At 69.1% G+C, this 56,516-nt stretch carries 56 protein-coding genes (1 of these 56 running past the window's edge); 27 read left to right on the forward strand and 29 right to left on the reverse strand.

Annotated elements, in window-relative coordinates; genetic code table 11:
- From ON38_RS11225 to ON38_RS11260, 8 genes are all read right to left on the reverse strand, one after another.
- A partial coding sequence (locus ON38_RS11225) for an NADH-quinone oxidoreductase subunit G (protein ID WP_157181730.1) occupies window positions 1-1,307 on the reverse strand: 1,307 nt, incomplete at its 3' end.
- On the reverse strand, window positions 1,304-2,632 hold the full coding sequence (nuoF, locus tag ON38_RS11230; protein WP_039824614.1) for an NADH-quinone oxidoreductase subunit NuoF: 1,329 nt from the start codon (window positions 2,630-2,632) through the stop codon (window positions 1,304-1,306). The genes ON38_RS11225 and nuoF, both read right to left, overlap by 4 nt.
- Complete coding sequence (nuoE, locus tag ON38_RS11235; RefSeq protein WP_039824616.1) at window positions 2,629-3,342, reverse strand: NADH-quinone oxidoreductase subunit NuoE; 714 nt, start codon at window positions 3,340-3,342, stop codon at window positions 2,629-2,631. Before nuoE ends, nuoF begins: the two co-directional genes overlap by 4 nt.
- Window positions 3,339-4,724, reverse strand: coding sequence for an NADH-quinone oxidoreductase subunit D (locus ON38_RS11240; protein WP_083872535.1), 1,386 nt, complete (start codon window positions 4,722-4,724; stop codon window positions 3,339-3,341). The genes nuoE and ON38_RS11240 overlap by 4 nt, the downstream gene beginning before the upstream one ends.
- The gene (locus ON38_RS11245) at window positions 4,724-5,449 is read right to left on the reverse strand and encodes an NADH-quinone oxidoreductase subunit C (RefSeq protein ID WP_051164607.1); all 726 of its coding nucleotides are present in this window, start codon (window positions 5,447-5,449) and stop codon (window positions 4,724-4,726) included. The genes ON38_RS11240 and ON38_RS11245 overlap by 1 nt, the downstream gene beginning before the upstream one ends.
- Window positions 5,446-6,000, reverse strand: a complete 555-nt coding sequence (locus ON38_RS11250) for a NuoB/complex I 20 kDa subunit family protein (protein ID WP_039824617.1) — start codon at window positions 5,998-6,000, stop codon at window positions 5,446-5,448. The genes ON38_RS11245 and ON38_RS11250 overlap by 4 nt, the downstream gene beginning before the upstream one ends.
- Before the next feature lie 64 nt (window positions 6,001-6,064).
- A complete protein-coding gene (locus ON38_RS11255; protein ID WP_030519467.1) occupies window positions 6,065-6,445 on the reverse strand; it encodes an NADH-quinone oxidoreductase subunit A in 381 nt (126 codons plus the stop codon).
- A 282-nt stretch (window positions 6,446-6,727) separates the two neighbouring features.
- A complete protein-coding gene (locus ON38_RS11260) occupies window positions 6,728-7,138 on the reverse strand; it encodes an Rv3143 family two-component system response regulator (RefSeq protein ID WP_039824620.1) in 411 nt (136 codons plus the stop codon).
- A 165-nt stretch (window positions 7,139-7,303) separates the two neighbouring features.
- Here ON38_RS11260 and ON38_RS11265 point away from each other — a divergent pair, with 165 nt between their 5' ends.
- The gene (locus ON38_RS11265; protein ID WP_083872537.1) at window positions 7,304-7,711 is read left to right on the forward strand and encodes an NUDIX hydrolase; all 408 of its coding nucleotides are present in this window, start codon (window positions 7,304-7,306) and stop codon (window positions 7,709-7,711) included.
- A gap of 40 nt (window positions 7,712-7,751) precedes the next feature.
- Here the strand turns inward: ON38_RS11265 and ON38_RS11270 are convergent, their stop codons facing one another.
- From ON38_RS11270 to ON38_RS11285, 4 genes are read right to left on the reverse strand one after another with little or no spacing between them, the layout of a single operon-like run.
- Window positions 7,752-8,336, reverse strand: a complete 585-nt coding sequence (locus ON38_RS11270; protein ID WP_036512093.1) for a GTP-binding protein — start codon at window positions 8,334-8,336, stop codon at window positions 7,752-7,754.
- A 10-nt stretch (window positions 8,337-8,346) separates the two neighbouring features.
- Window positions 8,347-8,721, reverse strand: a complete 375-nt coding sequence (locus ON38_RS11275) for a DUF742 domain-containing protein (protein ID WP_039824623.1) — start codon at window positions 8,719-8,721, stop codon at window positions 8,347-8,349.
- A gap of 39 nt (window positions 8,722-8,760) precedes the next feature.
- The gene (locus tag ON38_RS11280; protein ID WP_039824625.1) at window positions 8,761-9,174 is read right to left on the reverse strand and encodes a roadblock/LC7 domain-containing protein; all 414 of its coding nucleotides are present in this window, start codon (window positions 9,172-9,174) and stop codon (window positions 8,761-8,763) included.
- Window positions 9,175-11,562 carry a sensor histidine kinase gene (locus tag ON38_RS11285; RefSeq protein WP_039824734.1) on the reverse strand — a complete coding sequence of 796 codons (2,388 nt, stop codon included), beginning with the start codon at window positions 11,560-11,562 and terminating at the stop codon, window positions 9,175-9,177.
- Window positions 11,563-11,728: 166 nt separating this feature from the next.
- Between ON38_RS11285 and ON38_RS11290 the strand changes: the two genes are divergently transcribed.
- Window positions 11,729-13,282, forward strand: coding sequence for a succinic semialdehyde dehydrogenase (locus ON38_RS11290; RefSeq protein WP_039824627.1), 1,554 nt, complete (start codon window positions 11,729-11,731; stop codon window positions 13,280-13,282).
- A 6-nt stretch (window positions 13,283-13,288) separates the two neighbouring features.
- On the opposite strand, the gene ON38_RS11295 is transcribed toward ON38_RS11290, so the two are convergent.
- The 3 genes from ON38_RS11295 to ON38_RS11305 all read right to left on the reverse strand — a co-directional run bounded on the left by ON38_RS11295 (window position 13,289) and on the right by ON38_RS11305 (window position 15,124).
- On the reverse strand, window positions 13,289-13,705 hold the full coding sequence (locus ON38_RS11295) for a DUF779 domain-containing protein (RefSeq protein ID WP_157181731.1): 417 nt from the start codon (window positions 13,703-13,705) through the stop codon (window positions 13,289-13,291).
- Window positions 13,706-14,029: 324 nt separating this feature from the next.
- Window positions 14,030-14,338 (reverse strand): hypothetical protein, encoded by a 309-nt coding sequence (locus tag ON38_RS11300; protein WP_039824629.1) that lies wholly within the window; start codon window positions 14,336-14,338, stop codon window positions 14,030-14,032.
- Between the two features lie 144 nt (window positions 14,339-14,482).
- On the reverse strand, window positions 14,483-15,124 hold the full coding sequence (locus tag ON38_RS11305; RefSeq protein ID WP_039824630.1) for a TetR/AcrR family transcriptional regulator: 642 nt from the start codon (window positions 15,122-15,124) through the stop codon (window positions 14,483-14,485).
- 112 nt (window positions 15,125-15,236) lie between these two features.
- Here ON38_RS11305 and ON38_RS11310 point away from each other — a divergent pair, with 112 nt between their 5' ends.
- From ON38_RS11310 to thpD, 11 genes are all read left to right on the forward strand, one after another.
- Complete coding sequence (locus tag ON38_RS11310; protein ID WP_039824736.1) at window positions 15,237-16,316, forward strand: NAD-dependent epimerase/dehydratase family protein; 1,080 nt, start codon at window positions 15,237-15,239, stop codon at window positions 16,314-16,316.
- A gap of 9 nt (window positions 16,317-16,325) precedes the next feature.
- Window positions 16,326-16,517, forward strand: coding sequence for a hypothetical protein (locus tag ON38_RS11315; RefSeq protein ID WP_039824632.1), 192 nt, complete (start codon window positions 16,326-16,328; stop codon window positions 16,515-16,517).
- Between the two features lie 330 nt (window positions 16,518-16,847).
- The gene (locus ON38_RS11320; protein WP_039824634.1) at window positions 16,848-18,389 is read left to right on the forward strand and encodes a flavin-containing monooxygenase; all 1,542 of its coding nucleotides are present in this window, start codon (window positions 16,848-16,850) and stop codon (window positions 18,387-18,389) included.
- A 136-nt stretch (window positions 18,390-18,525) separates the two neighbouring features.
- Window positions 18,526-19,899, forward strand: coding sequence for an FAD-dependent oxidoreductase (locus ON38_RS11325; protein ID WP_039824635.1), 1,374 nt, complete (start codon window positions 18,526-18,528; stop codon window positions 19,897-19,899).
- A 142-nt stretch (window positions 19,900-20,041) separates the two neighbouring features.
- Window positions 20,042-21,151: a PP2C family protein-serine/threonine phosphatase gene (locus ON38_RS11330; protein ID WP_051164609.1), complete on the forward strand. Its 1,110-nt coding sequence runs from the start codon at window positions 20,042-20,044 to the stop codon at window positions 21,149-21,151.
- A gap of 214 nt (window positions 21,152-21,365) precedes the next feature.
- Complete coding sequence (locus tag ON38_RS11335; RefSeq protein ID WP_039824637.1) at window positions 21,366-21,671, forward strand: hypothetical protein; 306 nt, start codon at window positions 21,366-21,368, stop codon at window positions 21,669-21,671.
- A gap of 160 nt (window positions 21,672-21,831) precedes the next feature.
- Window positions 21,832-22,086 (forward strand): hypothetical protein, encoded by a 255-nt coding sequence (locus tag ON38_RS11340; protein WP_157181732.1) that lies wholly within the window; start codon window positions 21,832-21,834, stop codon window positions 22,084-22,086.
- Window positions 22,087-22,669: 583 nt separating this feature from the next.
- Entirely contained in the window at window positions 22,670-23,284 is a 615-nt protein-coding gene (ectA, locus tag ON38_RS11345; protein ID WP_083872539.1) for a diaminobutyrate acetyltransferase, read from the forward strand.
- Entirely contained in the window at window positions 23,281-24,540 is a 1,260-nt protein-coding gene (gene ectB, locus ON38_RS11350) for a diaminobutyrate--2-oxoglutarate transaminase (RefSeq protein ID WP_039824642.1), read from the forward strand. Before ectA ends, ectB begins: the two co-directional genes overlap by 4 nt.
- A 14-nt stretch (window positions 24,541-24,554) precedes the next feature.
- Window positions 24,555-24,950, forward strand: a complete 396-nt coding sequence (locus tag ON38_RS11355; protein WP_039824644.1) for an ectoine synthase — start codon at window positions 24,555-24,557, stop codon at window positions 24,948-24,950.
- An 18-nt stretch (window positions 24,951-24,968) separates the two neighbouring features.
- Entirely contained in the window at window positions 24,969-25,838 is an 870-nt protein-coding gene (thpD, locus tag ON38_RS11360; RefSeq protein WP_039824645.1) for an ectoine hydroxylase, read from the forward strand.
- 68 nt (window positions 25,839-25,906) lie between these two features.
- On the opposite strand, the gene erm is transcribed toward thpD, so the two are convergent.
- From erm to ON38_RS11375, 3 genes are all read right to left on the reverse strand, one after another.
- The gene (gene erm / locus ON38_RS11365) at window positions 25,907-26,728 is read right to left on the reverse strand and encodes a 23S ribosomal RNA methyltransferase Erm (RefSeq protein WP_039824739.1); all 822 of its coding nucleotides are present in this window, start codon (window positions 26,726-26,728) and stop codon (window positions 25,907-25,909) included.
- A 323-nt stretch (window positions 26,729-27,051) separates the two neighbouring features.
- On the reverse strand, window positions 27,052-28,545 hold the full coding sequence (locus ON38_RS11370) for an MFS transporter (protein WP_083872540.1): 1,494 nt from the start codon (window positions 28,543-28,545) through the stop codon (window positions 27,052-27,054).
- 120 nt (window positions 28,546-28,665) lie between these two features.
- Window positions 28,666-30,300 (reverse strand): hypothetical protein, encoded by a 1,635-nt coding sequence (locus ON38_RS11375; RefSeq protein WP_039824647.1) that lies wholly within the window; start codon window positions 30,298-30,300, stop codon window positions 28,666-28,668.
- A gap of 567 nt (window positions 30,301-30,867) precedes the next feature.
- Between ON38_RS11375 and ON38_RS11380 the strand changes: the two genes are divergently transcribed.
- The gene (locus ON38_RS11380; protein WP_085995394.1) at window positions 30,868-32,451 is read left to right on the forward strand and encodes an alkaline phosphatase D family protein; all 1,584 of its coding nucleotides are present in this window, start codon (window positions 30,868-30,870) and stop codon (window positions 32,449-32,451) included.
- A 14-nt stretch (window positions 32,452-32,465) separates the two neighbouring features.
- Here the strand turns inward: ON38_RS11380 and ON38_RS11385 are convergent, their stop codons facing one another.
- Both ON38_RS11385 and ON38_RS11390 read right to left on the reverse strand, forming a co-directional pair.
- Entirely contained in the window at window positions 32,466-33,722 is a 1,257-nt protein-coding gene (locus ON38_RS11385; RefSeq protein ID WP_245564003.1) for a cytochrome P450 family protein, read from the reverse strand.
- Between the two features lie 339 nt (window positions 33,723-34,061).
- Window positions 34,062-35,381, reverse strand: a complete 1,320-nt coding sequence (locus ON38_RS11390; protein ID WP_039824649.1) for a PucR family transcriptional regulator — start codon at window positions 35,379-35,381, stop codon at window positions 34,062-34,064.
- Window positions 35,382-35,611: 230 nt separating this feature from the next.
- Between ON38_RS11390 and ON38_RS11395 the strand changes: the two genes are divergently transcribed.
- From ON38_RS11395 to ON38_RS34080, 6 genes are all read left to right on the forward strand, one after another.
- Window positions 35,612-36,370, forward strand: a complete 759-nt coding sequence (locus tag ON38_RS11395) for an ABC transporter ATP-binding protein (protein ID WP_083872542.1) — start codon at window positions 35,612-35,614, stop codon at window positions 36,368-36,370.
- A complete protein-coding gene (locus ON38_RS11400) occupies window positions 36,367-37,098 on the forward strand; it encodes an ABC transporter ATP-binding protein (protein WP_039824652.1) in 732 nt (243 codons plus the stop codon). The genes ON38_RS11395 and ON38_RS11400 overlap by 4 nt, the downstream gene beginning before the upstream one ends.
- Entirely contained in the window at window positions 37,095-37,976 is an 882-nt protein-coding gene (locus ON38_RS11405; protein WP_039824654.1) for a branched-chain amino acid ABC transporter permease, read from the forward strand. The genes ON38_RS11400 and ON38_RS11405 overlap by 4 nt, the downstream gene beginning before the upstream one ends.
- Window positions 37,973-39,031: a branched-chain amino acid ABC transporter permease gene (locus ON38_RS11410; RefSeq protein ID WP_245564004.1), complete on the forward strand. Its 1,059-nt coding sequence runs from the start codon at window positions 37,973-37,975 to the stop codon at window positions 39,029-39,031. Before ON38_RS11405 ends, ON38_RS11410 begins: the two co-directional genes overlap by 4 nt.
- Window positions 39,021-40,274: an ABC transporter substrate-binding protein gene (locus tag ON38_RS11415; protein WP_039824656.1), complete on the forward strand. Its 1,254-nt coding sequence runs from the start codon at window positions 39,021-39,023 to the stop codon at window positions 40,272-40,274. The genes ON38_RS11410 and ON38_RS11415 overlap by 11 nt, the downstream gene beginning before the upstream one ends.
- A gap of 77 nt (window positions 40,275-40,351) precedes the next feature.
- Window positions 40,352-41,086 carry a DUF8020 domain-containing protein gene (locus ON38_RS34080; protein WP_051164611.1) on the forward strand — a complete coding sequence of 245 codons (735 nt, stop codon included), beginning with the start codon at window positions 40,352-40,354 and terminating at the stop codon, window positions 41,084-41,086.
- A 70-nt stretch (window positions 41,087-41,156) separates the two neighbouring features.
- Here the strand turns inward: ON38_RS34080 and ON38_RS11425 are convergent, their stop codons facing one another.
- Window positions 41,157-42,206 carry a YeiH family protein gene (locus ON38_RS11425; RefSeq protein ID WP_083872544.1) on the reverse strand — a complete coding sequence of 350 codons (1,050 nt, stop codon included), beginning with the start codon at window positions 42,204-42,206 and terminating at the stop codon, window positions 41,157-41,159.
- Between the two features lie 37 nt (window positions 42,207-42,243).
- On the opposite strand from ON38_RS11425, the gene ON38_RS11430 reads away from it, so the two are divergent.
- From ON38_RS11430 to ON38_RS11440, 3 genes are all read left to right on the forward strand, one after another.
- Window positions 42,244-43,146, forward strand: a complete 903-nt coding sequence (locus ON38_RS11430) for a LysR family transcriptional regulator (protein ID WP_039824658.1) — start codon at window positions 42,244-42,246, stop codon at window positions 43,144-43,146.
- 43 nt (window positions 43,147-43,189) lie between these two features.
- A complete protein-coding gene (locus ON38_RS11435) occupies window positions 43,190-44,041 on the forward strand; it encodes a crotonase/enoyl-CoA hydratase family protein (RefSeq protein WP_039824748.1) in 852 nt (283 codons plus the stop codon).
- A gap of 126 nt (window positions 44,042-44,167) precedes the next feature.
- The gene (locus ON38_RS11440; protein WP_051164612.1) at window positions 44,168-45,220 is read left to right on the forward strand and encodes a hypothetical protein; all 1,053 of its coding nucleotides are present in this window, start codon (window positions 44,168-44,170) and stop codon (window positions 45,218-45,220) included.
- A gap of 45 nt (window positions 45,221-45,265) precedes the next feature.
- Here the strand turns inward: ON38_RS11440 and ON38_RS11445 are convergent, their stop codons facing one another.
- From ON38_RS11445 to ON38_RS11455, 3 genes are all read right to left on the reverse strand, one after another.
- Window positions 45,266-46,096, reverse strand: a complete 831-nt coding sequence (locus ON38_RS11445) for an alpha/beta hydrolase (RefSeq protein ID WP_039824660.1) — start codon at window positions 46,094-46,096, stop codon at window positions 45,266-45,268.
- 149 nt (window positions 46,097-46,245) lie between these two features.
- Window positions 46,246-46,941: an NAD(P)-dependent oxidoreductase gene (locus ON38_RS11450; RefSeq protein ID WP_039824663.1), complete on the reverse strand. Its 696-nt coding sequence runs from the start codon at window positions 46,939-46,941 to the stop codon at window positions 46,246-46,248.
- 31 nt (window positions 46,942-46,972) lie between these two features.
- Window positions 46,973-47,494, reverse strand: a complete 522-nt coding sequence (locus ON38_RS11455) for an anthrone oxygenase family protein (protein ID WP_083872546.1) — start codon at window positions 47,492-47,494, stop codon at window positions 46,973-46,975.
- Between the two features lie 126 nt (window positions 47,495-47,620).
- Here ON38_RS11455 and ON38_RS11460 point away from each other — a divergent pair, with 126 nt between their 5' ends.
- Together ON38_RS11460 and ON38_RS11465 are read left to right on the forward strand one after the other, a co-directional pair.
- The gene (locus ON38_RS11460) at window positions 47,621-48,103 is read left to right on the forward strand and encodes a MarR family transcriptional regulator (protein ID WP_039824665.1); all 483 of its coding nucleotides are present in this window, start codon (window positions 47,621-47,623) and stop codon (window positions 48,101-48,103) included.
- Window positions 48,104-48,206: 103 nt separating this feature from the next.
- Entirely contained in the window at window positions 48,207-49,415 is a 1,209-nt protein-coding gene (locus tag ON38_RS11465; protein WP_373281209.1) for an MFS transporter, read from the forward strand.
- Window positions 49,416-49,511: 96 nt separating this feature from the next.
- Here ON38_RS11465 and ON38_RS11470 read toward each other — a convergent pair whose 3' ends face one another.
- Window positions 49,512-50,933: a hypothetical protein gene (locus ON38_RS11470; protein ID WP_051164613.1), complete on the reverse strand. Its 1,422-nt coding sequence runs from the start codon at window positions 50,931-50,933 to the stop codon at window positions 49,512-49,514.
- A 296-nt stretch (window positions 50,934-51,229) separates the two neighbouring features.
- Here ON38_RS11470 and ON38_RS11475 point away from each other — a divergent pair, with 296 nt between their 5' ends.
- Window positions 51,230-52,276, forward strand: a complete 1,047-nt coding sequence (locus tag ON38_RS11475; protein ID WP_157181733.1) for a YdcF family protein — start codon at window positions 51,230-51,232, stop codon at window positions 52,274-52,276.
- A 67-nt stretch (window positions 52,277-52,343) separates the two neighbouring features.
- Here the strand turns inward: ON38_RS11475 and ON38_RS11480 are convergent, their stop codons facing one another.
- Both ON38_RS11480 and ON38_RS11485 read right to left on the reverse strand, forming a co-directional pair.
- Window positions 52,344-52,772, reverse strand: coding sequence for a DUF4440 domain-containing protein (locus tag ON38_RS11480; protein ID WP_051164620.1), 429 nt, complete (start codon window positions 52,770-52,772; stop codon window positions 52,344-52,346).
- A 54-nt stretch (window positions 52,773-52,826) separates the two neighbouring features.
- A complete protein-coding gene (locus tag ON38_RS11485; RefSeq protein ID WP_039824670.1) occupies window positions 52,827-53,804 on the reverse strand; it encodes an oxidoreductase in 978 nt (325 codons plus the stop codon).
- 54 nt (window positions 53,805-53,858) lie between these two features.
- On the opposite strand from ON38_RS11485, the gene ON38_RS11490 reads away from it, so the two are divergent.
- A complete protein-coding gene (locus tag ON38_RS11490) occupies window positions 53,859-54,266 on the forward strand; it encodes a MerR family transcriptional regulator (protein ID WP_039824673.1) in 408 nt (135 codons plus the stop codon).
- Between the two features lie 175 nt (window positions 54,267-54,441).
- Here ON38_RS11490 and ON38_RS11495 read toward each other — a convergent pair whose 3' ends face one another.
- Together ON38_RS11495 and ON38_RS11500 are read right to left on the reverse strand one after the other, a co-directional pair.
- A complete protein-coding gene (locus ON38_RS11495) occupies window positions 54,442-55,770 on the reverse strand; it encodes an FAD-dependent oxidoreductase (RefSeq protein ID WP_039824675.1) in 1,329 nt (442 codons plus the stop codon).
- 62 nt (window positions 55,771-55,832) lie between these two features.
- Window positions 55,833-56,516 carry the 3' portion of an SDR family NAD(P)-dependent oxidoreductase gene (locus ON38_RS11500; protein ID WP_039824758.1) on the reverse strand. Its footprint extends 105 nt past the window's final position, so 684 of the gene's 789 nt are visible here — the last part of the coding sequence; its start codon lies beyond the right edge, outside the window — the gene reads right to left on this strand; the stop codon is at window positions 55,833-55,835.

The raw sequence follows: 56,516 nt of genomic DNA on the forward strand, positions 1-56,516 counted from the left end.
ATCCGTTCCAGTCCGCGCGACGCGTAGGCGGCGATCGAGAACACCGGTAGCCCGCGGGTCCGGGCCGCCTTGCGCAACCGCAGGTAGACGATGGGCGATTCCTCTTCCGGTTCGAACCCGGCCAGCAGCACGACCGGTGCCGCCTCCAGACTGTCGTAGGTGACGGTGCCGGTGTGCCCGGCGACCCAGGCGCCCAGGAATTCCGCTTCCTCCGCCGTCTGGGCCCGGGCCCGGAAGTCGATATCGTTGGTGCCCAGCACCACCCGCGCGAATTTGGCGTACGCGTACGCCTCCTCCTCGGTGATCCGGCCGCCGGGGAGCACCGCCGCGTTACCCACCCCCGCGCGTAGACCGCGCGCGGCTGCCGCGAGGGCTTCGGACCACGAACACGGAGCCAGCGTCCCGTCGGCCCCCCGCAGCAGCGGGCCGGTGATCCGATCGCGTTCGCCGGTGTAGGCAAACGCCCAGCGTCCCTTGTCGCAGTTCCATTCCTCGTTGACCTCGGGATCGTCGCCGGCGAGGCGGCGCAGAACCTTCCCGCGGCGATGGTCGGTGCGCTGGGCGCAACCGGAGGCACAGTGCTCACAGACGTTCGGGCTGGAGACCAGGTCGAAGGGGCGGGCCCGGAACCGGTAGCTCGTACCGGTGAGGGCGCCGACCGGGCAGATCTGCACGGTATTACCGGAGAAGTACGAATCGAGCGGTTCGTGCGCGGCGGTGCCGACCTGCTGGAGCGCGCCGCGGTCGAGCAGTTCGATGAACGGGTCCCCGGCGATCTGCTGCGAGAAACGGGTACAGCGCGCGCACAGCACGCACCGTTCGCGATCGAGCAGGACCGCGGTCGACAGGGGAATCGGTTTCGGGTACTTGCGTTTCTCCCCTTCGAAGCGGCTCTCCGCCCGACCGGTGGACATGGCCTGGTTCTGTAGCGGGCATTCCCCGCCCTTGTCGCAGACCGGGCAGTCCAGCGGATGGTTGATCAGCAGCAACTCCATCACGCCCTGCTGCGCTTTCTCCGCGACCGCGGAATCGAGCTGGGTGTGCGCCACCATGCCCTCGGTGACCGTCATGGTGCAGGAGGCCACGGGTTTACGCTGGCCCTCCACCTCCACCAGGCACTGGCGGCAGGCGCCGACCGGAGCGAGCAGCGGATGATCACAGAACCGGGGGATCTGGATACCGATCAGTTCGGCGGCGCGGATCAACAGGGTCCCCGCCGGAACGCTGACCGTGGTGCCGTCGATCGTGACGGTGACCAGCTCGGCCGGCTGTAGATCGGCGGAATCGGTACGGACGGTGGCTGTCATCGGATCCCCTCTCCGGCCGCGGATCCGGCCCAGGCGGTCGCGCGGGCCGGATCGAACGGGCAGCCGCCGTGCGTCATATGCGCGAGGTATTCGTCACGGAAGTACTTCAACGAGGACACGATGGGGCTGGCCGCGCCGTCGCCGAGCGCGCAGAAGGATTTGCCGTTGATGTTGTCGGCGATATCCAGGAGTTTGTCGAGATCGGTGGGGGTGCCCTCGCCCGATTCGAGCCGGGTGAGCAACTGGACCAGCCAGTACGTACCTTCCCGGCACGGTGTGCACTTACCGCAGGATTCGTGGGCGTAGAACTCGGTCCAGCGCAGGACCGCACGCACCACACAGGTGGTGTCGTCGAAGATCTGCAGTGCCTTGGTGCCCAGCATCGACCCCTGCGCCATCACGTTCTCGTAATCCAGTGGCACATCGAGATGTTCGGCGGTGAACAGCGGGGTCGAGGAACCGCCGGGCGTCCAGAACTTCAGGGTCCGGCCCGCGCGGACCCCGCCCGCGTAACCGAGCAGTTCGCGCAGGGTGATGCCGAGCGGCGCCTCGTACTGGCCGGGCCGGGCGATATGCCCGGACAGCGAGTACAGCGTGAAACCCGGGGACTTCTCGCTGCCCATGGAACGGAACCAGGCGGGGCCGTTGCGGATGATCGGCGGCACACTGGCGATGGATTCGACATTGTTGACCACCGTGGGGCTGGCGTACAGCCCGGCGACCGCCGGGAACGGGGGGCGCAACCGGGGCTGCCCGCGCCGGCCCTCCAGCGAATCCAGCAGGGCGGTCTCCTCACCGCAGATATAGGCGCCGGCGCCGGCGTGCACGGTGAGCTCCAGATCGTAGCCGGAGCCGAGGATATTGCGGCCCAGCAGTCCGGCGGCGTAGGCGTCGGCGACCGCGGCCTGTAGCCGGCGCAGTACCGGCACCACCTCACCGCGTAGATAGATGAAGGCGTGCGCGGCGCGAATGGCGTAGGCGGCGATGATCACGCCCTCGATGAGCGAATGCGGCGCCGCGAGCATGAGCGGGATGTCCTTGCAGGTACCCGGTTCGGATTCGTCGGCGTTCACCACCAGGTAGTGCGGTTTCATCGAGCCGTCGGGTTCGGGACCCTGCGGGATGAAACCCCATTTCATACCGGTCGGGAATCCGGCCCCGCCGCGACCGCGCAGCCCGGCGTCCTTGACCGTGGTGATCACCTGGTCCGGTGTCATGCCGAGCGCGATCGGCAGCGCTTCGTACCCATGGTGGGCCCGGTAGGTGTCGAGGGTCCAGGAATTCGGCAGGTCCCAGTACGTGCTGAGGACGGGCGTCAAAGTCATCGGGCACCGTCCTCGTCCGGTACCTCGGGTGCCCGCATCCCCTGCTCGCGCGCGGTGTTCAGACCGGTCAGCGTCGGTGTGCCGGGGTCGCCGTCGAGCACGCCGGGCCGGGTGTCCGGGAACCCGGCGAGGACCCGCGCGGTATCCCGAAAGGTACACAGCGGCGCGCCGCGGGTCGGGGTGACGGTACGGCCGTCGCGGAGCGCGTCCACCAGTGCGCGGGCAGATTCCGGAGTCTGGTTGTCGAAGAACTCCCAGTTCACCATGATCACCGGCGCGTAATCGCAGGCCGCGTTGCATTCGATGTGCTCGAGGGTGATCGCGCCGTCGTCGGTGGTCTCACCGTGCGCGATTCCCAGATGTTCGCGCAGTTCCGCGAGGATGGCATCGCCGCCGAGGACCGCGCACAGGGTGTTGGTGCAGACGCCCACGTGGTAGTCGCCGGTGGGGGTGCGCCGGTACATGGAATAGAAGGTGGCGACCGCGGTCACTTCGGCGCCGGTGAGCCCGAGCAACTCCGCGCAGAACTCGATCCCGGTACTGCTGACGTAGCCCTCTTCCGACTGCACCAGATGGAGTAGCGGTAGCAGCGCCGAGCGGGGCTGCGGGTACCGGGCGATGATCTCCTTCGCGTCCGGTTCGAGCCGGGCACGGACCTCGTCGGGGTAGGGCTGCGGCCGAACACTCAGGCGCAACAGGATCTCGGTCATCGGTCCACACCGCCCATCACGGGATCGATACTGGCCACGGCGGCGATCACATCGGCGACCATGCCGCCCTCGCACATCGCCGCCACGGCCTGCAGGTTGGTGAAGGAGGGATCGCGATAGTGCACTCGGTAGGGCCGTGTGCCGCCGTCGCTGACCATATGGACGCCGAGTTCGCCGCGTGGCGACTCCACCGCCGCGTAGACCTGCCCCGGCGGCACCCGGATACCCTCGGTGACCAGCTTGAAGTGGTGGATCAGCCCCTCCATCGAGGTCCCCATGATCTTGCCGATGTGCTGTGGCGAATTGCCCAGCCCGTCGGCGCCCAGGGCCAGGTCCGCGGGCCAGGCGATCTTCTTGTCCGCCACCATCACCGGTCCCGGCCGCAATCGGTCCAGGCACTGTTCCACGATCGCCAGGGACTGTTTCATCTCCTCGATCCGGATGAGGTAGCGGCCGTAGCAGTCACAGGTATCGGTGGTGGGCACGGTGAATTCGTAGGTGTCGTATCCGCAGTAGGGCATGGCCTTGCGCAGATCGTGCGGCAGACCGGTGGAGCGCAGCACCGGGCCGGTGACGCCGAGCGCGATACAACCGGTCAGGTCGAGGTAGCCGATGTTCTGGGTGCGTGCCTTGAAGATCGGATTGTGGGTGAGCAGATGCTCCATGTCCCGCAATCGTTTCGGCATGAGCGCCAGGAGGTCGCGTACCTTGGCGACAGCGTCACCGGGTAGGTCCTGGGCGATACCGCCGGGCCGGATGAACGCGTGATTCATCCGCAGGCCGGTGATGTTCTCGAAGACGTCGAGGATCAGCTCGCGCTCCCGGAACCCGAAGAGCATCGGGGTCAGCGCGCCCAGCTCCATACCTCCGGTCGCCAGCGCCACCAGATGCGAGGAGATGCGGTTGAGCTCCATCAGCAGCACCCGGATCACGGTGGCCCGCTCGGGGATGTCGTCGGTGATGCCCAGCAGCCGCTCCACCCCGAGGCAGAAGGCGGTCTCGTTGAAGAACGGGGACAGATAGTCCATCCGGGTGACGAAGGTGACGCCTTGGGCCCAGGTGCGGAATTCCAGGTTCTTCTCGATACCGGTGTGTAGATAGCCGATACCGCACCGGGCCTCGACCACGGTTTCGCCCTCGATCTCGAGAATGAGCCGCAGCACCCCGTGCGTGGACGGATGCTGCGGGCCCATATTGACGACAATGCGTTCCTCGCCCGCACCGCGCAGGGCGTCGGCGACCTCGTCCCAGTCCTGCCCGGCGACCGTCAGTACCTGTTCGGTGGGGTCCGCGCCGCCGCGCCCGGGCGCCGTCGGGGTGGTGCGGGAGTCGTCGCTGTCCGGCCCGCCGGAGACTCCGGGCCGGTAATCGATCTCGCTCATCAGCTGTATGCCCTCCGCTCATCGGGCGGCGGTATGCGCGCGCCCTTGTACTCGACCGGTATCCCGCCCAGCGGGTAGTCCTTGCGCTGCGGGTGACCGTGCCAGTCGTCGGGCATGGTGATGCGGGTCAGCGAGGGATGCCCGTCGAACAGGATTCCGAAGAAGTCGTAGGTCTCTCGTTCGTGCCAGTCGCAGGTCGGGTACACGCGATACAGCGACGGGATATGCGGGTCGGTGTCCGGGGCGGACACTTCGAGCCGCAGCCGGCGTCCGTGTGTGATCGAGTTCAGGTGATAGACCGCGCGCAGCTCCCGCCCGGATTCGTCCGGGTAGTGCACGCCGCTCACCCCGAGACACAGTTCGAATCGCAGCGCGGGATCGTCGCGCAGGGCCCGCGCCACCGCGACCAGATGGTCGCGATCGATGTGCAGGGTGAGTTCGCCGCGGTCCACCACGACCTTCTCGATCGCGGCATCGAACCCGGGGCCGGACGCCAGGGCCGCGCGCAGCAGATCGACGACGGTATCGAAATAGCCGCCGTAGGGCGGCGCACTGCCACCGGGTAGCGCGACCCGGTGGACCAGGCGGCCGTACCCGGAGGTGTCGCCGCTGCCGGAGATCCCGAACATCCCCCGGCGCACCCCGATGACCTCGTCCTCGGGACCGATCGGCTGTTCGGGTTCCACGGCGCGGCTGTCGGTGGAGCCGGGGCCCTCGGCGCTCATCGGAGCAGACCTTCCATCCGGATGGTCGGAGTGGCCGCCAGCGCCGCCGCCTCGGCGGCGCGGATCGCCTCGTCCCGGTTCACTCCCATCGGGGTCGCCTGGATCTTCTCGTGTAGCGCGAGGATGGCGTTGAGCAGCATCTCCGGGCGTGGCGGGCACCCCGGTAGGTAGATGTCGACGGGGACCACATGGTCCACGCCCTGCACGATGGCGTAGTTGTTGAACATGCCGCCGGAGGAGGCGCACACGCCCATCGCCAGCACCCATTTCGGCTCCGTCATCTGGTCGTAGACCTGCCGGAGCACCGGTGCCATCTTCTGGCTGACCCGGCCGGCCACGATCATCAGATCGGCCTGCCGTGGCGAGGCCCGGAAGACCTCCATACCGAAACGTGCCGAGTCGAATCGGCCCCCACCGGTGGCCATCATCTCGATCGCGCAGCAGGCCAGACCGAAGGTGGCCGGCCATACCGACCCCTTGCGCATGTACCCCGCCATGGCTTCGACCGTGCTGAGCACGAAACCACTGGGCAGTTTCTCTTCCAAACCCATGTCCGACTACTCCCTGGATATCGGCCCGCGCCGGGCGCGGTGCGGCTGATCGGAGGTTCGCGGCTCAGTCCCAGCTGAGGCCGCCGCGCCGCCATTCGTAGGCGTAGGCGACCGAGACATTGACGATGAACAGTGCCATCGCGGCCAGTCCGAACACCCCGAGCGCATCGATATGGACCGCCCACGGGTAGAGGAACACGATCTCGATATCGAAGATGATGAACAGCATGGCGGTGAGGTAGTACTTCACCGGAAAACGTTGGCCGGTAATGTTTCCCGCGCCTCCGGCCGTTGCGTGCGGTGTGGGTTCGATACCGCATTCGTAGGCCTGTAGCTTGGCGCGGTTGTAGCGTTTGGGGCCGATGAGCCCGGCGATCAGGATCGAGATCACCGCGAAGGCGGCGGCGACCGCGCCGAGGACCAGTATCGGCAGTTCGGTGTTCACGACTGCGCTTCCCCTCCTTGCGAACTGGAACCCCGCGGTTGTGCCACCGGGTTCCGCGAACGGGGTCGGGCGGTCGATGGGTATACCCCGCGCCGCCGGATCGTCCCCGGATTCGACACAGGGCTGGGGGAGGATCAGTCGACGCGGGTTATATGTCATCGCCCGCGCTCATGTGAGCTAAAGCACAGCCTACAACTGTCGTGGCAGGACGAACGCGGATTCGTGGAGCCCTTTGATCGAATTCGCGACTGAGATTTATGAGCGAATGAACCTAATGGCGGGTCAGGCAGCCGGGCGCCGGCGCAGCAGATCGACGACGATCTCGGTGAGCCGCAGCGGGTCGATCGGATGGCGGGCTACAGCTTCTGCCCGCGACCAGTTCGCGAGCCAGGCATCGTCGGCGCGGCCGGTGAGTACCACCAGCGGCGGGCACTCGCGGATCTCGTCCTTGAGTTGTTTGGCCAGGCCCATGCCGCCCACCGGCGCCGATTCGCCGTCGAGTACGGCCAGGTCGGCCGCGCCGGCATCCATCCGCTCCAATACCACCGGGGCCGTGGCCACCTCGAGGTATTCCACCGGCGGTAGATCAGGATGTGGCCGGCGGCCGAGCGCCAGCATCACCTGACCCCGGGTGTCGGCGTCGTTGCTGTAGACCAGGACCCGCACCGCGGCGGGAGTATTCGCATCGGCCACGTCCGCATGGTACGTCCGCGGCCGCGCGATTCGTGGCAGCTTGGCCCAGATCGGCGTGCGAGCGGTCGGTGACCGGCGACGGGATCGCGCCGGCAGGCGACGCGAGGACCGAAGAAGATCGCGGGGCGCCCGAGGCCGGAGTGACGCGACACCTAAGCTGGCTGCGTGACGGACGAGCTGGTCGGGGAACTGATCGATACGGTCGCGTGGGTTCTCATCGTGGACGGACGGATCCTGTGTGCGCGTCCGCGCGGCAAGGATGTCTTCTACATCCCGGGCGGCAAACGGGAGGCCGGTGAATCCGATGAGCAGACGCTGCTGCGCGAGGTCACCGAGGAACTCACCGTCGCGCTGGTACCGGAGACGGTCGAGCCGGTCGGGGTCTACGAAGCGGCCGACGGCGGCGCGCGGGTCCGGATGAGCTGCTATCGCGCGGATTATCGCGGCACACTGGCCGCGAGCAGTGAGATCGCCGAACTCGCGTGGTTCGGTTTCGGTGATCGGCCGCGGGTGCCGCCGGTGGACCAGTTGCTGTTCGACGAACTCCACGCGACCGGCCACCTGGCACGCTGACCCCCGGCGGGCGGAGCCGGTGCGGCTCCGCCGTGCCGGCCTACTTGGTGGTGAGATTCGGGCGGGTGGCCCGCTCGATGAGATGCTCGATCAGACTGAGCAGCACATTCTTGGCCGAGACCCGGTCGCGCGCGTCGCACAGCATCACCGGGATGGACGGGTCGAGGTCGAGCGCGTCGCGGACCTCGTCGATCGTGTACCGCGGCGCCCCGTCGAAACAGTTCACCGCGATCAGGAAGGGCAGGCCGCGCCGCTCGAAATAGTCGATGGCGGCGAAGGAATTGCCCAGCCGGCGGGTATCGGCCAGCACCACCGCGCCGAGCGCACCCCGGGCGAGTTCGTCCCACAGGAACCAGAAGCGATCCTGGCCGGGCGTACCGAACAGGTAGAGCACCAGATCCTTGTCGATGGTGATCCGGCCGAAATCCAGTGCCACCGTCGTGGTGGTCTTGGACTCGACACCGGACAGATCATCGATGCCGGTACTGAGTTCGGTGATCATCTCCTCGGTGCGTAGCGGCGGGATCTCGCTGATCGAGGCCACCATCGTGGTCTTGCCGACGCCGAAACCACCGGCGATGAGGACCTTCACCGACGCAGCAAGAGCCGGAGCCCCGGGGTCCATCCGGGCAGGGTCAAATTTTTCGGATTCCATCCAGTACCGCTCGCAATATGTTGAAGTCGCCGGGACCGGACTCCATCTGTACGGGAGCCCGGAAGATCAGATGGCCGTCACCGATCAGATCTCCGACGAGAATCTTGGTCACCGCCAGCGGCAGTTTCAAGGCGGCTGCCACCTCCGCCACGGTTTGTGCTTCCGTGCACAGGTGCACGATATCGGTGTACTCGGGTTCGATCCGGCGCAACGGCGGGGCACCACGAGCTTCGACCACGACAGTGAGCATATCCAGATCGTGGCCGGCGCCCACAGTGCGACCCTTGGTGATGGCGTACGGCCGCACCAGAGGTCCGGCGTCGTCGTCGAACCAGGGTTCCCGTCGGCCGGTCATACCCGCATACCCGTCATGGCGCCGTTGCTGTTTCCGCGGTTACTGGGCTTCGGCCCCGGCCCCGCCGCGGGAGCCGGTCGACAGATGGCTGCCGACCCGCTGGACGGTGAGGTTCATCTCGTAGGCCACCATGCCGAGATTGGCGTCCGCGGCGGCCTGTACGGCGATGCACGCGTTGTCACCGGCGGAGGTGACGAACAGTACGGCGTGATCGAGTTCGATCACCGCCTGCCGTACGGCACCGCCCTCGAACCGCGCGCCGGCGCTGCGGGCCAGGCCGTGCAGGGTGGACGACATCGCGGCGAAATGCTCGGCCTCGGTGCGATCCATTTTCGAGGAGTGGCCGAGCAGCATTCCGTCGGTGGACAGTACGACCGCGAGGCGGACCCCCGCGAGTCGCTCGACCAGGTCGTCGAGCAGCCAGTTCAGGTCACCTTGTGTGGAAGTGGACACTTAGCCTTCCTGTTCATCCGGGGATGCGCCGTCCGACGCCGGGTTCCCGGCGCCGGCTTCTGCGGCGGGCAATGGCTTGCGGCCCTGCCGGGTGCCGTTCTCGATCGCCGACATCAGATCCCTGGCCTGTTCGGCCGAGCGTGGCCGCGCCGTTGCGGCGGTCTGGGCGACGTCCGAAACTTCCGGTCGCGGTGCGACTTTAGCCTGCCTGCTACGGCGGGGTAAAGCCGGACGACCGTCGGGCAGTACGGCCGGTTCGGCGGTGGTCTCCGTGGCCTCCGGACGGGCGACCGGCACCGTATCGGCGGTGCCGGACTGCTCGGCCCGTTCGCCGAGGGGTTCGGTGGCGCGGGGCCGGTCGGCGAGCAGCGTCGCGATGGCGGAGCTCTCCGGGAGGGGTTCGGTGTGGTTGTCCGTACCGCCCTCCGGCCCCGGGGTACGCGGCAACCCGGTCAGCGGTGTGGTCTCCTCCGCGGGATCGGTCAGCAGGGTCGCCGGCACGATGACCACCGCCCGGACACCGCCGTACTCCGATTCCCACAGCCGCACCGCGACACCGTGCCGGGCCGCCAGCTGCGCGACGACGAAGATACCCAGCCGCGAATCCTTCTGCAGGGACGCGACCTCGAAGTTCGGCGGGTTCTCCAGGAGTTCGTTGAGGCGGTCGCGATCCGCCTCCGAGATGCCCATACCCTGATCGGTGATCTCCACGGCCACACCCTTGCCGATCACCGATCCGGTGACCTGGACGCGGGACTGCGGCGGGGAGAACGAGGTGGCGTTGTCCACCAGTTCGGCGAGCAGATGGATGAGATCGCCCACGGCGTTGCCGGCGATACGCAGTTCGGGCAGCCGCGCCAGCCGCACCCGCGTGTAGTCCTGGGTTTCCCCCACCGCGCTGCGCACCAGGTCGATCAGTGGTACCGGGGCTCGCCACTGCCGGCCGGGCTTCCCGCCGCCGAGGATGGTGAGGTTCTCGGCGTTGCGGCGTTCGCGGGTGGCCAGATGGTCGAGTTTGAACAGGATGTCCAGCATGGCCGGATCCTCTTCGCGCCGTTCGGCGTCGTCGAGGATCTCCAGCTGTTTGTGGACCACGATCTGGCTGCGGTGGGCGATATTGAGGAAGATCGCCTTCACGCCCTCCTGCGTGCGGGCCTCGGTGATCGCGGCATTGACCGCCACCGCGTGCGCGTGTTCGAAGGCCGTGGCCACCGCACCGAGCTCGTCCCGGCCGAAGTCGAGTCTCGCGGCGGCCGCGGTCTCGTCGACGTCCTCCCCGGCGCGCAGGCGTTCGAGCATATCGGGCAGGCGTTCGTCGGCGAGGGCCAGCGTGTGGTCGCGCAGCCGCACCAGGCGATGGATGAACCGATTGGCCAGTACCAGCGATACCCCGAACGCGGCCGCGGAGATGACCAGGACCGCCAGACCGATCAGCAGCGACTGATTGGTGGTGCGGGCCGCCGCGTCCAGCGACAGCTCCTGCATGAGCTTGTTCTGGTCGTCCCAGAGATTCAGCATCTCCTGGTTGACGTGGTCGGCGGCCGCCTGCCAGGCCGTCAGCTGGCCCGGCGAGAGGGCGGCCGCGGGGCTCCCGGCGTCGGCCCCCGCGACACTGCGCGCGATGAGCGTGTTCTCGGTGCGGGCCAGCAGTCGCCACTCCGGGCTGTCGATCAGGGCACGCACGCGTTCGCCGATCGCCGGATCCAGCTGGCCGGCCAGCATGGCGGTTTCGGTGTGGTAGAAGCCGGTCTGCTGGATGAACTCGTCGGGCAGCGCGACCGGGTTGCCGGTGCGCAGCGCGGCGCCGGCCAGGGCGTGACTGCGTGACGCCGCTTCCAGCGCGTGCATGATGCGCGACACCTGGCCCAGCTGGCTGACCGCCTCCGGATCCTGTTCGAATGTGTGCGACAGCTGGGCACCGGTGCTGAAGGCATCGAGTACCCGGACGTAGAAGGTATAGGCGTCTCCGGTCGGCACCGCGCGGGTGTCGACCGCGGTGCGGATATTGCCGAGCTGCTGGGTGAGCGTGGTGAACGAGCCGACATCGTCGGTGATCTCCGCCGGCTGCAGTTCCCGGATCCGCTGTGCTCCGGCCACCAGATCGCGGAGGGCCTGGTCGGTGTTGGGCCGGACGGCGGCGAGGGCGGCGGCCGCGGTGGGGTCACCGGCCAGATGTGCGAGCGTGAGCCGCCGCTCGTTCTGGATCACCTCGTACACATCGCGAGTGGGGCCCGAGACCTCGCGTAACGCCTCGGTCACCTGCCGGTTGTGTTGTCCCTGGTCGATCAGGTAGCCCGTCGCACCCACACCGACCACCAACAGGGTCAGGCTCGGGATGAGTGCGATGGCCAGGATCCGGGCGCGGACACCGAGCCTCGCTCTGAACATCGCCACAAGTTAACCGTTCGACCGGATTCCTGCACATCGAATCCCATTGAACAGGACTCACTTTGACACCGAATCCGGCATATGCGGCGTGGCGGCACTGCCGCGGACCGGCGCATCGTGAGTAGATTTGTCCTCACCTCGCGAATACCGACAGGTAGGAGGCGTGATGCCCGTACCGGAAACCGAAGTCTTCGACCGGTTGCGCTCCCTGGTCGCGATCGATGCTGCCGCGGCTCGCCCACCTCGTATCATCGACGAAGTCTTCACCGGCAAACCGCTGGGGTCGGTGCCGGTCGGCACGGCCGAGGATGTCGCCGAGGCCGTCGCCCGCGCCCGCGCGGCGCAGTCCCACTGGGCGGGACGCCCGGCGCGGGAACGCGCCCGGGTGTTCCACCGCTATCGCGCACTGGTCGTGGCCCAGCGCGCGGCACTGATGGATGTGATCCAGGCGGAGACCGGGAAGGCGCGCTGGGCGGCCCAGGAAGAAGTCATGGGGCTGATGTTCGCCGCGCGGTATTTCGCGCGCGTGGCCCCCGCGCTGCTGGGTGAGCGGCGGGTGCCCGGTGCCTTCCCGGTGCTGAACCGCGCGTTCGTCGATGTCCGGCCCAAGGGAGTCGTCGCGGTGATCGCGCCCTGGAACTATCCGCTGGTGCTGTCGCTGGGCGATGCGATTCCGGCGCTGCTGGCGGGTAACGCGGTGGTCCTCAAGCCCGACAGCTCGACGCCGTTCTCCGCGCTCGCCGGCGCCGAACTGCTCTACCGCGCCGGGCTACCCCGGGATCTGCTGGCGGTGGTCACCGGCCCCGGCCCGGTGGTCGGCGAGGCGATGGTCGATTGCTGCGACTATCTGATGTTCACCGGTTCCTCGGCCACCGGGCGCACGCTCGCCCAGCGGTGCGGCTCGCGGCTCATCGGGTTCTCCGCCGAACTGGGCGGCAAGAACCCGATGATCGTCACCGAAGGCGCCGATATCGGCCGCGCCGCGCGGGCGGCGGTCCGGGCGTGCTTCTCCAACGCCGGCCAGTTGTGCATCTCCATCGAGCGGATCTACGTGCACCGCGCGGTGGCCGCGGAGTTCACCGAGAAGTTCACGGCGGCCGTCTCGTCGGCGAAACTCGGTGCCGCATACGATAATTCGGTTGATATCGGCTCGCTCATCTCCGCGGCGCAGCTGCGTACCGTGACCGACCATCTCGCCGACGCCGTCGCCAAGGGCGCCGAAGTGCGGGTCGGGGGTGTGGCCCGGCCCGATATCGGTCCATTGTTCTTCGAACCGGCAGTGCTCACCGGTGTCACCGGGGAGATGGTCTGCGCGCGCGAAGAGACCTTCGGTCCGCTGGTCTCGATCTATCCGGTCGATTCCGTGGCCGAGGCGGTGGCCGCGGCCAACGACACCGAATACGGGTTGAACGCGAGCGTCTGGGCGGGCAGTGTCGCCGAAGGCGAACGGATCGCCCGCCTGCTGAGGACCGGTACCGTCTGCGTGAACGAGGGTTATGCCCCGGCCTGGGGGACGACCGCGGCGCCGATGGGCGGGACCGGGATCTCCGGCGTGGGCCGCCGGCACGGGCCCGAGGGGCTGCTCAAATACACCGAACCGCAATCGGTGGTGTCCACCCGTTTCCTGAACCTGGACCCGCCACCACTGATCCCCCGCGACCTGTGGCAGCGGGTGCTGATGACGATCGCCCGGTCGCTACGGTGGCTGCCCGGCCGCTGAGGCGGGTCAGGTGGCGGTGCCGTGGTTGCCGCGCCTGCGGCTGTCCAGTGCGGCGGCTTCCGCGGCGCTGAGGCGGCGGGTGCGGAGCAGGAAGATCGCGGCCTCCTCGGGAGGTGACCCGTCGGTCGAGTCACTTCCGGGGGCCGGACCCGCGCCGGCGGGGACGTCCACGGTGAGGTGTTCGCGCTCGAAACGGGTATAGGCCTGCGCGCTCATCCACAGTTCGGTATGCCAGGCGAGGCGGCCGAACAGTGTATCGCCCTCGGCCGCACGGAAATCGCGGATCGGAAGCCAGCTCGGTTGCGGGTCGGCGGAATCCCGGTGCGGGAGGTACAGCAGGATGGGCCCGTGCTGTTCGATCAACTCGCGTAACGCGTTGCGGGCCCGATCGGTTACCGCGACTCGGTCGCTGCGATACGCCATCAGCAACTCCGCGTCGCGCCGTGGCACGGCGGTGGTGTTGCCGAATCGATCCGATGAAACATGTCGCTCCCTTGTGCATCGTCTCCGGCCCCGTATCGGACGGGCCCGGGGATTCGCTCACCCACCGTCCGAGTTACCGGCTCGTGGCGGCCGGCACTTTTGCGAACACATTCTTGCGTATTGCGCTCGTCGGAGCGAGGGGATACCCGTGATCGCCCGAAAACGCTTGTGGTATAACGCTGTGTGCTCGCCGACTGGGGCCGAGTAGGCGGCCGGTCCGCCTCGAACGGCGCTGCGGCGCCTCCGGAACCGGTGCGCGCCTGCCTATTTGCGGATGAAGATACCCGCGACGTCGGCCCGCTCGATCGGAGTGTCGGCATTGGCCTGCACGCTGCACAGCGCGTTCACCGCCGCGATGGACAGATCCACGTTCGTACCGCTCGGTTCCGCCCCCTGCTGTTCCTCCAGGAACTTGGTGATGGTGACGCGCTGGGTCTTCTGATCCTGCTCAACGTATTCACGGCACGGGGTATCGCCGCCTTTGTTCATGGCTCGTTCGATTTCCGTACAGCCGGTCAGCGTGAGCACAGCGGCCGCGATCAGCAGGCCCGCGCGGGCCTTCGTGGCATTCATCGACAACAATCCTCCTGGTCGGCTCGGGTCGGCGGCGCGGACCCGAGTCCAGTTCACTCTATGCCGGGCATACCCGGCAAAGCGGCGGCCAAGCGGTGACGGCGCTCTCGTAGGTTCCGCCGGTGGTCGGCGGCGCGGACCCGATCACCGCGGCGGGAGCGTGGGCGGTGTTCCCGAGCCGCTGCCGAGAAACCCGGGAATGCCGTCGACCACCGAATCGACCAGGGCGGCCGCTGTCGTGCCGAACAGGGTGCCACGCTTGTCCAGCTGGCCGTCGAGCCACAGCGACGCCAGGCCGTGTCCGAGCGCCCAGAGCGTCAGGGTGGTCGGTTCGGCGCGGTCCGGAGGCAGTTCACCGGCGGTCACGCAGGCCGCGACGGCGTCGGCCAGTACGCCGAAGGCGGCCTCGCCGGCGGCGCGGGTCTCGGGATGTTTCTCCGGCTGGGACAGTTCCGGGCGGAACATCAGCCGGAAGTATCCGGGCTGCTCCCGGGCGAACCGGATATAGCACTGTTCCAGTGCGAGGAGCGCCGCGGTGGGAGAGTCGGCGGTGGCGCGGGCGGCCGAGAGCCGGTCGGTGAGCAATCGGAAACCCTGGGTGGCGAGATCGGCCAGCAGTGCCGCGCGATCGGCGAAATGGTGGTAGGGAGCGCCGGAACTCACCCCGGCTTCCCTGGCCACCCGGCGCAGGCTCACCGCCGCGATGCCCTCGGTTTCGATGAGGCGCAGACAGGCGGCCAGCAGGGCATCCCGCAGGGCGCCGTGGTGGTAGGAGGTCCGGGTCACCTTCCGAGCGTAAGCGCCGGGCGTTCCGCACGCCGACAGGGTCTGGACAGCAAATCTATACGGTGCTTAGATTATCTGAGCAGCGTTCAGATCAATTGGATCGAGGATGGAAATGAGCACACGGGTACTCGTCACCGGCGCCACGGGATTCGTCGCCGGGCATATCGTCGTCGAATTGCTGGAGCACGGTTACGCGGTCCGCGGCACCGTACGCGACCTCGGCGGTACCGGCAGGCGGGCGCATCTCGTCGAGCATGCCGCCCGGGTGGGCGGTGACCTGGAATTCGTCGCGGCCGACCTGGATCACGACGCCGGTTGGGCCGAAGCCGTCGCGGGCTGTACGCAGGTGTTGCACGTGGCCTCGCCCTTCCCGGCGACCCCGCCCGCCGACGACAACGAGCTGATCCGCACCGCGGTGGACGGCACCCTGCGGGTGCTGCGGGCCGCGGCCGCCGCGCCCGGCGTGCGGCGAGTGGTGCTGACCTCCTCGATCGCCGCCATCGCGCACGGGCATCGCGACGACGCGGTACGCACCGAGGCGGATTGGACCGTGGTCGAGCGCAGCCCGGCGTATCAGCGCAGCAAAACACTGGCCGAGCGCGCGGCGTGGGAATTCGCCGGATCCCTGCCCGCGGCGCGCGGTCTCGAGCTGGTCGTGGTGAATCCGGGAATGGTGCTCGGCCCGGTGCTGTCCCCGGAGACGAGCACCTCGCACGAACCGGTCCGCCGGCTGCTGGCCGGCGCTGCCCCGGGCGTGCCGCGAGTGGGATGGTCGGTGGTCGACGTGCGCGATCTGGCGGTGGCGCACCGGTTGGCCATGGAGACCGCGCAGGCGGCCGGAAACCGCTACATCTGCGCCGGCGATCATGTGTGGATGCGGGATATGGCCCAGATCCTGGCCGAGGCATACGGGCCGCGCGGATTCCGTGTCGCCACCCGTGCGCTGCCCGATTCGCTGGTACGCCTGGTGTCGCTGTTCGATCGTGGACTACGTCTGACGGTTCCGTCGCTGGGCCGGGTCGAGAGGGTCAGCGCCGCCCGGGCCCGGCGCGACCTGGGATGGACGATGCGGCCGGTGGGGGAGACGGTGCGGGATACCGCGGAGAGCCTGCTGCACGAGGGTGTGGTGCCGGCGCCCGGGCGCGCCGGATCCGATTCGGGTGCCCGCCGGGTGCCGACGGCCGGGGTGTGAGGGGCCGGGATGCTGATCGCGACATTGCTGATCACCGCGGGGGCGCTGGGACGCCGGTGGCGTACCGGGCGATTGTCGCGGGAACGCGCCACGGCCCGCCCCGCGCGGGGGCGCCGATGGCGAGGTGTCCCGGTGGCGGTGCCGATCGCGTTCGCCTCGCTGGGCGGTGCCACCGCCACCGTGGCGGTGGTCTGCTGCTGAGGGCGTTCCCGCTGCCGCGGATGTGGCCGGAACGGGGCGGCCCGCCGTCCTCCACCCAGGTCCGCGGATCGTATGAGTGTGCGGAGCCGACCGTGGGCCCACGGCCATACGCGGTGTGGAATAATTGTGTTTTAGATCACATTCGCCGCAGGTTGAGCGGATTGTAGGTCCAGGCCTTCGAGCCGCCTGCCTTGCTCGGGAACGGGCAGGGCGGGCGGAATCCGCCTCGCGGCATGCGACCCGGGATTTATCAAGTACTCTCGGTTACATGTAAATGGTGTGTCTGTCATGATTGGCGACGACCCCGGGCACGAGCAGACGAGGAACGCAATGACGCGGCATGTCGACGTACTGATCATCGGAGCCGGTCTGTCCGGTATCGATGTGGCCTGTCACCTGGAGAAGGAGGAGACCGGGCGCAGCTACGCGATCCTGGAGCGCCGCACCGCGGTCGGTGGTACCTGGGACCTCTTCCGCTATCCGGGCATCCGCTCCGACTCCGATATGTACTCCTTCGGCTACGGCTTCCGGCCGTGGCGCGGAACCCGCATGCTCGCCGACGGCGCCGGCATCCGCCGCTACATCGCCGAGACCGCCGACGAATACGGCGTGTCGCCGAAGATCCGGTTCGGCCGCAAGGTCGTCTCCGCGAGCTGGTCCGGCGCGGACAACCGGTGGACGGTGCGCGCCGTCGAGGAAGAGACCGGCGCCGAGGAGATCTGGACCAGTACCTTCCTGGTGGGGGCCACCGGCTACTACGACTACGACAACGGCCACCGGCCGACGTTCCCCGGCGAGGACGCGTTCACCGGCCGGATCGTGCACCCGCAGCACTGGCCGGAAGATCTGGACTACCGGGACAAGAAGGTGGTCGTGATCGGCAGCGGGGCCACCGCGATCACGCTGGTGCCGTCCATGGTGGGTGAGGCCGCCCATGTGACCATGCTGCAGCGCTCGCCCACCTATATCGCCTCCATCCCGGGCGACGACCCGGTGGCGGTGGGGCTGACGAAGGTCGGCTCACCCGCCGGGCTCACCTATCGCGTCGGGCGGGCGCGCAATATCGCGGTACAGCAGGCCAGCTACCAGCTGTCGCGGCGGCAGCCGACGCTGGCCCGGCAGATGTTCCTGAAGTGGGTCCGGATGGCGGTCGGCCCGGGGGTGGACATGCGCCATTTCACCCCCGAGTACGCACCCTGGGATCAGCGCCTGTGCGTGGTACCCGACGGCGACCTGTTCAAAGCCCTGCGTCGCGGCGACGCCTCGGTGGTCACCGACACCATCGAAACCTTCACCGAACGGGGTATCCGGGTTTCCTCGGGCGAGGAGATCGAAGCCGATATCGTCGTGACCGCCACCGGGCTGACCATCCAGATCCTGGGTGGTGTAGCGCTCGAGGTGGACGGTGAGCCGGTGGTCACCCGGGACCTGGTCATGTACAAGGGCTCGCTGCTCGACGGCGTGCCGAACGCCTTGATGGTGCTCGGGTACACCAATGCCTCCTGGACGCTGAAGGCCGATCTGGCCGCCGAGTACTTCTGCCGGGTGCTGAACCGGATGCGCGACAAGGGGTACAGCCGGTTCGTGGTCCGGGCGCGGGATTCCGATCGCTCCGAGGTGTCGGTCATGGGCGGTGCGCTGAGTTCCGGGTACATCCAGCGCGGAGACGCGGTCATGCCGCGGCAGGGGACCGGCGGCCCGTGGAAGGTGGTCAACAGCTACTTCCGCGACCGGGCCTACCTGCGCAAGAGCCCGATCGAGGACGGGATCCTGACCTTCACCGGCCGCGACGGGTCCGAGACCACCGGTTCCGGGGGCCGGGCGCGCGGCGCGGCGAGCCGTCTGCCGCGTAGCGCCGCGCGGTCCGCCTGAGGAGGCGACCGCCCGGCCGGATACCGGAGATCGACGGAACCGGAGCACGATGCCGGGCCCCGCGACCGCCCGGGTGGAATACAGACCGGAAGCCCGGTGCGGGTGGCATCGGGCGCCGGCTGGGTAGTTTGATCTCATGACAGAGCGGTTGGTGGTCGTCGGCGGGGACGCGACCGGAATGTCGGCGGCCGCCCAGGCCCGGCGGCAGCGGGTGGCGTCGGAGCTCGAGATCGTGGTGTTCGAACGCGGCCATTTCACCTCGTACTCCGCCTGCGGTATCCCGTACTGGGTGGGCGGCCATGTGCGGGAGCGCGATCACCTCATCGCCCGGACCCCGGAGGAGCACCGGGCGCGCGGAATCGATGTGCGCCTGCGCCACGAAGTCGTGGAACTGGATCTGTCCGCGGGCCGGCTGCGCAGCAGGGACCTGGCCACCGGTGCCGAGACCTGGACCGGGTACGACCATCTCGTCCTGGCGACCGGGGCGCGCCCGATCCGGCCGGCCCTGCCCGGAATCCACGCCCCCGGAGTCCACGGTGTACAGACCCTCGACGACGGCGAGGCGCTCATCGCGGCGCTGGCCGCCGGTACCGGCCGGCGAGCGGTGGTGGTCGGGGCCGGATATATCGGTGTCGAGATGGCCGAGGCGCTGATCCGGCGCGGTTACGAGGTCACCATCGTGCACAGCGGCGCCCAGCCGATGTCGACCCTGGACCCGGATATGGGTGTGCTTGTGCGCGAGGCGCTGCAGGGTCTGGATGTGAACGTGGTCGGGGACAGCGAGGTCACCGAGATCCGCACCGGAGACGACGGCCGGGTCCGGGCGGTGTTCGCCGCCGGTCGCGAACATCCGGCGGATGTGGTGGTCCTCGGGATCGGGGTGGTGCCCGAGACGACCTTGGCCGCCGCGGCCGGACTGCCGATCGGGGATCACGGCGGGCTGCTCACCGATTCGGCCATGCGAGTGACCGGGTACGACAACATCTGGGCCGGCGGGGATTGTGTCGAAGTGCTGGACCTGGTCTCGGGCATGCGCAGGCATATCGCGCTCGGGACGCATGCGAACAAACACGGTCAGATCATCGGCGCCAATATCGGCGGCGGATACGCGACCTTTCCCGGGGTCGTCGGCACCGCCGTCAGCAAGGTCTGCGACCTCGAGGTGGCGCGAACGGGCCTGCGGGAGAAGGACGCTCGTGCCGTGGGCCTGCAGTACGTCACCGCGACCATCGAATCCACCAGTCGCGCCGGCTATCTACCGGACGCGCCCGTGATGACGGTGAAGATGCTGGCGGAACGGCTCAGCGGCCGGCTGCTCGGAGTGCAGATCGTGGGCCGGGAAGGCGCGGGCAAACGCGTCGATATCGCGGCCGTGGCGCTGACCGCGGGAATGACGGTGGCGCAGATGACCACACTCGATCTCGGCTATGCGCCTCCCTTCTCGCCGGTATGGGATCCGGTGCTGGTGGCAGCGCGCAAAGCGGTGCGCGCGGTGCGGGAGCGCGGGTGAACTCACTCGTGCGCGTACCGCGTACTATCGTCGATCGTCAGTACGGAACGGGTCGAACGAAGGGGGACGGTGTGCGGACCCGAGATATCCGGAATATCCGGATCGGCGAGCACCGGAAACTACTCATGAATGTGGCGGCCGGATGAACCCTGACGCGAACGCCGGAGGCGCCGACCCGGCGGATATTCTCGACGCGGTGACCGAGCCGGTACCGCGGGTGCGGGAAACATTCGATACCCGTCGCCGCGCCGCCGCCGCGGAAGCGACCGTGCCGCGGCAGTCGCTGGCCTCGGGTATCCACCGGGTCGCCCTCCCGGACGACGAGTTCGCCGAAGTGGTGTGCGTGAACTGCGGGACGCAGAGCCGGGGCCCGCGCTGTCCCACCTGTGAGCATCCGCATCGTGTCCAGGATCGTTTCGAGGCCGATCTGGGGGTCGTCGGTCTCGTCACCGATCGCGGAATCCTGCACGCGCGCAATGAGGATGCCGTGGCCGCCGCGGTGGTACCGGGTGACAACGGGGAGCCGGAGACCATCGTGCTGGTGGTCTGCGACGGAGTCTCGTCCTCTCCGGACCCGCAGGCCGCCTCGGGCACCGCCGCGCGCACCGGAGTCGATGCGTGCCTGGCCGCGCTGGCCGGTGATCGTACGGCCGAGGAGGCCACCGCCGCGGGGATGGCGGCGGCTTCGGAGGCGGTGCGAAATCTGGTCGGTCCCGACGGCGACGCGCCGTCGTGCACCTATGTCTCGGCCATCGTGCGTACCGAGACCGAGGGTCGTATCTCGATCACCGTCTCCAATATCGGCGACAGCCGTGCCTACTGGCTGGCGGCCGGCGCGCCCGCGGCCCAGCAGCCGGCCCGCCCGGGGCATCCGGAGGTGCTGGCCGGGGCGCAGAAGCTCACCGTGGACGATTCGTGGGCGCAGACGCTGGTGGAAGCCGGCGCCATGGACGAGAAGGCCGCCATGGCCGATCCCCGGGCGCACACCCTGATGCGCTGGCTGGGAGCCGACGCCGGTCAGCAGCCGTGGTCCGCGGACAGTATCCGGACCTACTTCGCGGATACACCCGGATCGCTGCTGCTGTGTACCGACGGGCTCTGGAACTACCTGCCCGGCGCGGCGGATCTGGCCCGGCGCGTACTCGGCGTGCCGATCGCCGAGGGCGCACGGGCGCTCGTAGACTACGCCGTCGTCTGTGGTGGCAGCGATAACATCACAGTCGCGCTGACCCCGATTCCCGCCGCCGGATGATTCGATAACCGGCTTCGGCAAATATCGGGCAACGCGGTGAACCGGCCGCTGCCGCGGCGGCTCCGCCGGGGCGCGGGGCCACGGACATGGCGGACATCTCGGTGTCCGCTGTGTTTGCAAGAGTGCGAAGTCGGGTACAAGACGGGAAAGCCGGTGTGACTACCGAGGTCGCGCCGGGGAGAGCACGTACGCACCTACCGCAAGGAGGTTCGTCATGAAGGGTGGCCTGTCCGCCGCTCCCGGAACAACCATGGTCACCACGAATCATGAGGTCATCCGCCAGTGGGCCCAGCGGCGCGGTGCGAACCCGGCGACGACGCCCGGCAGTCAGTACGGCGGTGAGGTGGGGGTCCTGCGGTTGGATTTCCCGCACTACGGCGGGGCGGTACTGCAGCCGGTCAGCTGGGCCGACTGGTTCGCAACCTTCGACGCCCGGAAGCTGAACTTCCGGTATCAGGAGATGCGTCCCGACGGCACGCCCAGCAACTTCTTCCGCTTGGAACGCGCCGGCGATATCTGAACGTGAGGCATTTCACTCTGGGGGTTTACCCGGCGGGACTTCTGGCTATTCGTATAACCGAAAGGTTGCTCGAGTAAGCTGAGTAGCGGGCTGTCGCGTCGGTATGGGGATGCGAAACCCGCGCCGCGGCACGCCACGTGCGTCTGCAAGGGATTGAATATTGAGCGCGAACCTGATGATCGTGGAAGACGAGCGGGCGCGGGGCGCTGTGCGCCCGGCCACGCAGAACGAGGGCTACGACGTCGCGGTGGCCGCGGAAGCCGAGGCCGCGCTCACCCATCCGTGCGCGACCGGTGTTCCCGGCGCCACGATCATCGCTCCGAGACCCGGCGGTGGAGCCGGGCAGGAATTATCCGACCCGCGGATCGTGGCCGCCGTTCGCGGTCTCGGTTACCGGCTGGACGTCCAGCTCTAGATCATGGCCGGCGCGACGAGCGCAACCCGTATCGGCCTCGGTACGGGGCGCCGAACGCTGCGCAACCGGGGTTGCGTCGTGAAGCCCGGCTCGTCGGCGTCGGGCCGGGATCGCACCGGCCTCGAGTGCCTGCTACCCGGTGACGTGGGTCACGAACTGCCTACCCCCCTGGCCGCCTCGGCGCGGGCGATGGATTCACTGGCCCGGTACCGCGAAGACGAATCGCGGTGTGCACGTCCGGTACCGCACCGGGTGAACGTGGTGGCGTCGATCAGCGCCGGTCGTTCGTGGATTCACCGGTGCGGGCCGGGGCTGCGATCGTGTGCGCGGGCTGCCGTCGCGCCGGCCCCGCAGGGGCGGACGGAGGCCCGGCGCGGGGCGCCGAAACGTCGGCCGCATCCCACGGAAGGGTGGAATGTGAGGAGCGCCCTTCCGCATTGCGCGTTTCGTTCTCCGGATTCCGGTTATTCAACGAGAGGGGCCCACTTAACACGCCTGTAACACGACCGTAAAGAGCTCGACCAGTTGTCTCGGAGTTAATTCGTGAGCCTGGGAAAGTACTGCACGCAGACATCGGAGTTGTATGTCTTTACAAACTGAGTCCACGCAGACCGCCGGCCCTGCCGGCAACGACTCGGCCACTTCGTCCGCCGCCACCGATGCGGAGCCCGCCAGTACCGGCGTGGTCCTGCGGGCACCGCGGATCACCGACGCCGCGCGACTGTGGCAGATCGCCGACGAGTCGCAAGTATTGGATGTCAATTCGAGCTACGCCTACCTGCTGTGGTGTCGCGATTTCGCCGCCAGTTCGGTAGTCGTCGAGAGCGAAGGCCGAGTCGTCGGATTCGTGACCGGCTATGTGAGACCCGAAGCGCCCGGCACCCTGTTCGTATGGCAGGTCGCCGTGGACGCCGACCAGCGTGGCCGTGGCCTGGGGGTCGCCATGCTGGACTGGCTGGTATCCACCGTCACCGCGCCCGGCCATCCGGCCGGCGGCGCCGTCGAGGCGCTGGAGACCACCGTATCCCCCGACAATCCCGCCTCGATCGCCATGTTCGCGTCGCTGGCCCGCCGCCGCGGTGCCGAAATGGTGCGCAGCGAACTGTTCGAGCCGGATGTTTTCCCGGACAGCCATGCTGCCGAGGACCTCTACCACATTTCCCCGATCGCCCGTAAAACCGAAAGGGATCACTCATGATTGCCGCCGAAACGACGATCTTCGACGAAATCGAATCGAATGTCCGCGGTTACTGCCGTTCCTGGCCGACAGTCTTCGAGACCGCGCAGGGCGCCTGGCTGCGTGATGAGTCCGGTAAAGATTTTCTCGATTTCTTCGCGGGGGCGGGCGCGCTCAACTACGGGCACAACAACCCGGTGCTGAAATCGGCGCTGGTGGACTACATCGCCGGCGACGGAATCACGCACGGCCTGGATATGTCGACCATTGCCAAGCGCAAACTACTCGAAACCGTCCGCGATACCCTGCTGGCCCCCCGCGGCCTGGACTACAAGGTCCAGTTCCCCGGGCCGACCGGTGCGAACGCGGTCGAGGCCGCGCTCAAACTGGCCCGCAAGGTGACCGGTCGTCAGACCATCATGAGCTTCACCAACGCGTTCCACGGGATGACGCTCGGCGCCCTGTCGGTGACCGGTAACGCCATGAAGCGCGCGGGCGCCGGCGTCCCGCTCAACCACGCCACCCCGATGCCCTACGACGGCTACTTCGACGGCGCCACCACCGACTTCCTGTGGATGGAACGCGTGCTCGACGATTCGTCGTCGGGTATGGACCGGCCGGCCGCCGTCATCGTGGAGACCGTGCAGGGTGAAGGCGGTGTCAACCTGGCTCGGGACGAATGGCTGCGGCACCTGGCCTCCCTGTGCGCCGCGCGCGGCATCCTGCTCATCGTCGACGACGTCCAGATGGGTTGCGGCCGGACCGGCCCGTTCTTCTCCTTCGAATCGGCCGGTATCACTCCCGATATCGTGACGTTGTCCAAGTCGGTCGGCGGTTACGGCCTGCCGATGGCGCTGGTGCTGTTCAAGCCCGAGCACGATGTGTGGTCACCCGGTGAGCACAACGGCACCTTCCGCGGTAACAATCCATCTTTTGTGACCGCGCAGGTGGCGCTCGAGCACTTCTGGTCCGATGATGAATTGGAGAAGTCCACCCTCGCCAAGGGCAAGCGGGTGGCCGCGGCGCTCGATGAGATCGCCGGGGCCGTTCCGGGGGTGTCCACCCGAGGCCGTGGCCTGGTGCACGGGCTGGTCTTCGACGACGCCTCACAGGCCGGGAAGGTCTGCCAGGTCTCGTTCGAACGCGGCCTGCTGGCCGAGACCTCGGGCGCGTCCGACGAAGTCGTCAAATTGCTCCCGCCGCTGACCATCGCCGAGGACGAACTGGACCAGGGCCTGCACATTTTGAGCGACGCCGTCGAAACCGTTTGCAGCTGAGAGGAAAACTACCGATGATCGTACGCACCACCGAGGAGATCACCGGCACCCACCGCGATGTCGGCGCCGAGAAGTGGCGGAGCAAACGGATCGTGCTGGGCGGCGATGGAGTGGGGTTCTCATTTCACGAGACCACCATCGAAGCCGGTACCTCTCACGTCTTCCACTATCAGAACCATGTGGAAGCGGTGTGGCTGGTCGAGGGTGAAGGCACCCTGCACGACCTGACCAACGACCGCACCTACGATCTCGCCCCGGGCACCATGTACCTGCTCGACGGACACGAGAAGCATGAGGTGCGGACCCGGACACGGATGCGGATGCTGTGCGTGTTCAATCCCCCTGTCACCGGGCAGGAGGTGCACGACGAGAACGGCGTTTATCCGTTGATCGCCGTTCCGGCCGACTGAGAGGAAGGACGAACGACGTTGGTAGACAATCGGATCGATCGCTATCCGACCAGAACCGCCGAGCGTCTGCCGCTGCAGGAGCGGCATGACGCGACTGTGTGGGGCCGGATCGGCAACGCGGAGCTGGCTGCGTTCGATACCGACGGTTTCGCGATCATGGATCGTTTGCTGGCCCCCGAGGAGGTGGCCGAGTACGCCGCCGAGATCGACCGGCTGGCAAGCGATCCGGATCTGCGGGGTGATGACCGGCTCATCGTGGAGAAATCGTCGCAGCAGGTGCGCTCGGTATTCGAGGTGCACAAACTGAGTCCGGCGGTGGCGGAGCTGGTGCGGGAAACACGGGTCGTGGACCTGGCCCGGCAGGTACTGGGATCGGATGTGTACATCCACCAGAGCCGGGTCAACTATCTGCCCGGATTCGGCACCGGTTTCTACTGGCACTCCGATTTCGAGACCTGGCACGCCGAAGACGGTATGCCCGCGCCTCGGGCGGTGAGCCTGTCCATCGCATTGACCGACAACTACCCGTACAACGGCAGCCTGATGGTGATGCCGGGGTCGCACCGGACGTTCGTCCCCTGCCAGGGGGAGACACCGGCCGACCACTATCGGGAATCGTTGCGTGAGCAGGAGATCGGAGTACCGAGTAAGGCCGATATCACCGACCTGGCGCATAAGTACGGGATCACCCAGTTCACCGGTGCGGCCGGTTCGGCGCTGCTGTTCGACTCGAACATCATGCACGCGTCGGGCAACAACATCACACCGTTCCCGCGGTCGAATATCTTCCTGGTGTTCAACAGTGTCGAGAACACGCTGGAGGAACCGTTCGCCGCACCCGCCCGGCGGCCGGCGTATATCGCCGATCGTGAGTTCACGCCGGTGTAGACGGGGACAGTTGCCCAGGGCGACGGGGGCGAATCCAGCGCGGGTTCGTCCCCGTCGTCGTGTCCGGGTCAGCGGCGCGCGCCACCCGGACCCCGCGTCTCGTACAACCGCCGGTAGAGCGTGAGCCACGCGTCCGGTGGCACCAGGCCCACCGGGGCGTCGGTCGGGATCGCGGCCTCCGCACACGCCGCGGCAACCGCACGCGCGGGGTGGATGCGGCGCAACGAGGCGGCGAGCGACCCGCCGACGCCGGAGAAACCGAGTTCGACCAGGCGCCGGTACTGCGCGCCGGATGCGGCGGGTAACAGAGGGGTGGGACGGCGGGCGATGTGCAGCACCGCCCCGTCCACCCGTGGGACCGGGAAGAACTCCCGGCGGTCGATCCGCTCGCCCAGCGTCGGTTCCGACTCCGGCCAGTGGGTGACGGTCAACTTGGTCCAACGGCCGTAGTCGCCGCTGTGCTTGCGCGCGAATTCGTATTGGGTGAGCAGTGTCGCCGAGGTCAGCCGTGGCGCGGCCAGGCACCAGCGCACGATATCGGTGCTCACCGCGAACGGAATGTTGGCGACCACGGCGAACGGTTCGCGCGGGGCGACGACTGTGCGGAAATCCTGGTTCCGCACCTGGAGACGGTGCTCACCGCCGTATCGGACGGCGAGCCGGCGGGCATAGTGCGGATCCTTCTCGTAGGCCACCACGCGGGCCGCGGCGGGGAGGAGGTGGCGGGTGAGCATACCGTCGCCGGGACCGATCTCGAGGACGAGATCGTCGCGGCCGATACCGGAAGCCCGCACGATTCGGCGAGCGATCCGGGGATCGGTGAGAAAATTCTGCGAGAGCCGCTTGCGGGTCGATGCGCGGGTACGCGAACCCGGAGCAGGGCGGGACATGGGATCCTCCGAAGAGTGGGCCGAATCGAAGACGCTGATTCGCCCGGACCCATGCCGGGGCAGGAGGCGGCGCGCAGTGGCGCCGAACGGTCGCGGCGGCGCCGATTCGAGTGAATCGGCGCCGATCACCGCCAGGTGGTCCCGCGGCGGGGATTACCCGGTGGGGTCAGCGGAGTGTGGGTGCACCGGCAGAGTCCGAGCTGCCGTGCGCGGCCGGATGTAGTACGCGCCGATCGCGCACACTCCGTTGCGGCACAAAGTTCCCATGGGGGCACACCCTAGGCGGGCCCGGCCGGCCGGGCCGCGGGCTCGTCGCCGCCGGATCAGGCGGCGCCCGCGCCCTGCGGGCAGGGTATATCGTGCGATCGACCCGGCACTGTGGCCAGTTCCGCGAGGTCCGACTCGAAGCCGGGGGCGGCCGGGCCCGTATCGCCGGTGGCGCCCGCGGCAACCGCACCGGTGCGGAAGCTACGGCTCAGTCGCCGGTAGTGCCGGCTGCCCAGCGCGTAGCCGGTGAAGAGCAGGCCGAGCACCCCCAACAGCACGAAGACCAGGGCCATTCCGCGGGCCTCGCCGGTGCCGAACCAGCCGCCGATCCAGCGCGCACCCGGCCCGGCGGTCATGAACGGGATGAAGAAGAACTGGGTCAGCGGGCTGACCAGGAACGCGGTGAGCGGCGAGGCCGCCTGTTCGACGCTCTGGGCGAACCCGAAGACCCGGCCCTGGCGCTGATAGGGCACGACCTTCTGCAGCACGGTCTGCTCGGCCGCTTCCGCAAAGGGCATGAGAACCATGAACACCGCCATCCCACCGATCAGCAGCAGGACGGAATCCTGGATCGGAAAGATCAGCATGACCGCCCACAGGGCCAGATTGACGAGCAGGATCAACCGCACCGGGTTCGACGATGTCCCCGTGCGCGCAACCAACAGCCCGCCGACGATCATCACCGCGCTGAGCGCACCCCAGATCAAGCCCCACGCCTGAACCGACATCATCGACAGCGCGTACGGATCCATCAGGGCCATGAGTCCGCCGAACAGCAGATTGTTCAAAGCCGAGAACACAATGAGCGGGACCATGCCAGGGATGGCGCGGATGACGCGTACGGTCCCGCGCAGATCGACCCGCTGCGGTTCGCCCGCGGCGGCGGCGTGGGCGAGCGATTCCGGCAGCGTCAGTCCCCGCAGGTGCACCACCGCGACGGTGAGCACGGCGACGGCCAGCGTCAGCACGCCCAGCATGCCGTTCCAACCCACCAGCAGCGCACTGACCACCGAGGTGAGCAGCTGGGAGATACCGCTCGTCGTACCGACCAGCCCGTTGGCCCGGTCCCGGTGGCGTTCGTCGAACATGGCGGTGACCACGGTGGGCAACGCGATCGTGCGCAGGCTCCCGGCCATCACTCCACTCATCGCGAGTACCACGAGCACCCACAGCCGGATACTCGCCGGATCGCGCCATGCCTCGGCGGGGGTGAGCGCGTAGTAGACCAGCGCGACGGCATAGATTCCGAGCGAGACGAGCGCGGATACCTGCATGACGCTCTTCTTGCGATGATGGTCGACGATGCTGCCGAACCACACCCCAGTGCCGGCCATCGCGACCAGGAAGAGGCCGGCGATCATCCCGGTGGCGAAAACCGATCGGGTCTGCAGGTACACGAAGAACGTGAGGCCGAACCACACGGTGAAGTTGATGAACGACACCACTAGCACGTTCACCAGTAGTTGTGCGAACGTCCGGACCGTGGAGTCGCCGAAATCGAGACGGGTCGCGGGTTCGGCGGCGGGGCGCCGGGTGGTTTCCATAGTCATGTACTCAACAACCTCGACATTGGTTCAGGTCAAGGGGTGACCTGCCGGAACTATCACCACCTCTGACCGCCGAGGCCGCCGAAAATGATCGGTGCCCGGAGAAATGCCGGCCGGCCCGGCTCACCGGCCCGCGGTCGGCACCGCGAAGGAGTCGGTGGTCTGCGCGGCATTGGCGATGACCTCTTCGGCGACCGCCTGCGTGCGCCACATCCGTGCCTCCGGCACGGCGCCGATCTGCTCGAGCAGATCGGCAAGGCTCGCCATGGACCGGATGTGCCGGCGCCCGGCCGCGACCCGCCACCATCGTTGCGCGGCATCGAATTCGTCGTGCCGGTAATAGAGGGCGCCCAGGTCGTAGGCGGCGCCGAGATGCCCGGCGTCGGCGGCTTCGGCCCACCACCGTGCGGCCTGCTCGTCGTCTCCCGCCGCGCACCGGGCCGCACCGAGTTCGTAGAGCCGATCCGGTCCGCCGGGGACGGTGGTGCTCTCGACGGCCGGGATCGGGGGCAGCGAACCATCGGCGACGGTATCGGCCGCCGAGGGCTCGTCGATGGCCGTCGATCCTTCCTCCGGGACGCGGTGGGCGGCCCGTGACGCGGTGAAATAGGCAGCGGGTAACGGGAATACGGAGGGCTCGTCCGCGCTGCGCGACTCCTGGACCGGCTCCGGGCCGTAATCCGGCAGGTCCGTCCCGCTGATCACCGGGACCAAGCCGGTCTGGTCGGGAGTGTCGGCCCATCCGTGGGCGAGGCCCGGAGCCGGGCCCGGGTCCTCCTCGGCGGTCCGTGTGTACCACTGTTCGGGTCCGGTGAGCAGTGTCGCCGGTCCGGAGAACGTGATCGCCGGCAGCGGATCGGGTACCGGTTCGTCGAACAGGGACGAGTAGTCGAAGAATTCGTCCGTGCCGTTGAGGGGCTCGACGAGGAAATCGGCACCGTCGACGTGCGGAGGGCACAGGACCAGGTCCGCGAGACTGCAGGGATAGCCTTCCGATTCGCCACTGTCGGCCGCGGTCCGCCCGGAGCGCCCGGCCGGACCGGTGCCGCCCCGGCCCGGCGCGACGACGGCGGTGACCGTACTCGCCCCGGCGGCGGGCGGGCGCGGAACCGGTGCGCCACCGGATCCGGGGGGTACGGCGGGAACGGAGACCGACGGCACGACGCCGGTCGCGGGAGTGAACAGGCGTGGACGTGGATCCACGGGGGTGCTGCGGACCTCGACCACCAGGTCGGCGAAATGCGGCGGTCCCTCACCCATACTGCACCACAGCACGGTGCGGTCGTTGTCCGTGCGTTCGACCACGATTCCGTAGTTTCCCGTCCAGGACCGGGGTTCGCCGGTGGCATCGGCCCAGACCGGAGTCAGTACGAAGAGCGCGCCGGGAGAGTGCGCGGTCAGGTCGAAGGTGATTCCCCGCTCCAGGGCGTCGCGCCAGATGTCGACACCGGTCAGCCGCCGCCCGTCGATCTCGATGTACCCGTCCACCATGGACAGGCCGATGCCGACGCCGGTCAGCCCGGCGGGTGGCGTGGCCGACAGCAGGGTGATCGTGAGGGCCGCTGCCGCCGTGGGCAATTGTTCGCTGTAGAGCGGGTGGACCGCCGTGCCCTCCCAGTCGATCGGTTCGGCGCTGCGATAGCGGAACGCGAGTGCCGGATCGCCGGCGAGTGGGTCTGCCGGGGTCCCGGCGGCGGTCGGCGTGTCGAGCGTGTCGAGCGTATCGCTCGTCAGCAACGGTGTGGCATCGAGGCGCACGCGGCGGAGGTACCTCGGTAGTTGCCCGGCACGCGGTGCCGAAGCGGGCATATCAGCCTGCGACGGAACAACTCCGGTCGACGACGATACCGGATCGAACATATCCTGCCCCGCCTTTCCCACCGCTCCCGTTGACCCCGCAGCAATGCGGTGGCTATACCGTACTAGCCGGATCTCTCGCGCGGGGGCTGATTTCGCGGGCCACAAGATTTCGTGTGCGGATGTCGAGTTCCGCTGGTGCGGTACCTGCCGGCGACCGCGTGGAGAGCGCGGCGGAACGGCCCGGAGGCGGCGTGGCACGGAGGTGACGCCGATCGGCGCGGAATTTCTCGGGCGGGGCGAGACCGGATTTATGTGTAACCGACGGTTACACATAAATTGGAGGGGTTCGAACCGAGGTCAGGGCCGAGAACCGGCGACAACGACACTGTACACCGGACGTTCCCCGACTTCCTCTCATCGGCTGTCGCCCGCCGTGCGACAGAGTCCGGCAACACTCGCCCGATGGTCACCGGGGCGTCATCCGGGGGCCACGGGGAAGTCGGCCGGATGCGGGATCCATGGAACATGGACACCACACGCAGGCGCTTCCTGGCCGGGGGCGCCGCGACGGCCGTTCTGCTCGCCGGAACGACGGCGGGCAGCGCGAGATTGCGGGCGCCCCGGTTCCTGGGTGATCCGTTCACGCTGGGGGTCGCCTCCGGCGACCCCACCCCGGACGGGGTGGTCCTGTGGACGAGGCCGGCCCCCGACCCCGGCGCCCCGGACGGGTCGGGCGGAATGAACCGCGCGCCGGTGACCGTCGACTACGAAGTCGCCCACGACGACCGGTTCCGGCAGGTCGTGCGCCGCGGCACCGTCGTCGCCGACCGCGCGCTGGGACATTCGGTGCATCCGGAGGTGCGGGGTCTCGAGCCGGCCCGCTGGTACTTCTACCGATTCCGGGCCGGGTCGGCGATCTCGCCGATCGGCCGTACCCGAACCGCGCCCGCATCCGGGCACCCGGCCCACCGGTTGCGCTTCGCGTTCGCCTCCTGTCAGGCCTGGAACGACGGGTACTACACGGCCTATGACCATATGGCCGCGGAAGATCTGGACCTCGCCGTTCACCTCGGCGATTACCTCTACGAATATCCGATCGCACGCGGCCGCCCGGGAACCCCGCTCGAACCCGGGCTCCGTCGCGAGCCACGCGACCTCGCGGGCTATCGAATGCACTACGCCTGGTACAAATCCGATCCCGCGCTGCGGCGCGCGCATGCCGCCTTTCCGTGGCTGATCACCATGGACGACCACGAACTGGCCGACGACTGGATGGGCGAGGCGGCGCGGATATCCGTGGATCGCGATCGGCTGACACCCATCTTCCGGGCGCGCCGGGCGATGTACGAGCACCAACCGCTGCGTCTGGCGCAGCTGCCCTCCGGTCCGCGGATCCGGGTGCACCGGCGCTACCGATTCGGCGATCTGGCCGAGTTCACGATGCTGGACACCCGCCAGTTCCGCCACGGCGACTCGATTCTCGGTACGCGCCAACGGGAGTGGCTGGTGTCGGGTTTCGCGAACTCGGCCGCGCGCTGGCAGATCCTGGGGAACCAGGTGGTGCTCGGTCGTACCGATCATGACGCGGGGCCTGCCGCAGAGCTGTCCGCCGACGCCTGGGACGGGTACCCCGCCGAACGTGCCGTGGTGCTGGCCGCCGCCGCACGGTCGGTGCGCAATCTGGTGGTGATCACCGGCGACCGGCACGAGAACTACGCCGCCGATCTACGGGCCGATCCCGCCGACCCGCGCACCCCGGTGGTGGCGACGGAATTCACCGGAACCTCGATCACCAGCGGTGGCGACGGTATCGATATCGGCGCTCGCGGAGCCGAGCTGCTCGCGGCCAACCCGGATCTGAAGTTCTGCAACGGGCAGCGCGGTTACGCTCGGGTCGAGGTGGACACGCAGATGTGGCGCACCGATTTCCGGGTGCTTCCCTACGTGAGCCGTCCGGGTGCGCCGATCTCGACCCGCGCCTCCTACGTGGTGGAGGATGCGGTGCCGGGGGTACGCCCGGCGTGGGACCACCGGCCGCGGTCCCCGTTGACGGCACGGCAGGTGGCGGCCGGTTCCGTGGTCGGCGAGCAGCCCGAGGACGCGCGCTGAGCAGCGCCGCCGGCTCAGAAGACGGTCAGGCCCGGGGTGGGCGGGAAGGTGACCGGCAGGGCGGTGAGCGCCCGCTGGAACGGGCCCGGCCGCCAGACCGGTTCCTCCGGGCCGAAGGCGGGGCGCAGGTCGGGTAGGGCGTCCAGCAACTGGTCGACGGCCTCTTCGGCGAGGAGGTAGACGATCGACCGGGCCTGCGCCGGGCAGGCGTGCGCGCCGGCGCCCCAGGCCAGATCGGTGCCGTGGCCGTGATGGTATGCGGCCGTGCGTTCGGGATCGTCGTGGCAGGCCGCCGCGCTGACCAGCACCGGTTGATCGGCGGGCAGCCACACATCCTCGATCAGGACCGGCAGCGGGGGGTAGACGATGCTGTGATGCGCCAGCGGCGGGTCGGTCGCGAGCACCTCCTCGAGCGCCGCCCGGGTGGGCGGCGCGAAGCCCACCTGATTGGTGGTGAACCGCGGGTCGAGCAGTATCAGCAGCAGCGTGTTGGCGATGAGATCCCGGGTCGGCTCGACCCCCGCCCGGTAGACCCCGAGCAACTGGTCGACGAGTTCGGCATCCGACAGCTGGGCCGGATGCTCCAGCAGCCGGGTCGTGAGATCGTCGCCGGGGTCGGCGCGTTTGGCCGTGACGAGTTCGGCGAGGGCGGCCTCGGCCACGTTCGCCGCGTCTTCGTCGGTGCGCATATCGAAAACGGCGGTGAGCGCCGGCGTGAGTCGCTCGGCGAGGGCGGGCGGGCAACCGGCCAATTCACCGAGCACCCGGAACACCAGCGGGGTGACGTACCGGTCGAGGAGATCGGTGTCGCCGTCGGCGCAGAACTCGTTGATCAGGTCGACCGCGGCCCGTGCGATCACCGCCCGCAGCGAGTGCGGATCGACACCGGCGAGCGCCGCCACCGTCACCGCTCGGTACCGCTCGTGGTCGGCATCGTCGGTGCGCAGGGGATTCGGGCGATGGCGCATCGTCGCGACGATGGGCAGGCCGGCGGGGACCTTCTGTTGCCAGGCCCGCGGGTCGGCCGGGAAATGGGTGGGGTCTTCGAGGATGCGCAGGGCGGTGCGGTAGCCGAGGATCAAGGTGGCGGGCACGCCGGGCGCCAGATCCACCGGAGCCAGCGATCCGTACCGCGCGCGCATCCGCCGGTAGCAGCCGTGCGGATCGGCGGCGAATTCGGCGGTGTAGATCGGTATCCGGGATACCCCGGTCTCGGCGGCGGCATGTCTGCCGCGTCTGTGCGCCGGCTGCAGCCGGGTCGGCCCTGGCACTCGAGGTACCCCCTGAGGTCGTGCGCCCGGTCCCCGGGCGCGACTGTACACCGGCCGCGGCGGGAACCCCCTGCTCGAAAGCGCTCGGCCGGTACGCCTTTCGCGTCTGGCGAGAGATGATACCCAGCCCGTCGCCGAAGTCGCATACGAACCGCCCGGCGTTTCGGCGCCGATTCCCCACCCTGCGGCGGGGGTCGCGGCGATCGGTTCTCTCTCGAGTCGACGGGTGTCACCACCCGGCCGACGTCGAGTTCCACGATGCGGTCGGCGCAATCGAAACAGCGGTCGTCGTGCGTGATCACCATGCCCGGCGGCGGGTTCGGGTCCGGGGCGCCGGAGCTAGCGACCGCGGACGGCCGGGTGTGGTGTGGCCCGGAGCTCGAGGGCGACCAGCAGGTCCACCAGATCGGCGACGCTGCGGATATTGCGGCCGGTGAGTTGCTGGATGCGCCGCAGTCGGTATTTGGCGGTGTTGTGATGGATGCGCAGGGTCTCGGCCGCCTCGCGCAGGTTCATATCGGCGTCGGCGAACGCGCGGATGGTGTCCGCGAGGACCGCGCCCTTGGCCTGATCATCGGTGAGCGTCCTGGTGATCCGCGGATCCACCAGATTGCGTGCGGTCTCGTCGGAGCGCAGCACCAGGTACCGGAACGGGCTCAGTTCGGGCAGCGCCATCACGCCGCCGTCGTCCGGCAGCAGGTCGAGCGCGGCGCGGGCCTCTTGCCGGGCGCGGGGCAGGTACTCGACCCCGGTGCCGACGGTGCTGACGCCGAGCGCGGCCGTGATTCCCTCGCCGGCAAGGGCTTCGTGGGTGCGTTTCAACCGCGCGCACAGGTCCTCGACGGTTCCGGTGCGGCCGAGGGCGGCGACGGCGACGATCTCGGGGTCGCGGGTGCCGGCGTCGCGGACCACCGCCAGCGTGCGGTGGCCGTTCACCGCGGTGCGGGCCAGCGCGGCGGCGACGAGGTGCGCGGCCTCGGTGCCGGAGGTGTCGCCCCGGTGGTCCGCGATGCCGTGCACCGCGGCGGTCACGACGACGAGGCGGTCGGGGTGGGTCACCCCGATCCCGTGCGCGGCCGCCGTGGCCGGCAGCTGCCCGCGTTCGGGCAGTGTGCCGCCGAGTAGGCAGTCGAGCAGTTCGCGGCCGTCGCGGCCCGCTTCGGCCGACCGGTGCTGCTGGAATTCCAGATACGCGTGGGTGGCCTGGGTGCTCACCAGGTCGCAGTACCGGGTCAGCGGCAGGACCAGCGACAGGGTCGCCTCTCGGGCATCGGGCGAGTTGCCGGCGTGGGTGACCAGGGATTTCCAGAATGCCTGCTGGCCGATGCGGAACGCGGTGATGTAGTCGGTCAGCGGCAGCCCGGAGCGGGCCCGGCGCACCGCCGCGCGCCGGGTCGCGGCGAGATCGGCGGCGGTGACGCGGCGGGTGTCCAGCAACGCGCGCAGCCCGGTCCGGCACAACCGGGCGACCTGTTCGTGCACATCCGCGCGGAATTCGGCGTCGCGGCCCGCGTATGTGGGGAGCTGCGCGAGCATCTCGGACAGGCTCAGATCTGCGATCTCGTCGGCGCGGGCGTAGATACTGCCGGCGATCCGGGTGCGCTCGGTCCGCACCCGTTCGGGAAGTGGACTGCCGACCATCTGTGATCCAGCTGACATAGAGGGATGGTCCACGGCGCCGCGGCGAAAGTCAACACACGCGGGTATTTGTATCAAATTATGCGCCGGTCGCTTGTCTGCGGCGGACAAATCCGCTGGCGATAATTGGGACGCAAAGGCTGATGTGTTTCATTCTGGCCACTCTTACGCTGGCCTGACCCATAGCCGGTCCGGCGGACTGTGCTCTGCCACACAGGATTTCGCTCACGCCCAGATCACCCGGAGGAACCGTGCTCGACATATCCGGCCTGACAGTCCGATTCGGGGGTATCACAGCCCTCGACGATGTCGGATTTGCCGTGGACACCGGGGCGATGCTGGGCCTCATCGGCCCCAACGGCGCCGGTAAGACCACCCTGTTCAACTGCCTGACCAGGCGTTGCGCCCCGACATCCGGAACCGTGCGCTACCGGGGCACCGATCTGCTGACCGTACGCCCCGACCGCCTGGCCGGGCTGGGTATCGCCCGGACCTTCCAGAACCTGGGGCTGTTCACCCGTATGTCCGTGCGGGACAACGTGCTCGTCGGCGCGCACCACCGCGCCCGCGCGGGCTTCCTCGGCGCGGGCCTTCCCCTCCCGGGCGTCCGCGCCGAGGAGCGCAGCCTACGTGCCCAGGTGGACGGTCTGCTCGAACGCCTCGAGCTGCGGGAGGTCGCCGGGCATCCGGCGGCCGGGCTGCCTTTCGGCACGCTCAAACGCATAGAACTGGCCCGGGCGCTGGCCGCCGGACCCCGCCTGCTGCTGCTCGACGAACCGGTCAACGGGCTGAGCCAGGGGGAGGTCGGCGCGTTCGCCGAACTGCTCGCGGGCCTGCGCGTCGATTTCGAGCTCACCGTGCTCGTGGTCGAACACCATATGGGGTTCGTCATGGGCCTGTGCGACCGCGTCGTCTGCCTGGAATTCGGCCGCGTGATCGCCGACGGCACACCGGCGGCGGTCCAGCGCGATCCCGCCGTCGTCGAGGCATACCTGGGGACGGCCGCATGAACGCCCAGCCTTTGCTCACGGTCACCGATCTCACCGCGGGGTACGGCGCGGCCCGGGTGCTGCACGGAATCGGCCTGTCGGTGGCCGAGGGAGAGGTGTGCGCCATACTCGGTCCCAACGGCGCCGGGAAGACGACTCTGCTCCGCGCGCTCAGCGGCTTGATTCCCGTCCGTGGCTCGGTGACCCTGGCCGGGACCGAGCTCGTGGGGCGGGCGCCGGAGAAAATGGCTCGGCTCGGCGTGGCGCACGTCCCGGAAGGGCGCGGTACCTTCGCGCCGCTCACCGTGGCGGAGAACCTGCGCCTGGGCGGCTACGCCCGGCGCGACCGCGCCGGGGTCGAGGCCGATCTGCGCCGGGTCCTCGACTATTTCCCGATCCTGCGGGAGAGGTTGCGCGACACAGCGGGCCAGTTGTCCGGCGGTCAGCAGCAGATGCTGGCTCTCGGCCGCGCCCTCATGGCCCGGCCGCGGCTGCTGCTCCTGGACGAACCGTCGCTGGGACTCGCGCCGATGGTGACCCGGGAACTGTTCGGCATCGTGGCGGCCGTCAACGCGGCCGAACGCACCACCGTGATCGTCGTCGAGCAGAACGCCGCGCTGGCCCTGCGTGCCGCGCACCGGGCCTACGTCCTGGAGAGCGGGCGAATCGTGCTGGCCGGCACCGCCGCCGAGATCGCGGCGGACGAACAGGTCGCGCAGTCCTACCTGGGATATCGGGTGGGGCCGTGACCGGATTCGCGCAACAGATCGTGGAAGGCCTCAGTGCCGGCGCCCTTTACGCGGGATTGGCGCTGGCGCTGGTGCTCATCTACCGGTTCACCGGCATCGTCAACTTCGCGCAGGGTGAACTCGCCATGTTCTCGGCGTTCCTGGCATGGCAACTGGTCGAGAGCGGGATGCCGTTCTGGGCGGCATTGCCGGTCACCGTCGCCGTGTCCTTCGCCGGCGGCATGCTCATCGAGCGGATCATCATCCGGCCGGTGGAGGGGGCCCCGGAGCTCACGCTGGTGATCGTCACCGTCGGCCTGTTCTTCTTCGTGAACGCGGCCGCGGGCTGGATCTGGTCGTACCAGCTGAAGGCATTTCCCGACCCCTTCCCGGGCGGGTCGCTGCGGCTGGGCGGCGTCACCGCGGGGTACAGCCGCCTCGGTGTTCTCCTCGTGGTGGCGGTGGTGATGGCACTGCTGTACGTGCTGTTCCGCTACACCAGGATCGGCCTGGCGATGCGCGCGGTGGCGGCGAATCCGCAATCGGCCCGGCTGGTGGGTATCGGGGTCGGCACCGTGCTGGCGCTCGGCTGGGGTCTGGCCGCCGCCGTCGGCGCGGTCTCGGGGGTGCTCTCGGCCCCGCTGCTGTTCCTGGAACCCAACATGATGGGCGGAGTTCTCATCTATGCCTTCGCGGCAGCCACCCTCGGCGGGTTCGACAGTCCGGGCGGTGCGGTGGCCGGCGGGCTGATCGTCGGGGTCGCGGAAACCCTCGCCGGCGCCTATCTCGACGTGATCGGCACCGAACTGAAGATCGGCGTCCCGCTGGTGATCATCCTCGGCGTGCTGCTGCTGCGGCCCCAGGGGCTGTTCGGTTCCGCCGCGGTGGAAAGGGTATGAGCGATATGGGAATTCGACACTCCACTGCCGGAGCCGAGCGGGCGGCGCCGGCCCCGGAACGGGCGGCGCCGCGGATCCGGTGGCGGCGGATCGGCGCGTCCCGGCCCGCCGCGGCGGTGCTGCTGGTGGCCGCCTGCTGGGCGCCCTTCGAACTGGCCCCGTTCCATACCTTCCAACTGTCGCTGGCCATGGTCTACGCCGTCGCCCTGCTCGGACTGAACCTGCTGGTGGGACATACCGGACAGATATCGCTGGGACACGGCGCGTTCTTCGCGGTCGGCGCCTACACCGCGGCCGTCATGATGGACCGCTGGGACGTGCCGTACGCGGTCACCCTGCCGGCCGCGGCCGCGGTGGCGTTCGTGCTCGGCTTCGCGTTCGGGATTCCGGCGCTGCGGTTGCGCGGTCTGTACCTGGCACTCGTCACGCTGGCGATCGCGATCTTCCTGGTTCCGCTGCTGAAACGATTCGAATCGGTGACCGGCGGCTCCATGGGACTGACCCTGGACAAGCCCCGGCCGCCGGCCTGGACCGGCCTGGCCGAGGATCAGTGGCTGTATTTCCTGGCGCTCGCGGTCACCGCGGTGAGCTACCTGCTGGCCGCCGGTCTGCTGCGGTCCCGGGTGGGCCGGGCGCTGCACGCGGTACGGGACAACGAGACCGCGGCCGAGGTGATGGGTGTGCGACCGGCGTTCTACAAGACCATGGCCTTCGCCTGGGGCGCGATGTTCGCCGGGGTCGCCGGTTGCGTCCACATCTGGGTGATCGGTTACGTCTCACCGGATTCGTTCACCCTCACGCTCTCCGTCACGCTGCTCGCGGGGCTGGTCGTCGGCGGCCTCGGCGGGCACTGGGGGCCGCTGCTGGGCGGCCTGTTCGTGATGTACGTCCCGAGTTTCGCCCAGGACGTCAACCAGGCCGCGCCGGGAGTGATCTTCGGACTCCTGATCATCGCGGTCATGTACCTCGCGCCGAATGGAGCGGCCGGACTCGTCGGCCGGGCGGCGCACTGGCTCGGACACCGAGCGGGGAAAGGAAGAACTTATGCGCACTAGAGCGATACGGGCGGCGGCTGTCGCGGCCGCGGTACTGGTCGCGGTCGCCGGCTGCGGTGACCGCGAGGGGGCCGGCGGTGCCGTGGCCTCCGGCGACTGCCAGGGACAGCAGACCACGGGACTCACCGACTCCGGCATGAAGCTGGGCGGCGTGTTCCCGCTGTCCGGTCCGGCCTCGGCCTATGCCGAACTCCCCAAAGGGATGCAGGCCTACTTCGACTACGTCAACGCCGAACAGGGCGGGATCGACGGCCGCCGAGTCGAGTACCTGCTGCGCGACGACGGCTACCAGCCGCCCAAGACCGTGGAGGAGACCCGCCGCCTGGTCGAGCAGGACCAGGTGTTCGCCGTTCTGTCCACCCTCGGCACGCCCACCTCGGCGGCCGTCTGGGACTACCTGAACCAGCGCGAGGTCCCGCAGATCTTCGTGGCGGGCGGCGCCACCCAGTGGGGTGTGGGCGACGCGCATCCGTGGACCATCGGCTGGCAGCCCAGCTACCGCGCGGAAGGACAGGTGTTCGCCCGGTATGTGCGGGAGCAGAAACCGGACGCGACCGTCGCCGTCCTGTACCAGAACGACGATTTCGGCAAGGACCTGCTGGCCAGCTTCACCGAGGCCGTCGCCGGCAGTGGGGTGCGGGTGATCGCCGAACAGAGCTACGAGGTCACCGACCCCACGGTCGACCCGCAGCTGCGTAATCTGGCCGGTTCGAAGGCCGATGTGCTGCTGAACTTCGCCACCCCGAAGTTCGCCGCCCAGACCCTGGCGGCCGACGCGCGCGATCGCGAGTGGAATCCGCTGCACATCCTCACCCAGGTCTCCAGCACCATGAGCGTGCTCGCCCCGGTCGGCTTCCCGAATGTGCAGAACGTCGTCACCTCGGTATTCGTCAAGGACCCGGCCGACCCGCAGTGGGCCGGCGATCCCGGGATGCGGCTGTACCGGGACAAGGTGACCCGATACCAGCCCGGCGCCGACCCCGCCGACGGTTACACCCTCGTGGGCTGGGCCATGGCGCAGAGCTTCCACAAGACATTCGACGCCGCCTCCTGCAAGACCCGTGAGGGCCTGCGCGACGCCATGCGCTCGCTCGACGATGTCGCGATCGATCTGCTGCTGCCCGGAATCACCCTGCGCACCGGCGCCGGTGACGGATTCCCGATGGAGGCCATGCGGATCCAGCGGTTCCAGGGGGACCGCTGGGTGCTCGCCGGCGATCTCGTCGACACCGCGGGCCGGTGAAGCCCGCCCACCGAAACCTCCGCGGCGCGAGCCCGCGCCGGCGGTCCGCCTCGACCCGAATGATGAGGACACACACCATGAAACTCGGAACCAGCGTAGCGACGGCCGTGATCGCGGCGGCGTCACTCGGCGTGGCGGCCGCCCCGGCCTCCGCGCAGCCCGCCTCCGCGCCGCGGGAACTCACCTACGAGATCACCCAGGAGGGCGGCTCCGCGGTGGTGGAGACGAACGGCGCCTGGCAGGTGGCGGGTGACCAGCTGATCCTGAAAGCCGTCGACGGCACGCCCCTGAGCACGGCCCCGCTGACCTACCGCAAGGATGACCTCGCCTATCCGATCGCGGCCCGGGTCGACGGCGGCACCGCGGTGCTCACTCCGCAGCGCGACGGCGGCGTCCCGGTGGCACCGGTGCGGGCGCCGGTGATCACGCCCGAACAGGCGGGCAAGGAGATCGCCGAGCAGTTCACCCCGCGCGATCTGCAGGCGCTGGGTGTGTTCACCCAGCGCGCGACCATGAGCGCCGCCATCGCGGGGGCGATCGGCGCGGTGCTCGGGGGCAGCCTCGGCTGTGTCCTGGGCGCCGCGACCGGCGCGCTGGTGTCCAGTCCGATAGCCCTGCTGCTGGTGCCGTTCGTCGGTGCCACCATCGGTGGCTGCGTGGCGGGTGCGGCGACCCTGGGCGCCGCGGGCGGCATCATCGGTGCTTTCCTGATCGGCGGCCCGGTCGCCGTATTCGCGGCCTTCCAGTACTTCTCGACCATTCTGTCGCCGTGCCCGCCGGAGCATCCGGCCTGCCGACCGAGCACTCCGTAGGCCTGCGGCGCCGCGTCGACCGGCCGGCCCGTCCCGGGATGCGGAATGGGCCGCCCGGTCGCGTCGTGTCTCACCGCCATCCAGTCGCGTACTGCAGGAGCAGCGCGGACACCGCGAGCGTCACCGTGAGGATGCCGCCGAACAGCAGCGGGCGTGGTCCGGCCGCGCGCAGCCGCCGCCAGGTGAGCGAGGTGCCGATCGCGGCGAGGACCGCGGCGACGAGCCAGGAACTGAGACCGGTGAGCCGGTCGGTCCAGCCGGCCGGAAGCACGCCGAGCCCGGCGACGACCGACGCCGCGACGAAGAGCACGACGAACGGCGGAACGCTACACCACAGCGGAGCGCGCGGCGCCGTCGGCGCGGCGCGGCGGGCCGACAGGTGCAGGCCGAGGCACAGCGGGATGATCATCAGGCTGCGGACCAGTTTCACGATCACCGCGAAACTCGCTGCCGCCGGACCGAAGGCGATACCCGCGGCCAGTACCGAGGAGGTGTCGTTGACCGCGGTACCCGCCCACAGGCCGAATGCCTGTTCCGACATACCGAGCAGCCGGCCGAGCGGCGGATAGACCAGTACCGCGGCGATATTGAAGACGAAGATGGTCGCGAGCGCGTAGGCGACCCGTTCACGGTCCGGTTTCAGGACCGCGGTGGCCGCGGCGATGGCGGACGCGCCGCAGATGGCCGACCCGGCCGCGATCAGTACCGCCGATTCGCGGTGCAATGTCAGCAGCCGGCCCACCACGACGGCGGTCACCGCCGCCGCGCACAGCGTGCCCAGCAGCACCACGGCGGTTTCCCGGCCGACGGTGAGCACCGCGTCCATGGGCAGCCCCAGGCCCAGCAGGACGATAGCGATACCCAGCAGATGCTGCCGGGCCCAGTCCAGGCCGGGCGCGAACCGATCCGACCGGCCGACCCGGCCGCCGAGGATCGCCCCGCACGCCAGTGCCAGCACCGGCGCTCCCGCGAGCGGGAGGGCGACGGCCAGGGCGGTGGCCACGGTCGCGAGAGCGGCCGCCACCGTCAGGCCCGGGAGTCTGCGATACACCTCGTTCACCCTGTCGACCTTGGTGAATATCGGCGCGCGCCGGTAGCCGCCGATCTCGGAGGACCTCATAAGCAATCCTGATGACCGTCGTTCCATAATCGAGGTCGTGACCCTGCCGCCCACCACCCCCGACCTCGCGGTGCTCGACCTGCTGGTCTCCGTGGCGGATACCGGCAGCCTCGGCGCCGCGGCCCGGCGGCACGGGATGACCCAGCCCGCCGCGAGTATGCGGATCAGTGCGCTCGAGCGTCGGCTGCGGTTGCGTCTGCTCGACCGGGGACCCAGCGGTTCCACCCTCACCGAGCCCGGCCGCGCCGTGGTCGATCAGGCACGGACGGTGCTGGCCGCGGCCCGGACGTTCAACGAGAACGTCGCGGCCCTGCACTCCGCCGACACTCCCCGGCTCCGGATCGCGGCCTCCAAAACCATTGCCGACCACCGGATGCCGCAGTGGCTCGCCGATCTGCGCGGGGTCCGTCCGGATATCGCGGTATCGCTGGAGGTCGACAACACGGCCCAGGTGGAGGCCATGGTGCGTGCGGGCGCGGCCGATATCGGATTCGTCGAGGGCCCGCACCCGCCGCCCGGTCTCGGCGGCCGGATACTCGGCGCGGACGAACTGCTGGTGGTGGTGGGCCCCACACATCCGTGGGCCGCCCGTACACATCCGGTGAGCCTGCGCGAACTGGCGGCGACCCCGCTGCTGTGGCGCGAATCCGGATCCGGGACCCGGGAAACGGTGCAGGAAATACTGAGCGCGTATGGTCCGCCGGCGCCGCCCGCCGCCGAACTCGGCTCGGCGGTCGCCATCGTCGCCGCCGCCCGCAGCGGGATGGCACCGGCGGTCCTCAGTACCCTGGTCGCCGCGCCGGAACTGGCCGCCGGTGCGCTGTATCGGGTCGCGCTGGCCGATTCGGTTGTGCTGACCAGGCAGTTCCGTGCCATCTGGCGGCGCGGCAGCCCGCCGACCGACGCGGCGGAAATTCTCGTGCGGTGCGCAACCGCATGATGAACCGGTCCGTATCGGGGACACAGATGGCATGCTGTCCCGTATGGCCGCTATTCGCCTCGATATCTCCGGCTCCCTCGCCACCATCACCCTCGATCGCCCGGACAAACTCAACGCCTTCACCACCGCGATGGGCTACGAGCTGATAGAGGCGTTCGACATCTGCGACCGCGACGACGCGGTGCGCGCCGTGGTACTCACCGGCGCCGGACGCGCCTTCTGCGCCGGTGCCGATCTGTCCGCCGGTGCGGAGACCTTCGTCGCTCCCGAGGACGCGGCGACCGAGGACTTCCGCGATGGCGGCGGGGAACTGGTGCTGCGGATGTTCGAGTCCCGCAAGCCCATCATCGCCGCGATCAACGGGCCCGCCGTCGGGGTGGGCATCACCATGACGCTGGCGGCCGATTTCCGGCTGGCGGCCGACAATGCCCGGATCGGTTTCGTGTTCAATCGGCGCGGTATCGTCCCGGAGTCCTGTTCCAGCTGGTTCCTGCCGCGCCTGGTGTCCATGCAGAAGGCCCTGGACTGGGTGTACTCGGGCCGCCTCGTCGATGCGGCGGAGGCCTATGAGGCCGGACTGTTCTACGGGCTGTACACGGCGGAGAGCCTGCTCGACGAGGCGTATGCGCTGGCGCGCCGGATCACCGAGTTGTCCGCTCCGGTGTCGGTGGCCCTGTCGCGGCAGATGCTGTGGCGTGGGCTGGGCGCGGACCATCCGATGATCGCCCACCGGGTCGAGTCGCGCGGTATCCACAGCCGGGGTGCCAGCGCCGATGCCAAAGAAGGTGTGTCGTCGTTTCTGGAGAAGCGCCCCGCGCGATATCCCGACAGTGTGGCGCGCGATCTGCCGGACATCTTCGGCGACGATCTGCCGGTACCACCGTTCCGGCCCTGACCCGGAATCCCCGCTGGGAGTGTACTTTCGGTGACAGATACCTTGGCAAGGGTGAGTTCGCAAAAGTGCGCGCGGGTGTCGGTGCGGGTCTAGGATCTGTGGCACAACGAGTTTCGGAGGTGCTGCATGCCGGACGAAGTCCTGGCGCCCAACATCGAGCTTTTCTCCCGCAACGGTTTCGCCGGTCCGAACACGACCATTGTGCGCGCCCAGTACCGGCCCCGCTTCCTACGCGCCCGTGGCGAATACGTGCCGCGCCGCTTCCATACCTGGGAGCTACCCGCCGGTGTGTTCGCGGAGCCGAAGGCTCTACCCGTCCCGATTCTCGAGGGCGACGGCATCGGCTTCGAGCTGAACCGGCGCTCGGCCGCGATGTCCTTCGGTTATGTCAATGTCCGCTCCGACGAATTGCACTACATCGTGTCCGGGCGCGGCGAACTCGACACCGAGGTGGGCACCCTGCAGGTGCGGGCCGGGGATATCGTCCTGATCCCCCGCGCGGTGACCTACCGGTGGGGTGAGATCGCCGAGGAGATCACCGAGTTCATCGTGGTCACCGCGAGCGAACTCCATCTCGACCCCGAAGGCGCGCCCGGCACCTTCAATCCCGACCTGCACCTGGACCGGCCCACCCCGCACGGGCGCCCCGGGCAGCCGGTGGACGACGAATACGAGGTGGTCGTCCGCACCGGCGATACTTTCACCTCGTATTTCTACGATGTAGACCCCATTCCGTGCCTCGATGTACTCGGCGCCCCGCTGGTCGTTCGGTTCAACCTCGAACATGTGCAGGGCCTCGCTGTCGCGGAGGGCGGCCTCGCCCCGGCCCGGCTCATGAGCAGCACATCCGGCCAGGATTACGTATTCGGCACGGGGAGCCGGCGCAGCAGCCGTCCGCCGGTCCACCACAATGCCGATTTCGACGAGGTCATCTGCTACGCGATGGGTCCGTCGCCGTGGGGTTCGGTCGATACGCCCGGGACCGTCACCTGGACACCCAAGGGCCTGCTGCACCAGGGCCCGGAAGAGGATGTGCAGCCCGGATACCGCGCATTCCTCATCGAGACCAGGTCGAACCTGGTCATGACCCCGGCCGGCCGCGATATCGCGCATCTGATGGAGACCGATCAGTACGGAGTCCATCCCGCAGAGGGGCAGGCGGCCGCGACCGCCCGCTGAGGGCACGGTGTTCCGGCGGGTTCGATGAAGGAGCCGGCCGGGACGCTAGCTCAGCGAATCGAGCCAGCGCACCAGGGTCGCGGTTCCGTCCCGGAATCCGGCGGACCGGGGCCGGTTGAGGAAACCGTGCCGCGTTCCGGGCACGATCACGTGCTCGGTCTCGATCCCGGCCTCGGTGAGTTCCCCGGCGAAGGTCGTACTGGACGCACTCAACGAGTCGTAGGCGGCGTCCAGCAGTAGCACCGGCGGCAGTCCGGTCAATTTGGCCCCGCCCGGGAAGACGTCCGGGTCGCGCAGCAGTTCCTCCGAACCCACATAGTTGAGATTCATCCGCCGGATGACCTGCGGAGTGAAGGTGCCGAGGCGGCGGCGTCCGCGCAACCGGTCGCGCACCGGTTGCGGCAGCCGGGGCAGCTCGGCGTGCAGCGTGGCATAGGCCAGGACCAGCCCGGCCGGTCCCGGCCCACTCGAGTCGCGCAGTCGCAGCGCGGCGGAGGCAGCGAGGCAGGCGCCCGCGCTGGCGCCGCCGAGTACGGTCCGCGGTTCTTCGGTCATCAGGTCCGCGACCGCGGTGAGCACATCGTCGAGCGGTGCCGGGTACCGGTTCTCCGACGGCTGGTACTTCGGCGGGCCCCATGCCCGGAACCGGGGGACCAGCGCGTAATCGACGGTGCGTACCCGGCGCCCGGCCGCGGCGACCCGCAGCGCGACCGCATGCGATTCCGATTGGTCGAGCCCGCCCGAGACGAACGCCCCACCGTGGATCCACAGCAGCGGCGGGGCCGCCGGGTTCGGTGTGGCGGGAAGGTATTCGCGGATCGGTACCCGGCCGCGGGCGCCGGGAAGGTAGGTGTCACGAATCTGCGGGTCGCCCATCCACTGTCCTCGTTCCGGGTTCGTGCCCTCGGAGATAGCGCGCGGGGGCCGGAGTGTGTGCACCGTCGGTCCGCTGTGCGGCGGACGGTCCCGGCGATGGTATCGCCGGGACCCGCCCCGGCGAGCACCCGCCCGCCGGCGCCCGCCGGTCAGCTCTTCCCGAATGCCTCCGCGCGGAGGAGATCGAGCATGCCGGGATTGTCGGTGGTCGTGACCACGCCGACGACGGTACGCACGTGGTGATCGGTTTCGGCGAGCCGCAGCAGACAGGCCGCGAGATCGCTCCGGGCGGTGAACCGCCCTTCCGCGCGCCCCTCGGCCATCGTGTAGTCGGTCCGGTGCGGTAGATCGAAGAGTCCGCTCGGCCGGACGATCGTCCACTCCAGGTCGGAAGCCGTGAGCAGGGCTTCCATCGCGCGCATATCGGCGTAGAGGGTTCTGCCCAGGACGCCGGTGATGAACGGCTGCAACACCCGGTTGAACAGGAATCCGGCGTCCGCGTACGGGTGGGGATCGACCGCGCTCGACGAGACCACGGCGATCCGGCGGACCCCGTGCCGGTTCATGGCGGCGACGATATTGGCCACGCCGGCCGAATAGGTGGTGATCGGCTTCCTGGTGAACGGCACTCCGAGCGTCGAGAGAACGGCATCGGCGCCCGAGACCGCTCGCTCCACGGCGGCCGGGTCGTATACATCGCCGCCCATCGTGGTCAGCCGATCGTGGACAACCGGGAACTCGCCGGGCCGACGGGTGAAGGCGACGATATCGTGCCCGGATTCGAGCGCCTGATCGGTGAGCAGCCGCCCGGTGGGGCCGTTGGCGCCGAAGATGACGATTCGCATGATCTGTTCCTTTGTTGATTTCCGCGGCGGTTCAGCGCGTACGGGGGCGTGGGCTCGGTGGAAGCAGCAGGATGCCGAACGCGATCATCGCCGCCACGGTGCGCACCGCATGGGCGGTCTGCCAGCGGTCGCGCACGGCGGACCAGTCGGCCGGGATTCCGTGGTCGGCCCAGCCCGTTTGTCGGGCGTTGATGGGCAGATTGAACCCGATACTGATCAGCGCGACGACGGCGAGCAGGGCCGCGGCGGCCGCGATCGGGATCCAGGTCCGGCCGGCGCGGTGGGCCGCCACTGCGAGGACGGCGGCGAGACACAGGGCCGGGATGAGAGTGAGGCTCGCGAGGGTGTCGAGGCGATCCAGCTCTACCCATCTGACCTGGGCGTAGGTCTCGGCGTCGGCTGCCCGCAGCGAGGACTCCAGGACCAGCACTCCCAGGAGGAAACCGGCGAACAAGCCGGCGAGAAGACGGGCGGCGAACCGTACGAGGCCGACGGGCCGGGGTTCGTGAAGCGCGGCGACCGGGCCTGGTGCTGCTTCCGGGTGACTGATCATGGTTCTCTCCTGAAGCCATATAATATGAGAACAATATAATACGGAGTTCGTAGTAAAGGCAAGAGGGGCGATCTTGCCGGCGTATCGGCCCCGTATTATCGGAGTTCCAGATCATGTGAGGGGTGTATGACCGAGGCGGATCCGGGAGTGGCCCGGCAGCGCAGACAATTGACCGCCGCCGTGAAGGGTTCGTTGCGGGAACTGCGGGTGACGCTCGCCCTGCTGAACCACCGGATCGGCACGCGCGTGGAACTCAAAGATGTCGATCTCGACTGCCTGGACATCCTCGGAAGGCAGGGTCCGCTCAGTCCGAGTGGTCTGGCGCGGCTGGCCGGCCTGCACCCCGCGACCATCACCGGAATACTCGATCGGCTGGAACGCGGCGGCTGGGTCGTGCGGGAACGTGCCCCGGGCGATCGGCGCGCGGTGAACGTACGGATCGTTCCCGCCCGCAACGCGGAAATCTTCCGGCAGTACGCCGGTATGAACGCGCTCATGGACGAACTCTGTGACGGCTACACCGATACCGAACTCGAGCTGATTGCCGATTTCCTGCACCGCGCCGGCGCGGCCGGGCAGCTGGCCACCGACCGCCTCACCTCCGAATAAGGCTTTCGCACCGGACATATCGGTCGCCACGGTCGCCCCGCGGGTGCCTCAACTCACAACTGTGCCCGGAACCCTCCCCGGTCGCCGCCTGTTGCACCAGAGCGTGACTTCCACCGCTACCACCACGGCGAGCGCCACTCCCGTCGCGCCCGCCCGCACCAGCTGGCACATACCGGCGATGCTGGCCCTCGCGCTCGGCGGCTTCGGTATCGGTACCACCGAATTCGTGACCATGGGGCTGCTCCCCGATATCGCCGGCGCGTTCTCGGTCTCCGAGCCGACCGCCGGGCACGCGGTCTCCGCCTATGCGCTCGGGGTGGTGGTCGGCGCCCCGGTGATCGCGGCCGCCTGTGCGAAGGTGGCGCGTAAACGGCTGCTGGTGGCCCTCATGGCGGCTTTCGCGATCGGCAATCTCGCCTCCGCGTTCGCGCCGAACTTCGCCACCATGGTCGCCGCCCGGTTCGTCTCCGGGCTCCCGCACGGCGCCTATTTCGGCGTCGCCTCGCTGGCGGCCGCCACCCTGGCGCCGGCCGGGCAGCGCGCCAAAGCCGTGGCCGCGGTGATGCTCGGGTTGAGCACCGCGAATGTGGTCGGGGTTCCGGCGGCGACCTGGCTGGGGCAGCATCTCGGGTGGCGCAGCGCCTTCGTGGTGGTCGCCGTGATCGGGGTGGCCACGGTGGCCGCGCTACTGCGCTTCGTCCCGCCGCTGACGGCGTTCGTGACCACCAATCCGCTCACCGAACTGGGCGCGCTGCGCCGCCCGCAGGTCTTGCTCACCCTTGCGGTGGGTGCCATCGGCTTCGGTGGCATGTTCGCCGTCTACACCTATGTGAGCACGACACTCACCGATGTCGCGGGCATGGGAGCGGGCCTGGTACCGCTGGTACTCGCGCTTTTCGGGGTCGGCATGGTGCTGGGCAATATCGGTGGGGGCGTGCTCGCCGATCGCGGGGTGGACCGGTCGATCTTCGTGGCCATGGGCGCCATGGTGGTCGTACTGCTCGGCTTCGTCGCCGCGGCCCACCACCCGTTCACCGCCGGGATCGGTGCCCTGCTGGTGGGCGCCACGGGCGCCGCGCTGGCTCCCGGACTGCAGACCCGGCTGATGGATGTGGCCGCCGACGCGCAGACCCTGGCCGCGGCCCTCAACCACGCGGCCCTCAATATCGCCAACGCCGCCGGCGCCTGGTTGGGCGGTCTGGTGATCGCCGCCGGTTACGGCTATACGGCCCCGGCGCTGGTCGGCGCGGGTCTGGCCGCCCTCGGCGTCGCGCTGTTCACCGTGACCGTGTGGGCCGCCCGCCGCTCGTAACTCCTGCTCGGGCACCTCTCGAGTCGCCGGCAGCGCTCACGCGCCTGCCGTCGGTTCGAGGGCGGTCCACCCCGGCGACCCGTTCGGGGCCGGTACTCAGGGCGCGATCCGCAGCATCCGTCCGACGGTGGCCTGCCAGTACGAACGATCGGGGCCGATGGTGCCGGTGAGCTGCAGGGGCTCGTCCAGCGGCGCGATACCCACCGCCCGGTGTGCCCGCAGCTCACCGGTGCCGAAATCCACCGCCGTGTAGTACACCGGACCCACCTGCTGGATCCCGCCGCCGGGTGGGAGCGGCCCGTAGGAGAGCCCGTAGATCAGGCCGTCCGCCCGTGACAGGCGGGGTAGCGAAGCCATCCGATCTCCGGTCTCCCAGATCCGGCGGCATCCGGTCGCCGACACATCGATGCGGGTCAGACCACCGGTGAACACCGCATTGGGCGGATCACTGGGACCCGATGTCGCGGCCGGGGGATAGCCGAACCCGTAGGTGCTGGGGATCACCAGGGAATCGCCCCAGGCCATCGGCGAGTTCTCGGTGCCCTGCCCGGAGGTCGCGAAGGCGGGGATCCGGCAGACCGGCGTTCCATCGTCGGCGCGGTAGACGAGCAGGTCCGGGCGCTCGGCATCGTCGACGATCGCCACCCACTCGTCACCGCCGGGGCCGAAATAGGTCGGCGTGGTCCCGGAACCGGGGCCGAGCTGGCCGGGTTTGCGTACCGTGCCCGCCGTGTAGGACTGCCGCCAGACCACCTCGGGCATCCCCGAGGCCCCGGCCCTCATCTCGTAGAGCGCGCGCGTGGTGAGCACCGAGGTGCCATCGCGGCGCACGCTCAGCCCGTTGGTGAGTTTCTCGCCCTCCGGCACCCGGGTGGTCGCCACGTGGCCGGTGGCATCGACGGTGCCGATCACGCCGCCGGTGGTGGCGAACCACACCCGGCCCCGATGGTCGGGCGCCACACCGGTGATGGCGTCACCGGCCGGAATACTGCCCGCGATATCGACCCGCTCGTCGACGAACAGCTCCCAGCGGTTACCGGCGTCGCGCCGATGCCCTACCCGGACGATCGCCCCCGACCCGTCGGCGACGACCACTCGGTCGCGGCTGTCGAGGTATCCGTACACCCCGCCCAGCAGACCGCCTTTGGTCAGCTGCACCGAGGCGACCGGGGCCGCGGAGACCGGATCGAAGAGTTTCACCGTCGGTACGGCCACTCCGGGCGGCGTGAGTCCGAGGTAACCGGTGCACAGCGCCACCACCATCCCGTCGGAGGCGACGAACGTGGCGCTGCACGCCCCACCCGGGACCGAGGAAGCGGCGAGCCGGCCGTCCGGTCCGGGGCCGGGATGCCCGGTGCTGTCGGTGGAGGCGAGATCGCCGTGGATGAGCGAGGTTCCGGCCGGCCCGAGATCGGGTATCGCCGGATCCGCGGCCGCACCGCCGGCGGCCCCGGCCATCAGCAGCACGGACGCCGCCACCGGAAACACCCGGCGCACGAGTGCGCTGTAGCTCCGCATCGATCACTTCCTTCTTCTCGCCGCGCATATCCGGATCCGCTCCGCCGGAGGGGATCCGAGGTCGTAACGAGGCCGGATTCTCACTGCGGGCAGCATACGGGGGAGTGGGGAAGACCGGGTGTTTCCCGGGCTTCGCCGAACCGGTAGGAACGGCGCTCGGGCAGGTGGTCACCGGGTGGACGCCCGCACTCGCCGGGGGCCGTATTTTCTTCTCGCCGAGGGCGAACGACGGGCAACATTCCGGGTATCCGGCCGGGTAGCGGCAGTTTTCGACCGCACCGGTGGAGGAGGAGACAGTGGATCCTGCGGTATTGCTGATGGCGGGGTGGGCGGCCGGGGTGTTCGGCGCCACCCGGCTCGGCCGAGAGCCGCGCCGACTGTCCACGGGGTTCTTCCTGCTGGCGGCGGTCGCGCTGGTCCTCGCCGGTGCGGGTGCCGCGGTTGCGCGACTGGCGGAACCGACCGGCCCGCAATCGATTTCGGTGCTTCTGGGCGCACTGTTCTCGCTGGCTGTGATCGTCGTGGGTCTCGGGCTGCTCACGAACGGGGTCACCGTCACCCGGCGCGAAGGGGTGCGACCCACCACGCTCACTCCGGTGGTGGTGGGCCTCGGTCTCCTGCTGCTACCCGTCGCGGCGGCGCTCGCCCTGCGGCGTGGCCCGGCGGTACCGCACTGGCTGATGCTCATCGCCGCGACGGCCACCCTGGTGGGCATCTATCTGCTGGCGCATCTGCTCGCATTCGCCGGGCACGCCGTGCTCTACGGCAAACTGCCGGACGAGACGGGCGCGGATGCAGTGGTGGTCCTCGGCTGCGGCCTCAACCGGAATCGGGTCACCCCCTTGCTCGCGGCCCGCCTGAACCGCGCGATCCGGGTCTACCGCGCCGAAACAGCGAGCGGGCGGACGCCGATTCTGGTCACCTCCGGCGGTAAGGGCAGCGACGAGGCCCGCAGTGAGGCCGACGCGATGGCCGCCTACCTCGTCGCGGCCGGCGTCGCCGAGACGGCGATCCTCCGGGAACGCCACTCGCGCAACACCGAGGAGAATCTGCGCAACACCCTGGACCTGCTCCAGCGGCACGGGCTCGATACCGCGGAGTCCCGTATCACGGTGGTCACCAGCAACTTCCATGTGCTGCGCGCGGCGGCGCTGACCCGCCGTCTCGGTCTCCGGGCCCATGTCGTCGGCGCCCGTACCGCGCGCTATTTCCTCCCGGCCGCGTTCCTGCGCGAGTTCGCGGCCGTCCTCACCACCCACTACCGCCGCACCCACCTGGCAGTGGCCGCCGCCACGGTGGTCGCGCTCGCCGCCGCCGGGATCGATGCCTACTCGTCCATATGAGGCCTCGACCTTCCGGATACCGCACCCGGGGTTCCGGCGCACCTGGTCGGGCGAGGGAGCGCGCGAGTTACTCCGGTGCGAGTGCCGTTTCGCAGACTGTCAGCCAGCGGTACCGGCCCGGGTCCGGGTCGGCGCGCAGCACCGCGGTGGTCCGCCGGTACTCCCTGCTGTCGCCGTCGTGGTGCTCTTCCACGAAGCGCACCACGGCGAGATCGTCCGAGGCGTGGACTGTTTCGATATCCGACACCTCGATGACCAAGCCCGGTCGGCTGTTGCGGGCCCGGTGCAGTCCGGCGAGCAGTTCGGTTCTCCGCACCACCGTTCCTGTGACCGTCACCATCGAGAAATCGTCGTGCTGGGCGTCGGCGAAGGCATCCAGCACCTGCGGAGAGGCGGGTGTACCGAGCCAGGCGGCCAGCAGCGAGTGAAGCCGCTCGATCTCGGGCCGCGCATCGAACGGTTCGGCGGTAGGCGACAGTCCGCTCGTATCGGTCATATCCGGCACAGTACCGGCCGTGAGCGGCGCCGACCGGTACCCGTTCCCGGTCTCCTACCGATGCCGAGCCGGGGAGTCGGCGAACCCGTCGACTCCGGTGAGCTCGGCGGACAGCGCCCACAGCCGGGCCGCGGCGTCCGGGTCGATCGCCCACGGTTTGACGCCGCCGACGAGCATATCGTCCCCGCCGGCCGCTTCGGCGATATCGCAGTCCTGGCAGTACGCGCCCCCGTAACCGTCCAGCAGTGGCGAGGTGGCGGCCCATACCGCGGTGGCCGCTCCCTGCGCCGGGGTCTTGAAGCCTTCGGCGATACGGCCGTCGTCGGTGAGCCAGCCCTGGGCGAGCTGTTCGGACCGGGGAATGCGCCGCTGCAGCGGTGTGAGGATACTGCCCGGATGTACCGCGAACGCGTGCAGTCCGTCGGCTGCGCCGAGTTCGTCGAGGTACACGGCGAACAGAGCGTTGGCGGTCTTGGACTGCCCGTACGCCGCCCAGTGGTCGTAGTCGTGGTGGAAATGAGGGTCGTCCCAGCGGATGCCGGAAAGGAAATGCCCGGACGACGACACCGAGACCACCCGCGCACCGGTCGGGGCGAAAGCGCGCCGCAGTGCGGTGATCAGCGCGAAGTGGCCGAGATGATTGATGGCGAAATGCGCCTCCCAACCGGGCCCGATATGCCGGACCGGATAGGCCATCACGCCGGCGTTGCCGATCACGATATCGAGTTCCGGACCCTGCTCCCGGAACCTCTCGGCAAATACGCGAATACTGTCCGGGTCGGCCAGATCCAGTGGCAGAACCTGTGTGCGCGGGATGTCCCGCAGCGCCGCGGCGGCCACCGCGGGCCGGCGCGCGGGCACGATGACCTGTGCTCCCGCCCGGGCGAGCGCGGCGGTCGCCGCCAGCCCGAGCCCCGAGTAGCCGCCGGTGATCAAGGCGTGGCGGCCGGTGAGGTCGAGACCTGTCAGGACGTCGTCCGCGGTGCTGCGGGGACCGAAACCCGAGCCGATCCTGTGCTGTGTCGTGCTCATGAGTCGAACGCTAGGATCTAGAGTGCGGTCTAGGTCAAGTAACGGGGTCGAGGTATGAGCGAACTGTCCATCGGGGACGTGGCGAAGGCGACCGGTCTGGGCATCCACGCACTGCGTTTTTTCGAACGGGAGAAACTGTTTCTGCGGCCGATCCCGCGGACCGCGGGCGGGCGCCGGGTCTACGACACCGCCGATGTGGAATGGCTGCTGTTGTGCAAACGGTTGCGTGACTCGGATATGCCGATCGCGACCGTGCAGAGGTTCGCCGAGTTGGTGCGGGCGGGTCCGGGGAACGAGGCGCAGCGTTTGGCGCTGCTGGAGGAACACCAGCAGTCGGTCGAGGCCAGAATGGCCGAGCTCGCTGCGAGTCTCGAAATCATCCGTGCCAAGGTCGGCACCTATCGCGAGCATATGGCCGAGGGGACCGCGGCGGGCCTCTGGTCTCCCGGAGGGCAGGGGTAGGACGCCGGTCACGGCAACCTCTGTGTGGTGGCGCGAACCGACCCCATGTCGGGTTCGGCGGTGAGTGCGGATCGGTGTCGCGGGCCCGAATCGGGGCACCCGGCAGCGAACCGGGCCCGCGTGGCCGGCGCCCGCCGCCCCGAATTCGGGTGGCGGGCGAGCGCTCGGGCCGCGCTCAGACCGCGACCGGCCGATCCGCCGCGGTATCGGCCGCGGCGAGGCCGAATACCAGCGCCGGTGCGATACCGCCCGCGTACGCGTTGTCGTAGAGACCGCCGATATCGGACCCCGCCGCGTACAGACCGCCGATGGGCCCGCCCGCCGCGGAGAGGGCCCGGCCGGCGGCGTCGATGCGGATTCCGTGGAACGGGAAGGTCAGCGCCGGACAGGTTTCGATGATGTAGTAGGGGCCGCGGTCCAGCGGTTGGGCGTCGTGGGTGCGGGTGGGGACCACCGCGTCACCGGCAGCGTTCACCGCACGGATCTGTTCGGCGATGGCGGCGCCGTCATACCCCCATTCCTCCGGCAGATAGGCGAAATCGTCCAGGGTCTCGGCGATTCCGCACCGCCCCTCGCGCCGCCGGGTGAGGTCGAATTTGTCCACCGCCACCGCACCTTCGACATAGCTGCCGAGCACCCGGTCGCGGTAGACCCGTTCGTCGGCGACGAGTAGTCCGCGGGCCTGCGGTTGTTCGAGCAGCCGCATGGCGGTCAGGTGATCGCCCAGGGTCTCGTCGGTGAAGCGCCGGTTGTCCAGGTTGAAAAGCAGGGCGTGTTCGCTGTAGTACAGCGACAGTGCCACGAAATCGGCGGGGTCGCGGAACGGGACCTGCGTCGGCACGAGATGCCCGTAGAAACCGGAGTTGGGCCTACCGGTGGCGGCACCCACGCCGGTGGCCAGCCGCAGCCCGTCTCCGGCGCTGGCCGGATTGGAACGCAACTGCATGGCCGGCGCCTGTGGATGGATGTTCGCGGCGACCAGTTCGGCATCGGCCTGGAAGCCACCGGTGGCGAGTACGACCGCCGCGCTGCGGATCTCGAGCTCGGTACCGTCGGGCCGGCGGATCAGGGCCCCGGTGACGGTGTCGTCGCGGGTCAGCAGCCGCACGGTCTCGGTGCCGGTGAACAGCTCCCCGGTGGCGGTGATCCGGCGCCGGCATTCGTCGATGTACTGGTTGGTGTCGAATTGATGCCCGATCCCGTACCGCAGCACCGGCACCGGGTCACCGCACTGCACCCCGAGCGCGCGGATCCAGGCGAGGGCCGCGGGAAACCCGTCGACCAGCGCGTGGCGCAGCGCCGGATCACCGTCCGGGTTCACCTCGTCCATCACCTCGTGGGTGGGCGCGGTCCAGGCGTAGCCCGCGTACCGGGCCGACCCGCCGACGGTATCGGCCTTCTCCACCACCACGACCGAGCGTCCCCGGTCGAGGGATCGGGCGGCGGCCGTGAGCCCGGCCATGCCCGCACCGATCACCAGCACATCTGTTTCGATCGTCCGCATTCGTGTTTCCTTGTCGCTCGTTTCGCGGGCGGGCGCCCGTCGTGGATCCGGGGCCGGACGGCTCATACGGTGAACCTGCCGCCGTTGCTGAGCAGGACCGCGCCGATGACATTGGCGGCGCCGGGGGAGGCGAGATACAGGATGTTGTCCGCCAGTTCCGCGGCGGTCGCGTACCCGCGCGAGGCGCCGTCGGCCATGGCCGCACGCAGATGCGCCGGGGTCCGGGCCGCCATCCCGGTGTCCACCGGACCGGGCGCCACGGTGTTCACGCGGATACCGAAATGCGCGACCTCCTTGGCCACCGCTTGGCTCAGCGCGTGCATGCCCGCCTTCGAGGCCGCGTAGTGCGGGTATCCGGTGAGAGTGTCGAAGGCCGCCGACGATCCCACGGTGACGATCGCGCCGCCCCCGGTCGCCTTCATCGCGCGGACCGCCGCACGCAGCACATGGAAGGTGCCGTCCAGATTCACCGAGAGGATCCGCCGCCACTGCTCGTCGCCGAGGTGGGTGAGGACATCGGCGGGTCGGTTCTGTTCGGCTGCCTCGTGGATCCGCTGTTTGCTGTGCGGATCGTCGACGCCCGCCGCGTGCACCACCACATCCACGCGGCCGTGATCGTCGAGCACTGTGGCGAAGGCGCTGTCCACCTGGGCCGAGTCGGCCACGTCCAGTCCGATCGCGGTCGCGCCGGTGATATCGGCCGCGGTACGCGCGGCCGCCTGCCGGTCGATATCGCACAGGTAGAC

Origin of the sequence: Nocardia testacea NBRC 100365, assembly GCF_000308775.1 — a bacterium.
GTDB classification, from domain to species: domain Bacteria; phylum Actinomycetota; class Actinomycetes; order Mycobacteriales; family Mycobacteriaceae; genus Nocardia; species Nocardia testacea.

Bases quoted from the DNA above. Each gene is read 5' to 3' on its own strand.
- ON38_RS11290 (WP_039824627.1), top strand. From the start codon at position 11,729: ATGCCCGTACCGGAAACCGAAGTCTTCGACCGGTTGCGCTCCCTGGTC.
- ON38_RS11275 (WP_039824623.1), bottom strand. From the start codon at position 8,721: ATGACCGGCCGACGGGAACCCTGGTTCGACGACGACGCCGGACCTCTG.
- ON38_RS11445 (WP_039824660.1), bottom strand. From the start codon at position 46,096: ATGGGCGACCCGCAGATTCGTGACACCTACCTTCCCGGCGCCCGCGGC.
- ON38_RS11250 (WP_039824617.1), bottom strand. From the start codon at position 6,000: ATGGGTTTGGAAGAGAAACTGCCCAGTGGTTTCGTGCTCAGCACGGTC.
- ON38_RS11310 (WP_039824736.1), top strand. From the start codon at position 15,237: ATGAGCACACGGGTACTCGTCACCGGCGCCACGGGATTCGTCGCCGGG.
- ON38_RS11315 (WP_039824632.1), top strand. From the start codon at position 16,326: ATGCTGATCGCGACATTGCTGATCACCGCGGGGGCGCTGGGACGCCGG.
- ON38_RS11370 (WP_083872540.1), bottom strand. From the start codon at position 28,545: ATGACTATGGAAACCACCCGGCGCCCCGCCGCCGAACCCGCGACCCGT.
- nuoF (WP_039824614.1), bottom strand. From the start codon at position 2,632: ATGACTTTGACGCCCGTCCTCAGCACGTACTGGGACCTGCCGAATTCC.
- ON38_RS11400 (WP_039824652.1), top strand. From the start codon at position 36,367: ATGAACGCCCAGCCTTTGCTCACGGTCACCGATCTCACCGCGGGGTAC.
- ON38_RS11320 (WP_039824634.1), top strand. From the start codon at position 16,848: ATGACGCGGCATGTCGACGTACTGATCATCGGAGCCGGTCTGTCCGGT.
- ON38_RS11425 (WP_083872544.1), bottom strand. From the start codon at position 42,206: ATGAGGTCCTCCGAGATCGGCGGCTACCGGCGCGCGCCGATATTCACC.
- ON38_RS11325 (WP_039824635.1), top strand. From the start codon at position 18,526: ATGACAGAGCGGTTGGTGGTCGTCGGCGGGGACGCGACCGGAATGTCG.
- ON38_RS11460 (WP_039824665.1), top strand. From the start codon at position 47,621: ATGACCGAGGCGGATCCGGGAGTGGCCCGGCAGCGCAGACAATTGACC.
- ON38_RS11285 (WP_039824734.1), bottom strand. From the start codon at position 11,562: ATGTTCAGAGCGAGGCTCGGTGTCCGCGCCCGGATCCTGGCCATCGCA.
- ON38_RS11485 (WP_039824670.1), bottom strand. From the start codon at position 53,804: ATGAGCACGACACAGCACAGGATCGGCTCGGGTTTCGGTCCCCGCAGC.
- ON38_RS11435 (WP_039824748.1), top strand. From the start codon at position 43,190: ATGGCCGCTATTCGCCTCGATATCTCCGGCTCCCTCGCCACCATCACC.
- ON38_RS11300 (WP_039824629.1), bottom strand. From the start codon at position 14,338: ATGAATGCCACGAAGGCCCGCGCGGGCCTGCTGATCGCGGCCGCTGTG.
- ON38_RS11295 (WP_157181731.1), bottom strand. From the start codon at position 13,705: ATGGCGTATCGCAGCGACCGAGTCGCGGTAACCGATCGGGCCCGCAAC.
- ectB (WP_039824642.1), top strand. From the start codon at position 23,281: ATGATTGCCGCCGAAACGACGATCTTCGACGAAATCGAATCGAATGTC.
- erm (WP_039824739.1), bottom strand. From the start codon at position 26,728: ATGTCCCGCCCTGCTCCGGGTTCGCGTACCCGCGCATCGACCCGCAAG.
- ON38_RS11355 (WP_039824644.1), top strand. From the start codon at position 24,555: ATGATCGTACGCACCACCGAGGAGATCACCGGCACCCACCGCGATGTC.
- ON38_RS34080 (WP_051164611.1), top strand. From the start codon at position 40,352: ATGAAACTCGGAACCAGCGTAGCGACGGCCGTGATCGCGGCGGCGTCA.
- ON38_RS11410 (WP_245564004.1), top strand. From the start codon at position 37,973: ATGAGCGATATGGGAATTCGACACTCCACTGCCGGAGCCGAGCGGGCG.
- ON38_RS11390 (WP_039824649.1), bottom strand. From the start codon at position 35,381: ATGTCAGCTGGATCACAGATGGTCGGCAGTCCACTTCCCGAACGGGTG.
- ON38_RS11470 (WP_051164613.1), bottom strand. From the start codon at position 50,933: ATGCGGAGCTACAGCGCACTCGTGCGCCGGGTGTTTCCGGTGGCGGCG.
- ectA (WP_083872539.1), top strand. From the start codon at position 22,670: ATGTCTTTACAAACTGAGTCCACGCAGACCGCCGGCCCTGCCGGCAAC.
- ON38_RS11270 (WP_036512093.1), bottom strand. From the start codon at position 8,336: ATGGACCCCGGGGCTCCGGCTCTTGCTGCGTCGGTGAAGGTCCTCATC.
- ON38_RS11380 (WP_085995394.1), top strand. From the start codon at position 30,868: ATGGACACCACACGCAGGCGCTTCCTGGCCGGGGGCGCCGCGACGGCC.
- ON38_RS11490 (WP_039824673.1), top strand. From the start codon at position 53,859: ATGAGCGAACTGTCCATCGGGGACGTGGCGAAGGCGACCGGTCTGGGC.
- ON38_RS11415 (WP_039824656.1), top strand. From the start codon at position 39,021: ATGCGCACTAGAGCGATACGGGCGGCGGCTGTCGCGGCCGCGGTACTG.
- nuoE (WP_039824616.1), bottom strand. From the start codon at position 3,342: ATGACCGAGATCCTGTTGCGCCTGAGTGTTCGGCCGCAGCCCTACCCC.
- ON38_RS11495 (WP_039824675.1), bottom strand. From the start codon at position 55,770: ATGCGGACGATCGAAACAGATGTGCTGGTGATCGGTGCGGGCATGGCC.
- ON38_RS11330 (WP_051164609.1), top strand. From the start codon at position 20,042: ATGAACCCTGACGCGAACGCCGGAGGCGCCGACCCGGCGGATATTCTC.
- ON38_RS11245 (WP_051164607.1), bottom strand. From the start codon at position 5,449: ATGAGCGCCGAGGGCCCCGGCTCCACCGACAGCCGCGCCGTGGAACCC.
- ON38_RS11450 (WP_039824663.1), bottom strand. From the start codon at position 46,941: ATGCGAATCGTCATCTTCGGCGCCAACGGCCCCACCGGGCGGCTGCTC.
- ON38_RS11455 (WP_083872546.1), bottom strand. From the start codon at position 47,494: ATGATCAGTCACCCGGAAGCAGCACCAGGCCCGGTCGCCGCGCTTCAC.
- ON38_RS11240 (WP_083872535.1), bottom strand. From the start codon at position 4,724: ATGAGCGAGATCGATTACCGGCCCGGAGTCTCCGGCGGGCCGGACAGC.
- ON38_RS11440 (WP_051164612.1), top strand. From the start codon at position 44,168: ATGCCGGACGAAGTCCTGGCGCCCAACATCGAGCTTTTCTCCCGCAAC.
- ON38_RS11480 (WP_051164620.1), bottom strand. From the start codon at position 52,772: ATGACCGATACGAGCGGACTGTCGCCTACCGCCGAACCGTTCGATGCG.
- ON38_RS11335 (WP_039824637.1), top strand. From the start codon at position 21,366: ATGAAGGGTGGCCTGTCCGCCGCTCCCGGAACAACCATGGTCACCACG.